The organism is Acetobacter sp., from assembly GCF_047721705.1.
GTDB lineage: Bacteria > Pseudomonadota > Alphaproteobacteria > Acetobacterales > Acetobacteraceae > Acetobacter.
Window position 1 is genome coordinate 1 of record NZ_JBDNXK010000010.1, and the last position, 54,972, is coordinate 54,972.

General features: G+C 58.2%; 52 protein-coding genes and 1 tRNA gene. 22 read left to right on the top strand and 31 right to left on the bottom strand.

Going from position 1 to position 54,972, the window contains the following annotated elements:
- Positions 1-124: 124 nt before the first annotated feature.
- Both ABF824_RS02905 and ABF824_RS02910 read left to right on the top strand, forming a co-directional pair.
- On the top strand, positions 125-793 hold the full coding sequence (locus tag ABF824_RS02905) for a hypothetical protein (RefSeq protein WP_415486333.1): 669 nt from the start codon (positions 125-127) through the stop codon (positions 791-793).
- Between the two features lie 5 nt (positions 794-798).
- Positions 799-1,440, top strand: a complete 642-nt coding sequence (locus tag ABF824_RS02910) for a hypothetical protein (protein WP_415486334.1) — start codon at positions 799-801, stop codon at positions 1,438-1,440.
- A 165-nt stretch (positions 1,441-1,605) separates the two neighbouring features.
- Here ABF824_RS02910 and ABF824_RS02915 read toward each other — a convergent pair whose 3' ends face one another.
- The 3 genes from ABF824_RS02915 to ABF824_RS02925 form a co-directional block, all read right to left on the bottom strand.
- Entirely contained in the window at positions 1,606-3,066 is a 1,461-nt protein-coding gene (locus ABF824_RS02915; protein WP_415486335.1) for a mannitol dehydrogenase family protein, read from the bottom strand.
- Between the two features lie 120 nt (positions 3,067-3,186).
- The gene (locus ABF824_RS02920; protein WP_415486336.1) at positions 3,187-3,435 is read right to left on the bottom strand and encodes a GNAT family N-acetyltransferase; all 249 of its coding nucleotides are present in this window, start codon (positions 3,433-3,435) and stop codon (positions 3,187-3,189) included.
- 51 nt (positions 3,436-3,486) lie between these two features.
- Positions 3,487-4,995, bottom strand: coding sequence for a sodium:solute symporter (locus ABF824_RS02925; RefSeq protein WP_415486337.1), 1,509 nt, complete (start codon positions 4,993-4,995; stop codon positions 3,487-3,489).
- Positions 4,996-5,117: 122 nt separating this feature from the next.
- Here ABF824_RS02925 and ABF824_RS02930 point away from each other — a divergent pair, with 122 nt between their 5' ends.
- The 4 genes from ABF824_RS02930 to ABF824_RS02945 all read left to right on the top strand — a co-directional run bounded on the left by ABF824_RS02930 (position 5,118) and on the right by ABF824_RS02945 (position 8,417).
- A complete protein-coding gene (locus tag ABF824_RS02930; protein ID WP_415486338.1) occupies positions 5,118-5,402 on the top strand; it encodes a hypothetical protein in 285 nt (94 codons plus the stop codon).
- Between the two features lie 83 nt (positions 5,403-5,485).
- Positions 5,486-6,532, top strand: a complete 1,047-nt coding sequence (locus ABF824_RS02935; protein WP_415486339.1) for a glycosyltransferase — start codon at positions 5,486-5,488, stop codon at positions 6,530-6,532.
- Positions 6,532-7,725 carry an O-antigen ligase family protein gene (locus ABF824_RS02940; RefSeq protein ID WP_415486385.1) on the top strand — a complete coding sequence of 398 codons (1,194 nt, stop codon included), beginning with the start codon at positions 6,532-6,534 and terminating at the stop codon, positions 7,723-7,725. Before ABF824_RS02935 ends, ABF824_RS02940 begins: the two co-directional genes overlap by 1 nt.
- Before the next feature lie 125 nt (positions 7,726-7,850).
- Positions 7,851-8,417, top strand: coding sequence for a NifU family protein (locus tag ABF824_RS02945; RefSeq protein WP_415486341.1), 567 nt, complete (start codon positions 7,851-7,853; stop codon positions 8,415-8,417).
- Positions 8,418-8,480: 63 nt separating this feature from the next.
- On the opposite strand, the gene ABF824_RS02950 is transcribed toward ABF824_RS02945, so the two are convergent.
- From ABF824_RS02950 to ABF824_RS02975, 6 genes are all read right to left on the bottom strand, one after another.
- Positions 8,481-9,317, bottom strand: coding sequence for an aldo/keto reductase (locus ABF824_RS02950; protein WP_415486342.1), 837 nt, complete (start codon positions 9,315-9,317; stop codon positions 8,481-8,483).
- A 102-nt stretch (positions 9,318-9,419) separates the two neighbouring features.
- Positions 9,420-10,121 carry a nucleotidyltransferase family protein gene (locus ABF824_RS02955; protein ID WP_415486386.1) on the bottom strand — a complete coding sequence of 234 codons (702 nt, stop codon included), beginning with the start codon at positions 10,119-10,121 and terminating at the stop codon, positions 9,420-9,422.
- Between the two features lie 59 nt (positions 10,122-10,180).
- Positions 10,181-10,975 carry a sterol desaturase family protein gene (locus ABF824_RS02960; protein WP_415486343.1) on the bottom strand — a complete coding sequence of 265 codons (795 nt, stop codon included), beginning with the start codon at positions 10,973-10,975 and terminating at the stop codon, positions 10,181-10,183.
- Complete coding sequence (locus ABF824_RS02965) at positions 10,972-12,132, bottom strand: LptF/LptG family permease (protein WP_415486345.1); 1,161 nt, start codon at positions 12,130-12,132, stop codon at positions 10,972-10,974. The genes ABF824_RS02960 and ABF824_RS02965 overlap by 4 nt, the downstream gene beginning before the upstream one ends.
- Entirely contained in the window at positions 12,129-13,391 is a 1,263-nt protein-coding gene (locus ABF824_RS02970) for an LptF/LptG family permease (RefSeq protein WP_415486346.1), read from the bottom strand. Before ABF824_RS02970 ends, ABF824_RS02965 begins: the two co-directional genes overlap by 4 nt.
- On the bottom strand, positions 13,388-14,305 hold the full coding sequence (locus tag ABF824_RS02975) for a metallophosphoesterase family protein (protein WP_415486347.1): 918 nt from the start codon (positions 14,303-14,305) through the stop codon (positions 13,388-13,390). The genes ABF824_RS02970 and ABF824_RS02975 overlap by 4 nt, the downstream gene beginning before the upstream one ends.
- A 253-nt stretch (positions 14,306-14,558) precedes the next feature.
- On the opposite strand from ABF824_RS02975, the gene ABF824_RS02980 reads away from it, so the two are divergent.
- From ABF824_RS02980 to ABF824_RS02995, 4 genes are all read left to right on the top strand, one after another.
- The gene (locus ABF824_RS02980; protein ID WP_415486348.1) at positions 14,559-15,533 is read left to right on the top strand and encodes a diacylglycerol/lipid kinase family protein; all 975 of its coding nucleotides are present in this window, start codon (positions 14,559-14,561) and stop codon (positions 15,531-15,533) included.
- A complete protein-coding gene (locus ABF824_RS02985) occupies positions 15,527-16,534 on the top strand; it encodes a hypothetical protein (protein WP_415486349.1) in 1,008 nt (335 codons plus the stop codon). The genes ABF824_RS02980 and ABF824_RS02985 overlap by 7 nt, the downstream gene beginning before the upstream one ends.
- Positions 16,535-16,653: 119 nt before the next feature.
- A complete protein-coding gene (locus tag ABF824_RS02990; RefSeq protein WP_415486350.1) occupies positions 16,654-17,916 on the top strand; it encodes an NAD(P)/FAD-dependent oxidoreductase in 1,263 nt (420 codons plus the stop codon).
- Between the two features lie 135 nt (positions 17,917-18,051).
- A complete protein-coding gene (locus ABF824_RS02995; RefSeq protein ID WP_415486351.1) occupies positions 18,052-19,737 on the top strand; it encodes a Hint domain-containing protein in 1,686 nt (561 codons plus the stop codon).
- A 46-nt stretch (positions 19,738-19,783) separates the two neighbouring features.
- On the opposite strand, the gene ABF824_RS03000 is transcribed toward ABF824_RS02995, so the two are convergent.
- Complete coding sequence (locus ABF824_RS03000; RefSeq protein ID WP_415486352.1) at positions 19,784-20,983, bottom strand: MFS transporter; 1,200 nt, start codon at positions 20,981-20,983, stop codon at positions 19,784-19,786.
- A 94-nt stretch (positions 20,984-21,077) separates the two neighbouring features.
- On the opposite strand from ABF824_RS03000, the gene ABF824_RS03005 reads away from it, so the two are divergent.
- The 5 genes from ABF824_RS03005 (at position 21,078) to ung (ending at position 26,838) form a co-directional block, all read left to right on the top strand.
- Complete coding sequence (locus ABF824_RS03005; RefSeq protein WP_415486353.1) at positions 21,078-22,094, top strand: LysR substrate-binding domain-containing protein; 1,017 nt, start codon at positions 21,078-21,080, stop codon at positions 22,092-22,094.
- Positions 22,095-22,269: 175 nt separating this feature from the next.
- Entirely contained in the window at positions 22,270-22,893 is a 624-nt protein-coding gene (locus ABF824_RS03010) for a sorbitol dehydrogenase family protein (RefSeq protein ID WP_415486354.1), read from the top strand.
- A gap of 24 nt (positions 22,894-22,917) precedes the next feature.
- A complete protein-coding gene (locus ABF824_RS03015) occupies positions 22,918-24,555 on the top strand; it encodes a GMC family oxidoreductase (protein WP_415486356.1) in 1,638 nt (545 codons plus the stop codon).
- Positions 24,548-25,957: a c-type cytochrome gene (locus tag ABF824_RS03020; protein ID WP_415486357.1), complete on the top strand. Its 1,410-nt coding sequence runs from the start codon at positions 24,548-24,550 to the stop codon at positions 25,955-25,957. The genes ABF824_RS03015 and ABF824_RS03020 overlap by 8 nt, the downstream gene beginning before the upstream one ends.
- 179 nt (positions 25,958-26,136) lie before the next feature.
- Positions 26,137-26,838: a uracil-DNA glycosylase gene (gene ung / locus ABF824_RS03025; protein WP_415486358.1), complete on the top strand. Its 702-nt coding sequence runs from the start codon at positions 26,137-26,139 to the stop codon at positions 26,836-26,838.
- 23 nt (positions 26,839-26,861) lie between these two features.
- Here the strand turns inward: ung and rimI are convergent, their stop codons facing one another.
- The 6 genes from rimI to ABF824_RS03055 form a co-directional block, all read right to left on the bottom strand.
- Positions 26,862-27,341 carry a ribosomal protein S18-alanine N-acetyltransferase gene (rimI, locus tag ABF824_RS03030; protein WP_415486359.1) on the bottom strand — a complete coding sequence of 160 codons (480 nt, stop codon included), beginning with the start codon at positions 27,339-27,341 and terminating at the stop codon, positions 26,862-26,864.
- A complete protein-coding gene (gene tsaB, locus ABF824_RS03035) occupies positions 27,338-28,048 on the bottom strand; it encodes a tRNA (adenosine(37)-N6)-threonylcarbamoyltransferase complex dimerization subunit type 1 TsaB (RefSeq protein ID WP_415486360.1) in 711 nt (236 codons plus the stop codon). Before tsaB ends, rimI begins: the two co-directional genes overlap by 4 nt.
- Positions 28,045-28,626: a malonic semialdehyde reductase gene (locus ABF824_RS03040; RefSeq protein ID WP_415486387.1), complete on the bottom strand. Its 582-nt coding sequence runs from the start codon at positions 28,624-28,626 to the stop codon at positions 28,045-28,047. Before ABF824_RS03040 ends, tsaB begins: the two co-directional genes overlap by 4 nt.
- 85 nt (positions 28,627-28,711) lie before the next feature.
- Positions 28,712-29,440 carry an ABC transporter ATP-binding protein gene (locus tag ABF824_RS03045; RefSeq protein ID WP_415486388.1) on the bottom strand — a complete coding sequence of 243 codons (729 nt, stop codon included), beginning with the start codon at positions 29,438-29,440 and terminating at the stop codon, positions 28,712-28,714.
- Between the two features lie 2 nt (positions 29,441-29,442).
- Complete coding sequence (locus ABF824_RS03050) at positions 29,443-30,453, bottom strand: FecCD family ABC transporter permease (protein ID WP_415486361.1); 1,011 nt, start codon at positions 30,451-30,453, stop codon at positions 29,443-29,445.
- Positions 30,450-31,484: an ABC transporter substrate-binding protein gene (locus tag ABF824_RS03055; protein ID WP_415486362.1), complete on the bottom strand. Its 1,035-nt coding sequence runs from the start codon at positions 31,482-31,484 to the stop codon at positions 30,450-30,452. The genes ABF824_RS03050 and ABF824_RS03055 overlap by 4 nt, the downstream gene beginning before the upstream one ends.
- Positions 31,485-31,675: 191 nt before the next feature.
- Between ABF824_RS03055 and ABF824_RS03060 the strand changes: the two genes are divergently transcribed.
- Complete coding sequence (locus tag ABF824_RS03060) at positions 31,676-32,302, top strand: RrF2 family transcriptional regulator (RefSeq protein WP_415486363.1); 627 nt, start codon at positions 31,676-31,678, stop codon at positions 32,300-32,302.
- 12 nt (positions 32,303-32,314) lie between these two features.
- Here the strand turns inward: ABF824_RS03060 and thrS are convergent, their stop codons facing one another.
- The 3 genes from thrS to ABF824_RS03075 form a co-directional block, all read right to left on the bottom strand.
- Positions 32,315-34,243: a threonine--tRNA ligase gene (gene thrS / locus ABF824_RS03065; protein WP_415486364.1), complete on the bottom strand. Its 1,929-nt coding sequence runs from the start codon at positions 34,241-34,243 to the stop codon at positions 32,315-32,317.
- A gap of 77 nt (positions 34,244-34,320) precedes the next feature.
- Entirely contained in the window at positions 34,321-35,223 is a 903-nt protein-coding gene (locus ABF824_RS03070) for a glycosyltransferase family 9 protein (protein WP_415486366.1), read from the bottom strand.
- Positions 35,224-35,228: 5 nt separating this feature from the next.
- Entirely contained in the window at positions 35,229-36,101 is an 873-nt protein-coding gene (locus tag ABF824_RS03075) for a tetratricopeptide repeat protein (protein WP_415486368.1), read from the bottom strand.
- A gap of 98 nt (positions 36,102-36,199) precedes the next feature.
- Between ABF824_RS03075 and ABF824_RS03080 the strand changes: the two genes are divergently transcribed.
- The gene (locus ABF824_RS03080; RefSeq protein ID WP_415486369.1) at positions 36,200-37,393 is read left to right on the top strand and encodes a glycosyltransferase family 4 protein; all 1,194 of its coding nucleotides are present in this window, start codon (positions 36,200-36,202) and stop codon (positions 37,391-37,393) included.
- A gap of 65 nt (positions 37,394-37,458) precedes the next feature.
- On the top strand, positions 37,459-39,645 hold the full coding sequence (locus tag ABF824_RS03085) for a prolyl oligopeptidase family serine peptidase (RefSeq protein WP_415486370.1): 2,187 nt from the start codon (positions 37,459-37,461) through the stop codon (positions 39,643-39,645).
- A 4-nt stretch (positions 39,646-39,649) separates the two neighbouring features.
- Here ABF824_RS03085 and ABF824_RS03090 read toward each other — a convergent pair whose 3' ends face one another.
- The 7 genes from ABF824_RS03090 to ABF824_RS03120 all read right to left on the bottom strand — a co-directional run bounded on the left by ABF824_RS03090 (position 39,650) and on the right by ABF824_RS03120 (position 46,365).
- Positions 39,650-40,687 (bottom strand): transporter, encoded by a 1,038-nt coding sequence (locus tag ABF824_RS03090; protein WP_415486371.1) that lies wholly within the window; start codon positions 40,685-40,687, stop codon positions 39,650-39,652.
- 209 nt (positions 40,688-40,896) lie between these two features.
- On the bottom strand, positions 40,897-42,252 hold the full coding sequence (locus tag ABF824_RS03095; RefSeq protein WP_415486372.1) for an ATP-binding protein: 1,356 nt from the start codon (positions 42,250-42,252) through the stop codon (positions 40,897-40,899).
- 14 nt (positions 42,253-42,266) lie between these two features.
- On the bottom strand, positions 42,267-43,049 hold the full coding sequence (locus ABF824_RS03100; RefSeq protein WP_415486373.1) for a response regulator: 783 nt from the start codon (positions 43,047-43,049) through the stop codon (positions 42,267-42,269).
- A gap of 78 nt (positions 43,050-43,127) precedes the next feature.
- On the bottom strand, positions 43,128-44,222 hold the full coding sequence (gene mnmA / locus ABF824_RS03105; RefSeq protein WP_415486374.1) for a tRNA 2-thiouridine(34) synthase MnmA: 1,095 nt from the start codon (positions 44,220-44,222) through the stop codon (positions 43,128-43,130).
- A gap of 72 nt (positions 44,223-44,294) precedes the next feature.
- On the bottom strand, positions 44,295-44,609 hold the full coding sequence (locus tag ABF824_RS03110) for a ferredoxin family 2Fe-2S iron-sulfur cluster binding protein (RefSeq protein WP_415486375.1): 315 nt from the start codon (positions 44,607-44,609) through the stop codon (positions 44,295-44,297).
- A 20-nt stretch (positions 44,610-44,629) separates the two neighbouring features.
- Positions 44,630-45,796, bottom strand: coding sequence for a cysteine desulfurase family protein (locus ABF824_RS03115; RefSeq protein ID WP_415486376.1), 1,167 nt, complete (start codon positions 45,794-45,796; stop codon positions 44,630-44,632).
- 368 nt (positions 45,797-46,164) lie between these two features.
- Positions 46,165-46,365, bottom strand: a complete 201-nt coding sequence (locus ABF824_RS03120; RefSeq protein WP_415486377.1) for a hypothetical protein — start codon at positions 46,363-46,365, stop codon at positions 46,165-46,167.
- Positions 46,366-46,573: 208 nt separating this feature from the next.
- Here ABF824_RS03120 and ABF824_RS03125 point away from each other — a divergent pair, with 208 nt between their 5' ends.
- Positions 46,574-47,917, top strand: coding sequence for an MFS transporter (locus ABF824_RS03125; protein ID WP_415486378.1), 1,344 nt, complete (start codon positions 46,574-46,576; stop codon positions 47,915-47,917).
- Positions 47,918-48,067: 150 nt separating this feature from the next.
- On the opposite strand, the gene ABF824_RS03130 is transcribed toward ABF824_RS03125, so the two are convergent.
- From ABF824_RS03130 to hemE, 4 genes are all read right to left on the bottom strand, one after another.
- Complete coding sequence (locus ABF824_RS03130) at positions 48,068-48,535, bottom strand: Spy/CpxP family protein refolding chaperone (protein ID WP_415486379.1); 468 nt, start codon at positions 48,533-48,535, stop codon at positions 48,068-48,070.
- 134 nt (positions 48,536-48,669) lie between these two features.
- A complete protein-coding gene (gene hemJ, locus ABF824_RS03135) occupies positions 48,670-49,119 on the bottom strand; it encodes a protoporphyrinogen oxidase HemJ (RefSeq protein ID WP_415486380.1) in 450 nt (149 codons plus the stop codon).
- Complete coding sequence (locus tag ABF824_RS03140; protein WP_415486381.1) at positions 49,116-49,817, bottom strand: HAD family hydrolase; 702 nt, start codon at positions 49,815-49,817, stop codon at positions 49,116-49,118. Before ABF824_RS03140 ends, hemJ begins: the two co-directional genes overlap by 4 nt.
- A gap of 2 nt (positions 49,818-49,819) precedes the next feature.
- Complete coding sequence (gene hemE / locus ABF824_RS03145; protein ID WP_415486382.1) at positions 49,820-50,890, bottom strand: uroporphyrinogen decarboxylase; 1,071 nt, start codon at positions 50,888-50,890, stop codon at positions 49,820-49,822.
- Between the two features lie 421 nt (positions 50,891-51,311).
- Between hemE and ABF824_RS03150 the strand changes: the two genes are divergently transcribed.
- From ABF824_RS03150 to thiC, 3 genes are all read left to right on the top strand, one after another.
- Positions 51,312-51,950, top strand: a complete 639-nt coding sequence (locus ABF824_RS03150) for a Maf family protein (protein WP_415486383.1) — start codon at positions 51,312-51,314, stop codon at positions 51,948-51,950.
- Between the two features lie 97 nt (positions 51,951-52,047).
- Positions 52,048-52,123, top strand: a tRNA-Ala gene (locus ABF824_RS03155).
- 427 nt (positions 52,124-52,550) lie between these two features.
- On the top strand, positions 52,551-54,389 hold the full coding sequence (thiC, locus tag ABF824_RS03160; RefSeq protein WP_415486390.1) for a phosphomethylpyrimidine synthase ThiC: 1,839 nt from the start codon (positions 52,551-52,553) through the stop codon (positions 54,387-54,389).
- A gap of 67 nt (positions 54,390-54,456) precedes the next feature.
- Here thiC and ABF824_RS03165 read toward each other — a convergent pair whose 3' ends face one another.
- Positions 54,457-54,762, bottom strand: coding sequence for a hypothetical protein (locus tag ABF824_RS03165; protein ID WP_415486384.1), 306 nt, complete (start codon positions 54,760-54,762; stop codon positions 54,457-54,459).
- Between the last annotated feature and the right edge of the window lie 210 nt (positions 54,763-54,972).

Consider the following 54,972-nt stretch of genomic DNA (forward strand, 5'->3'; position numbering starts at 1 on the left):
ATGATAAGATCCTGCTAAAATCAATTTCTTATTTAAATTACTATCTCCCGATGCATACCTGAAATGTTCTTTCTTGCTCTATGAAACATTGTTTCAAAGCCTTTTCTGACAGATATTGTTTCCCATGTTGCACGCATTTAATCAAAAAGGTGTCCGACGTGTGCTGTGTAGTCGGCACAATGAACATACAAACAATAAAAATGAAGATGCCATTACATCCATGGTTTTTTCGCCGCTTTTCTTTATGCAGACAGAAGACGCGTGGTTAATTGTACAAGCTCTGCTTGAACCAGATGCACTATGTGATTACGGGACACGACAACCTACCGCACATGAAATCCGGTTATGGCCAGACGGACTGAAAGCTCAAGCGAGAAATGGCGATTATACTTCCCGCTGCGAACCTGATCTTGTGATGCAATTTCAGTTTGATGATATTCGTCCACTTATTATCACATGGGAGATGAAATGGACGTGGGTCATAGCCACGAATGAGTTATTGAATGAAATCGTTCGCGAACAGGAAGCTATAAAAAAAGCTTACCCTGCATGTGAAAGGTTGATAGTGGCCCTGACACAGATAGCTTATCCAATCCGGCGTAAAGGGATTGCAAATATACGATGGACTGATGTGCATCGCATAGCCAACCGCCTGAAATTAGAATCTATTGCAGCTCCTCTCCGGGAGTGGGGAAAGCAGGTAAGCCTATTCCTCGAAAAAGCTGAACAGATATCATTCTGCGGATTTCATGCTCTCTCGGTTGAAACAGTTAAAAGCCATCTCATGGAGTAATTGCAATGAAAGAATGTGATATTTTTAAATCATTTTTAAATTCTGACACTATTTGGAGAGAAGTGGAGCGCCTATCTGAAGCAGCGCCACAGATGTTTCATAAAGCTGGCTTATCTCTTGATTTGCAAGAAGAAGATTACGACGAAGCGTCTGATCAGGATATTATTGTTAGCAGTTCGGCCTATGCATATAAATTATTTCTTCCAAAAAGCAGAAGGCACAGAGGGTTGATGCTAGCATTTGAAATGTACCGGCCTGTCGGTCATTCGCCTTGGGAACACGCCCGGACAGCTCTGATAACGTGCGCCTACACGCCTGCATACAAAGATCTATGGAGTTTGCATATGGTGCTTGCGAACGAAAGTGGATATCCCTCTGACAATTACACTAGAGAAAACAGTTATTTATATCCGAATGTTCCAGAACTGGTGGTCTGGGGAAAAGAAGATAACACCGCTAGACGTTCAAAGGTTCTTTTGAACGAAACGGATTGGTTTTTTAGTGTTCCTCTCTTAATGATAGACAGCCGACAAGCATTTTCTAAAAAAATTGCCCAATCCTGCGCCGATTTACTGAAAGGGGTAGATCCAGCTATTGCTTTAGGTCACTCCAATGCTGTGCGTTTTAATGAATGGCGTAAAAAATAGAAAAATAGACTGGCCACGTGGAACAACAGACGTCACTGAAACCCAGAAAATCGATAGTCGGTAATTTGATGAGGAAATCTGACAACTCCTTAATAACACAACCCATCAAAAAGGGATCAAAGGGGCCGCACCCCTGTGTGGGGTAGGGGGGCAAAGCCCCCGACATCACCGTGCAGGCAACGCCGCCTTCACCCCCTTTTCCCGAATGATCTTGCGATTTTCGACCACTTTCTGATCGAGCGCCGCAGTATCCAGATCGCGCCAGGCATCGAAGGCGGGTAGACCCAGCGCCGTGGTGAAGTCGTCAGACTTTGCAAGCACCCACTGGGCATCTTTGAACGTCGGTTCGTTGGGCGTGTAGTGATCGCCCTTCTCATTCACGCCGCGCAGCATTTCGAGATAGGACGCCATTCCAAAGGCAATACGGGCAATATCGCTTTTTCCTTCAAGAGCTTTCCGAACCGTATCTGTCCAGAACACCTGAATCTTTGACGAACCATCGCCCGCGATACGCAATGTCTGGTCACCCACGGCCGCGTTGGAAAAACGGCTCAGGACACTATCCCGATATTTTTCAAGACTGACACCCGGTGGCGCCTTGATTGTGGGAATGACATCCTTGTTGAGGAAAGTCTCGACGTTTGCACGAAGATCGGCATCTTTTACCGCTTCATGCACATATTCGTAGCCCAGCAGCACAGCCGGGAAGCACAGCATAATGTGGGAAGCATTGAGCATCCGCACTTTCACCTGCTCATATCCCGTCACATCGTCCACGAACTGGACACCGACTTTCTCAAGTGCAGGACGTCCGTTAGCGAATCTGTCTTCCAGAACCCACTGATGAAAATCCTCGGCGACAACAGGAAGATCGTCGGGAAGACCGATTTCCTTGTCGAGCCTGTCACGGATTTCTTGAGAGACGGATGGTGTAATACGGTCCACCATGCTGTTTGGAAAAGCTGCGTTTTCCTTGATCCACGCTGCTAGTTCCGGATCGCGTGCTTTCGCATAACCGAGAAAAGCCTTGTGCGCGACATTGCCATTGTGGCGCAGATTATCACAGGACATCACGGTGAACGCCGGGACGCCAGCCTCGCGACGGCGACGAAGACCTTCAACAACATATCCGAAAACAGTTGATGGGTTTTCAGGATTTTTCAGATCGTTCTGAACATTCTGATTGTCGAGATCGAACTCATCCGTCGTTTCGTTGATATTATAGCCACCCTCCGTAATAGTCATCGAGACGATACGGATGGCCGGGTCCACCAGATGCTTCAGAACCGCCTCGGGGTCTTCCGGCGCCATGATATAATCACGCAATGCGCCGATCACGCGAACGGAACGCCCACCATCAGGCGCCACTTCCGTCAGCGAATAAAGACAATCCTGTTTCTGAAACTCTTCAGCTTTCTTTTTTGATCTTTCGCTGCCCGTCAGACCGACGCCAACAATACCCCATTCAGGGTCATCCTTGAGAATCTGATCGACATAGAAAGCTTCATGCGCACGAAAGAAATTTCCAACACCGAAATGAAGGATGCCGTTTTTTATCGTATTGATATCGTAGTTCGGACCCTGCACGCCCTTCGGAAGACTTTTCAAGATCTCTTTTGTAATCACAAATTCTCTCCACTCATAATGTCGCTCACATTTTTCCCTTTCATTTATAACGCAAAATTGAAAACATTTCAAAATGTGAAATTCTTTTCAATTTCACGCCTACAAAAAACATCATTTTTATTAAGTGTTTTTTTCAATCCATCTCGTCGCAAAAGAACAAAGCGAGACAACCTTCAGCCCCTCTGAAGACGCGACATCGCATGCATGCCGGACAAGGGCGGACCCAACGCCGCGTCCGCCCAGTGCTGAGGGAACTTCCGTGTGCTGAATGAACAGCGTCCCGCCTGCACGCCTATAATCCAGAAAAGCGCGGCACCCATCGATTTCGGTCTCGAAGCAGTGCTGAGCCTGATTATCGTGAATATCCATAGAAAATCCCCCAGTGCGATACAGGCGAGAACATATGGAAAAGCTGGAAGTTCAGGAGGCTTCCCTTTTTGCACGCAATTTTTTGCGCCACGCCTCCAGCGCACTGAGCGGCAGCCCTACGCTGAACGTAACGGCCACACCCATCGGCACAAGCCACGGAAAGGCAATCGTCTTCCCGCCCGGATGCACGAATGTAATGAGCAACGCCATCACAAGGACGGTGGTGAAAAAAGCGATCATGGCCACAGGTTCGGAAACCTTGCGGCAAAGCAGCCCCAGCAGGAAGGCTCCCAGCAGCGCGCCGTAGGAATATCCGGTGATCTGGAACCCGAACAGCAGAACGGATCGCGAGGACGAGGAAAACGCGCATGCCACAGCAATCAGTGCAGCCGCCCATAGCGCCGTCACGCCCGATGCCACGGCACGACAGGAGGGCCGCGTCACGCCGAATAGATCGGTAAAGGTGGATGCCGTCATGGCGTTGAGCGCGGAAGACAACGACCCCATTGTGGCGCTGATAATCCCGGCCACGAGAAGCCCTGACAGACCGGGCGGCAGATCGCTGACGATGAAACGGGGAAACAGCTCATCTGGGGAGCTCAGGCCAAGAGTTGCCAGTGGAGCACCGCTGGCCCGTGCCCAGAGAAACACCCCCACCAGAGAAAGCAGGGCAAACAGCAGCGTCACAACCACGGCACTTCCCACCATCGCCCGTTGCGCATCGCGCAATGTGCGGGCGGCAAGCGCGCGCTGCACCATCAACTGGTCCGTGCCATGCGACGCCATCGCCAGCACGGCGCCGCCTATCAACGCGGTCAGGGGCGCGTAAGGACTCGTCAGCGCGGGCACATGCAGCGCGAATGGCAGAAGATGACCGGAAGCGGGCAGGGCGGCAAGCTGTTCGGGAGTAAGGTGGCGCCACAGCAGAGCGGCGCACAGCGCGGCCCCGGCCGTATAGAGCAGAAACTGCGCTGCATCGGACCAGACCACGGCGCGCAGGCCGCCGATAGCCGTGTAAAAGGCGGTCAGCACTGTCAGTCCCAGCAGAACGGAGAACGGCGACAGCCCCACTCCATGCGCGACCAGCAGGGCGCAGATGGGAATGGTGGAGGCAAACAGCCGCACCGCCTCCGCCAGCAGACGGGTTAAAAGAAAGGTGACGGAAGCCAACCGCTGCATGCGTCGGCCAAACCTCAGCGCCAGATATTGATAGGCGCTGGCAAGGTCGCCCCGCATGTAAAGCGGCAGAAGATAGCGGGCGACGACAAGCCGGCCGAGTAGATAGCCTCCGCCCAGACCGACAAACACCATCCCCTGCCCGTAAGCGATACCGGGAACGCTGATGACCGTGAGCGTCGAGGTCTCCGTGGCGACGATGGACAGGCAGATGGCCCATGCGGGCAGACTGCGATGGGCGTCCAGCACATCCTCTGGCGTGCGGCTCGCGTGACGCCTGCCGGGCAGAGCGCCCGAAAGCTTCAGTGAGCCGAGTGTGAGCGCTACCAGCCAGAACAGGATGACAAGCGGATCGAGCAGACGGAGCAGGAGCGGCACAGGCATCTCGGATCTGGAAGGAGCAGACGGTTTCAGTCTGCCGCATTACCCCGTTCCGGGACATGTCATCCACAGAAACATGATCGTAACGATTGCGTCCGACCGAGTGATGCTTTAGCGGCGAAAGAATGATGAGACCATCCCAGCTCCGCGAAATGCCGCCGAATTTCCCCCAGCGCCCCAAAGGCAGGAAATGGAAGCTCTATGTTCTGCTGACACTGGCGCTCGTCTACGGTGTGGGCTGGTGGTGGGCCGCCGGCATCGGCCGCCCCTTTCTGGAGAGAGTGCGCATTCCGGTGAAAGTGGTGCCCTGGGCGATGCGGGTCCACGCACCGCCTCTGCCCGCGCCGCAACTCGAGACGCCACCTCCCGTTGTCATCCCGCTCCCGTCGATTGGCGGCCATAAGCCATGACCCCCCCTCTGGAGCCTCCCGTCCGCCTGTCGTAATGTCGCCGGGCTCCTGACGAAAACGACAGACAAGGCCGCGTCCAGACAATGCATACGTCCCCCCTGACCATCGTTCATGTTGGCGCCTTCATGACCGGGCTGCGCGTGGGACCAAAGCATGCCGTGCAGATCAAGATATCGAACGGCCTGATCCGTCGCGGCCATCTCGTGCTGAATTTTTCCGATCGGGATGTGGCGCGGGCCTGTTCTCCGTTTGGCAGCCGCAAGTTCGGAAGGCGGGGCGTCAACAAGGCGTTGTTGGCTTTTTGCAAACAGCAGCGGCCCGACATCCTGTTACTTGGCCATGCCGACATGATCGACAGTGCAACCCTGATGGAAGTGCGTCATGCCGTGCCCGGCGTGCGCATCGCCCAGTGGAATGTCGATCCCCTGTTCGAGGAGGATAATGTCCGCCGGATTCAGGGCAAACTCTCCGTGGTCGACAACACGTTCATCTCCACGGCTGGCAAACCGCTGGACGCCATGCGCGCAGGTAGCCATGCGATGAGCTTTCTTCCCAACCCGGTCGATCTCTCCGTGGAGACGGGACGGGCGGATCTGGCGCGCGATCTGGCCTATGATCTGTTCTATGCCTGCGGACATCCTTCCCGTCCCCTCCGCGAGATCTGTGGGCAGGAATGGAACATGGACGAATTTATCGGTCTGATCGGGAAACGCCTGCCGAACCTGCGCATGGCGCTGGGCGGGATCGGCGGCAGGCCGCACCTGCATGGCGCGCGCTATCAGGATATTCTGGAATCCAGCGCCGTTGGGCTGAATATTTCCCGCCGTGCCGATTACCCGCTCTACACGTCCGACCGTATTGCGCATCTGGCGGGCAATGGCTGCGTTGTCGCGATCGAACGCGCCACCGGTTACACGGACTATTTTTCCGAAGACGAGATGCTGTTCTTCTCTTCACTTGATGAGCTGACCGATAAGCTGGGTCGGTTTGCCGCCGAGCCTGACCTCCGGATGAGAGTGGCGGAGGCCGGTCGCGCCCGTTACGTCGCGCGCTTCAATGAGCAGGCCGTGGCGCAGTTCATGGTGGATGTCATCATGGGCGCGTGTGCACCGGAAGACCTTCCGTGGTGATGTCCGCCCTCCCCACACCACGTGGCCTCATGCAGTTGTGGCGTAACGACCGGCGCTCCCTTCTTCATGAGCTTCTGCTCCTCCTGATCGGGCTGGGGTTCCTGTTCCCGAACGAGCCGACATGGTCGGACCTGTTCTACGTCGGCATCATGCCGCTGTTCTGCTGGTCTGCATGGAAAGGCGATTTCCGCTCCGCCGTCGCCAACTGGCCCGGGCCGCTGGTGGCCGGAGAAGCCCTGATCGGGGTGTTTCTGATCAGCATCCTGCTAAACACGCATTCCCTTTCAACACTGGGCCTCAGCACTTTCTGGGTCTGGAACATTCTCTGCACCGGCCTTTTCGTCTTTCTGCTGACGGATGCGTTCGCCATGACCCGCGCCTTCCGGCAACGCCTGATGCAGGTGATGATCGGCTGCGGCGTGGTGAATGTGTTCATCGCCCTCGTGAAACTCTGTTTCGTTCCGCTGGAATGGCAGGGAGATGTGCTGCGGATGCAGGGCTGGGGGCTGACCCGTCACCCCATCCTTGGGGCCATTATCATGGGCAGCGTAGTGCTGATGGCGGCGCATCGCGCGCTTTCAACGGCGCAACGGCGTTACTGGGTGGCCGCACTGGTAACGCTTGGATTCATTGTTCTCACCGGCAGCCGTGGCCCGCTTCTCAGCGTGCTGGCAGGGCTGGTCGTGTTGATCGGGATGAGACGCCCTCAACTGATGCTGATCCTGACGGGGGCCGCTCTGGTTCTTGGCGCCGCGATCTGGTTTCTGCATGGCGGCATCATTTCCCAGGTCGTCAGAGAGCAGTTCGAGCGCGGCGACTCGCATCGTTTCCGGATATGGGCACTGTCGTGGCAGCATATCGAACAGGCGTTCTGGTTTGGTCACGGCCCCATGTGGAAGCTGGCCCTGCCGGGCGAAACCTTTCCCCACAACCTGCTGCTTTCAACATGGCTGTATGCTGGCCTCATCGGCGTGCTGGCTCTGCTGACCTATCTGTGCACGGTGTTCAAAAGCCTTTTCACAACTCCTGACTACGATCAGGAACGACCGCTCTGCCTCGCGGTGCTCGTCCATACTCTCCTCAGCGCCATGACCGATTTCGGTCAGGTGATCAAAGGCCCCGCACCCATGTGGTATATCTTCTGGCTGGCGACCCTGTTCGCCGCGCATATCTCCGCGCGGCGGCAGGCCTGATATTCCTTAAAGGGCTTGTGTTTCGGCGTCGGCTGGCTCATCTCCACATTTAATACAGGACCGCATGTGTCCTCTTTCCCAGTTCGGTCTCCACCGGCTGACACGACGAGCGAAGGAGAAAGCTCTTGTTCATCGAAACCGAAGGCACCCCAAACCCCAACACGCTGAAGTTTCTGCCGGGCCGCGACGTAACGGGCGAACCGGGCACAACAATCGATTTCATCGACGCGGATGCCGTGCATGGTCGCTCCCCGCTGGCGGAAGCGCTCTTCGAACTGTCCGGCGTTGCCCGCGTGTTCATGGGATCCGATTTCGTCTCCGTCACCAAGGCCGATGACGCCGACTGGGCTGACCTGAAGCCCCGCGTGCTTTCCGCTCTCGTCGATCACTTTGTCTCCGGTCGCCCGACTGTCGAACAGGGCGCTGCCGTTCTGGAAGACCCCGTGCAGCCGGGAGACGAAGAGATCGTGACCCAGATAAAGGAACTACTGGAGACCCGGGTGCGCCCTGCCGTGGCCAGCGATGGCGGCGACATCGTGTTCCGTGGCTATCGCGACGGCATCGTGCGTCTCAGCATGCAGGGTGCCTGCTCGGGTTGCCCTTCCTCAGGCGCGACGCTGAAGCATGGCGTGGAAAACATGCTGCGCCATTACGTGCCTGAGATTGTTTCCGTGGAACAGGTCGTGGACTGAGCCAAAGCTTTATGACGGTTCTTTTCGGCTCCCTGAATGGGCGCTGAAAAGAACCGTCCTTCTTCAGGCGCCTTCGTGAGTCGCCGGATCCTGCCCCTTGATGCGGCCATCCGGACGCGCCAGCGTGGCGATTGATTTCATGTCCTCATCCGTGAGGGAGAAATCAAAAATGTCCTTGTTTTCCATCTGCCGTTTGTGATGGGTGGCTTTGGGAATGGGAATTGCATCCAGCTGATGGTGCCAGCGCAGAACGATCTGCGCGACGGATTTTCCGTGTTTTTCAGCAATCTTTTCAAGAAGCGGATTTGTCAGCAGATCGCTGGCGCGCCCCAGCGGGCTCCATGACTGCGTGACAATACCATGCTGCTTATTGAAAGCCCGTTGTTCCGCCTGCGGAAAATAGGGATGCAGCTCGATCTGATTGATGCTGGGCAGAACGCCAGTCTCTTCCTTGAGCTTCATGAGGTGTTCAGGAAGAAAATTGCATACGGCGATTGAGCGGACATATCCCCGCTTTTTCGCTTCGATCAGCGCTTTCCATGCCTCGACATAGAGACCCTGCTTCGGGTTTGGCCAGTGGATGTAATAGAGATCGAAATAATCAAGCCGGGCGCGATAGAGAGATTCCTCGATCATGACGATGGCTTCGTCAAAATGATGATGACGGCCGGGAAGTTTTGAAGCAATGCGCAAATGTTCGCGCTTGTGACCACTCTGCCGGATAGCCTCCCCAAGGGCGCCTTCGTTCTCGTAATTAACGGCGCTGTCCAGCGCGTGATAGCCCGCTTCGATCGCACTTTTCATGCTCACAACGCCAGCTTTTCCATTCAGCTTGTATGTTCCGAATGTAATGGCAGGAAATGTCAGGCCATCGCCAAGCGTAATACTGGGAATAATCATGTGCGGGATATTCCTTTATATCAAGGGAACGAAAAGAACCTTGTCCTGACATTCAACCGCGACTGGAACGAATGGTTCCGTATCCTTCCGAACAGGGAAAGATTACGCGTTTTCGTCCATAATATGACTGACAAGTTCGAGATCGGCAGGTTTATCGACATCCACCGCTGCCAGGCCACTTGGCAAGGATACGAACTTCGCCTGTGCACCCGTCAGTTTTCGGATTCTGTTCAACAGAGCTGTCGTATCCAGCTGCTTGGTGAGAAAACGCAATAAAATTGAAGGACCGAGCAGCCATCCCATCCGCAACGGCTTCTTGCGCTCCTTCTCGATGCGCTGCCAAAGCTGCGCGACCCTGATGGAAACCGGCGTGCGGAACAGGAAAAGATTACATCCCGAGAAGACGAGATCGGAAAGTCTTATGAATGTACGGGCAGTATCAGGAACATCCCGCCGCACGGCCTGTTCCGTCGCCACGCCCACGGCGACATCCGCAGTGCCTGCATCATCAAGGAAGGCATCGATCCATGCCGGTTTCAGCAACGGATTATCCGCCGTTGTCACCAGCAAGGGCGTGCCATAGGCCCGCATCGCCGCCAGCACACTGGCGCTCGGTCCCTGCGCCGCTGGCATCGTCTCAACACCGTCTGGAAGAATGCCTGATAAAACTGAAGGATTTTCAATACAGACTACAATCCGCCCAACAGACGGAGTAGCGCGCAGAGCCTCCAGCACATGCAGGATCATGGCCTTCCCCGCGATGGGGATCAGAGCCTTGTGGGAAAGACCGGCTGCGACAGCCATCGGGTCCGCCGCCCCTTCACGGGAACCGGCGAGAACAAGCGCTGTCAGCGGAGAGTCGTTCACGCGGCGCTCTTTTTCTCGCGGGACGCAGTGGAGCGCGCACCATCGGGCCGATCACGAGGCGGCGCGCCGGTCAGTTTCATCACCCACGGATACCGCTTCGCCTGCTCTACGGTGTAGCCAAGATTGAACACGCTCGCGCTGCGGGGACGCGCGCGGGCCTCCTCGTAAAAGGAGCCGAACACCCGGTCCACCACATAGCTGGTGATGCCGTAATTGCCGTCCTCATCATGGAAGTGATGCAGGACGTGCCATGCCTTCATCCGCTGAATCCACGCCGCCTTCGGTTTGTAATTCAGGTGCTGGATGCAGTGAAAGAATTCGTAAATACAAGTGATCGTCACGCCAGCGCCGAAAGCCGTCGCAGCAGCGCCCCAGCCACCGATCAGCCAGCCGACCGGAATGGTGACGGCACCAATGGTCGGCAGCGTCGTCGCCGGTGCACCGAACAAAACATCCAGCAGATGCGGGTCCTGATGGTGATCGAAATGGATGCGCTTCCAGAGCGACGCGGTCCAGCGGGACTTGTAGAGCCACTGTCCATGCAGGATCCAGCGGTGCAGCGAGTACCACACGACCGGATAAACCAGCATGACGGCGAGGATGGCGGTGGCCGTGGCGCCCCAGCCGGCGAAGAAATACGCGCTGAGAATGATGCTGACGCCGATGAGCAGGAAATACAGCAGGATCGTCGGATAGGTGAGATAGGCGACCCAGAGCTGTCGCAGATTCATCTTGCCGAGATCGAAGCTCCGCCCGGACCGGATGGTCGGATTCCGCAGGGTGCCACTCATTTGTCTTCGTTCCTTAACAGCGCGGTGCCAGCGGCCAGTGCGAAGATGATGAGGCCGGGGACAGTTGCTACCGGAGCGGGGAGGATGCCTGCGTTACCCATCGCGCGGAACATGCCCTGCACAACGATGAACAGCAGTCCGGCGCCAAGGCACCAGACGGGCAACCAGCTTTTGAGTCCGGTTCTGGGAGGTATATAAATCACCGGCATCGCTAATAAAAGCATGACGATGAAGGAAAGCGGCCGGAGAAACCGCTCGAACAGGCTGGCGCGCAGATAACCCGGCGCCTGATTGCTGACGGTCTTCCCGTTCAGGGTCTTCAGAATCAGACCTGAAGTCAGAGGGGCCGAATCCAGCGAAAGACGTAGCATTTCCGTGGGGGCGAACGGATTGGACCACGGCGCTTCCGGCACGTCCTTTTCCACGGCGGTGGTGTCGAGTTCGGCAAAGGAAACCGCCACGCAGTGAATGCGCGACAGCAGCCAGCCATGCGCACTGTGCCACGCACGCTCGGCATGCAGTGTGCGCAGGATACGGCCATCGTTGCTCAGATCGTACAGCGCAACATCGAATGCTTCGTTCCCACCATCGGCAACATAACCCACATGGGCCAGCTCTTCCGCCGTGGCGGGCGCATCGGTGCCGGGTATCTTGCAGACCGATGCTTCCGACGCAGGCAGATGAAACCAGAAGGATCTGCCGTCGGCAGGCACCAGAGCGGTTCGGTTCCACCATGCCGCAAGCGCCAGTTCCGACCGCGGCGTAACCTGATCCTCCAGCACCACGCCGAACAGGCCGATCAGCAACGTGACAGGCAACAGCTTCCGGACAAACCCCCACGGTGACAGACCGGCCGCCCGCAGAATGGCGATTTCGCTGGAAATCGTCATCTGGGTGAAAAGAACCAGACCACCGATCAGAACACTGAGCGGGAGAGCCGTCTGCATCATGGCCGGCAGATGCAGCACCATGTAGGTCAGCACGCCCTTGACGCCGAGATGGCGCTTGAGGATGGGCGTCATCTGCTCCATCAGCGCCAGAATCTCCATCAGCGCGATGATGATGCCGCAGCACATCGCCGTGCGTGTGAACAGCGAGCGCGACAGATAACCAACGAGAACGCGCCTTGGTCCACGCGAAAGGGCGGCCTCCGTCATGCCACGGCTTCCGGACGTTCACGCCGGGAAACCCGACGGATGGGCAGTATCTGCGAACGGAACATCAGAAGAATTGTGCATCCGCCGCAGAAGACGATGGTCGGCAGCCAGACCACCAGAAAGGGAGAAGCCTTGCCATTCGCGACAAGACTTTCCCCGAGCTGGAGCAGATGGTCATACGTAACGAGCACCAGCACGGCGACGGCCAGCCCGGCGACGCCCCGCTTGCGTTTGCCGATGATAGCGAGGGAGACGGCCAGAACGGGAATGAACGGGATCGACAGGCTGCGGGCCAGCCGGAAGTGAAACTCGGCCCGCATGCTGGGAAGAGAAATATCGGCAGGGCTGCTCACTGACGCATCCATCTGTTCCAGCGTTTCCTCGGCGGCATCCTGCGCCGACTGCTTCCTGACCGCTCTGATCTTGCGGGCCAGTTCGGGGGACGTAAGCTCCCGTTCGTCGTTCCCACGATCTCGGAAGGTGGTCTTGCGCGTCTTGGTGATGAGACGTGTGGCGTGATCGAAGGTCGTGACAGTCGGCTGCACGCCCGGTTGTGTCGTGAGGATGGAACCGTTGAACAGCTCGATCTGCACCTCCGCGTGGACGGGGTCCGTTCTCAGCCGACCGTTTCGCGCCGTGATGTCCCGCTCTTTTCCCTCGCTCAGATCGCGGATGAACACACCCGTCAGACGGGAGCCGTCCTGATCGACATGACGGGCGGTCAGCATCAGGTTCTGGGACGGTGTGGCAAACATGCCGGACTGTAGAACGGGAGCCCAGCCCGCATGGCTGGCGAAATATAGCCCCTCGCGAAACTGATAGCGCGCGTGCGGCTGGATGAAGCCGTAAAGCAGGATCGACATGATGCCGATGAACGCCCCCACTACGGCGAACGGGCGACAGATACGAACGAGCGCCACACCGCTGCTCATGAGGGCGTCGATCTCATCGCCTTCACTCATCCGGCGGATGACGGTGAACACCGACACGCAGAGCGCCGCCGGAAGAGCCAACCCCAGATAGTGCGGCAACAGATCAGCGAGCAGGCTGAGCAATGTGCCGACCGGACTGGCTTCCGAAGCCAGTATGTTCAGCAGGACGAGCAGCCGCTCCAGCAGAAGGGCGAGCAGCACGACGGATATGGCGATCAGAAAAGGCGGAACGGTCTGTGTGAGCAGATAGACGTCGAGCGTGGAAGGACGCAGCCAGGCAGGCAGCCACGCCATCGGCGGCGTGTAATGGTCATTCCTCTCGGTCACGACGCATAGGCTCCGATGGCTTCACTCCCCTGCATCGGACGCACGAACTCATGGGTTCGCAATGTCCGCATGCAGTAGTCGCGTGAGAGACGACGCTCCTCAACCGAGAGCGTCCAGCCAGTTCGCGCGACATTCCTGTCAATGGTGATCCGGTTCCAGCCGGCCGCACGATTCATATGGCGACATGGCCGGTGAGACGCGGACGAAACGCCGATCACCGGGATCGAGGAATCCGCAAGCCTCGTGACCGTGCCGTCGTGCGAATGCCCGTGAAGGATCATCTCGGCTCCAGCGGCGCGGACAACCTCTCCGAAGCGATCAATGTCCCACAACCCCTTGCGCCAGCTCACCATTCCGAGCCTTGGCGGATGATGAATCATGACCACACGGCACAATCCGCGCTGTCCGGCGTCTCGCAGCATCGTGCCCAGCTGGACCAGCTGACGTTCGCCCACCCAGCCGGCGGCAAAAAAGGGCAGCGTGGGAACAGCGGAACTCACGCCGATCAGCGCCACGTCGCCCACAGTCAGCATCACGGGCGCATCAGCCGCCGCCATGCCGCCCTCGCTTTTCCACACGCCGGGTCCGCTCTCCCAGCGTGTCCTCACCAGCGCGTCATGATTGCCGGGAATGACAGCGCGCGGCGCCGAGAAACGGCCCAGCCACTTCCGGGCCGCCCGACATTCCCTGTTCGTTCCCAAGTTGGTGAGATCACCAGTGACGGCCACCGCGTCGGGATGACAGGCCTCGATATCCCGAACGACCATCTCAAGCGGCGCACGCTGATGAATGTAACGGCGGTTGGCATGCCACGACAGAAGACTCAGGGCGCGTTTACCCAGCAACTCCCGGAAGGACGGCAGTGCTTCGAGAGGCAGATGCGGGTCGGACAAATGCGCCAGAGTGACTGACAAAAGGCTGTTTTCCTTGCCTGACTTCGAGCGCGGCATATTCCGGACCGACCGCTCAAGCATTGCATCGATCTCTCAAACGGCGCACCCGATCAAGAGGGCTTTCCTTCACTTATTGAGGCAGCACTGTTACGAAAAGCCCCAAAAATTGCGCATCGGACAATGTGACAATCGCGGGTCAGACGTCTATATCACGGCCCTTGATCCTAGCAGGGGCCGTCCACAGCGGCCGCATCAAGAAAGCGGACCCTACCCATTGTCTGGACGCATTGCTCTCATTCACAACCCGCGCAGCCGCCGCAACACCAAGGATGGGGGTCAACTGATCCCGGAAGCGCGTGCAACACTCGGCCCTCTTTTCATCTGTCCGCCTAACCGGGCCGAACTGTTTCAGGCAATCGAAGAACTCGCGAGACAGGATATTCGCGTCATCGGCGTGGATGGCGGAGATGGCACGGTCAGCGATGTGCTGAGCGCCGTTCTGGCAACCTATCCGAAAGACCGCCTGCCCGCTCTTTCTATCTTCCCGTCGGGTAACACGAATCTGATCGCCAACGATATCGGCTGTCATCTTCGTGGACTGCCCGCCCTGTCCGCCCTGCAACACCGGCTGGCGACCGGCACATTGCTTGACGATGTCTGCTACCGCCACCCGGTAGTCGTCTCGTGGTCCGATCCGGAACGCCAGCCCGTCGCGGGCATGTTCTGTGGACTGGCAGCCTTCACGCGGGCCATCGAACTCGCCCATAACCCGGCCATCCTCCGCCGCTATTCCCACGACACCGCTATTTTTGCGACCATCATGTGGGGGCTGAAGCGGTTCCTTCAGCGCAACACGCGGCAGACGTGGCTTCAGGGTAGCCCGATGATAGTGACGAAGGATGACGGACCACCGGATTCCCGCGCGCGCTTCCTGTTCCTGTGTACAGGCCTGCATCGCCTCTCACGCGGTGTCTGGCCCTTCTGGCTGGATGACGCGCCACGCGGTGGCCTCATCTATCTCGATATTCTGAGCAATCCGCCCGGACTGGCCCGTAATATCCTGTCCGTGCTGCGAGGCCGCATCTCGGATCGCCTCCGGGAATCAAAAGCCTATCACAGTGGCATGTCGGCGAAGATCACGATCCAGACTGAGGATCGACTGGTGATGGACGGAGAACCGCTGGACACCGGACCGGACAACACGATCCATCTAACGGAGGGGCCACGGATGGCCTTCGTGCGATGCTGAATCAGGAAGCCGCCAGACGGGCCGCGGCTATTGTCGCGCGCACGATCACTGGCGAGCTGACCACGCCGGTTCCACCCGCCCTGACGGCCTTCGTCGAGAAAATGGTCGGCACCGCCCGTCCTCTGGGCGTGCTGTTCTATGGCTCGGTCGTGCGTGCGCTGACCGCCGATGATGACGCAGCCGCAGCAGCGCTGACCGAAGGCGTGCTGGATTTTTACGTCATCGTCGAGCGCCAGTCCGACTGGCCACGCGGCTGGATCTCACGTTTAGCAAACCGCCTGCTGCCGCCGAATGTCGAGTATCACGAGCATACCATCAACGGCATGACGCTCCGGGCCAAGGTGGCGATCCTGAGCCTTGACCAGTTCCGCCGTCTGACACGTCCGCAAACCCGCGACACTACCATATGGGCGCGCTTCTCCCAGCCGGTACGCCTCGTATGGGTCCGCGACGAGCCTGCGGCCGACGCGCTCCTGCGCTGCATCATCCGGGCTGTCGGCACTGCGGCCCACTGGGCGGCGGAACTCGGCCCCCCCCAGGGAACACCGGAACAGTACTGGACCGCACTTTACCGCGAGACCTATGCAGCAGAACTGCGGGTTGAAAAAAGCAACCGCTCCAGAACCCTGATCGCTGGCAAGGATGCCCGCTTCTCCCAACTTCTCATGGCCTCGTGGACGGCGGAAGGAATGGATGCATCCCTTATGCCCGATGGCGAACTCGTTCCCCACATTCCGCAAGCCCGGCACAATGCAGCCCTGCGCCACTGGTCTCTGGCGCAACGGCTCGGGCGTCCGCTCAACGTCGCGCGTCTCCTCAAGAGCGCCTTCACCTTTACGGGCGGGGCACAGTATCTGGCATGGAAAATCAAGCGCCATAGCGGGATCGACGTGCCGCTCACCCCCTTTGCCGAGCGTCATCCGATCCTGTGCGCCCCCGCCGTCCTGTGGCGGCTGGCACGCAATGGCGTTTTCTCCCGTTCGTCCCCACCATCATCCTGACCATCTGGTCAATATAGGCATCTGGGAAACCGCGACGCTTTCCTGTAGGAAAATCAAGGAAAGCAAAACAGCGGGGCTATTGCGGTCGCAACGCCCCGCGCGGACGGGAGTGTTTATGGATGGCGCGGTCAGCACTGGTTCTCGGCGGCGGCATGGTCGGCGTCAGCACGGCATGGCATCTGCAGCAACGTGGTTTCGATGTGGTGCTTGTCGAACGCAGGGAGCCGGGCAGGGAAACATCCTATGGTAATGCAGGCCTGATCCAGCGCGAAGCCGTCGAGCCATACGCCTTCCCCCATGACCTGCAGAAACTGATGCAGGTCGCCCTCCGGCAGGGCAATGACGTCACATACCGTTTGGCCGATCTGCTCGCGCTGGCGCCCCGACTGGCCGAATACTGGTGGAATTCCAGCCCGCGTCGCTATGCCCGGATCAGCCGTGGGTTCGAAGCCCTCATCCGTTACAGCCTCTCCGAACATGACCGCATGATCGACGCCTCCGGCGCGGGTGATCTGGTCAGACATGGTGGCTGGACACAGATTTTCCGCACGGAAAAAGGTTTTGCGGATGGCGCCGCGAAAGCCCGCCATTTCGCGCGGGAATTTGGCGTCGAAAGCCGCATTCTCGACAGCGCCACCCTCGCCCGCTCGGAACCGGCCCTGCGCCGCGCCATGACGGGTGGTGTTTACTGGCCGACCCCCTACAGCGTGACGGACCCCGGCGCCCTCGTGCAACGCTACGCCGATCTGTTCACCTCAGGCGGCGGCAGGATCGTGCATGGCGATGCCCGCACCTTGTCCAACCTCACGGGGGGCTGGACGGTGCAGACCAAGGATGGCCCTGTTTCCGCCGAACGGGCGGTCGTGGCCCTCGGCCCATGGTCCTCCGACATCACGCAGTCGCTCGGCTATCGTTTCCCGCTGTTTGTGAAACGGGGATATCACCGTCACTTCAAATGGGACGGCAAGCTCAATACGCCGATGATCGACACGGATGCGGGTGTCGCCCTGCTTCCCATGGCGCGCGGCCTGCGCGTGACCACAGGTGCCGAGTTCGCCCTGCGCGATGCGCCTCCTTCATGGAAACAGATTCTGGGCAGCGAACGCCTTGCGCGGGAAATGCTGGATATCGGAGAAGCCGTCGAAGCCACCCCGTGGATGGGAAGCCGTCCCTGCGTGGCCGATATGCTGCCGATCATCGGCGAGGCGCCCGCCCATACCGGCCTCTGGTTCCACTTCGGTCATGCCCATCAGGGCTTCACTCTAGGCCCGGCAACAGCCCGGCTCTGCGCTGAAATGATGGCGGGTGAGACGCCTTATATCGACCCGCTGCCCTATCGCCCGACGCGCTTTCGCTACGGACGCCGCGCTTTCCCCGTCTGAGGGGAAGCGTCAGGCATCTCGGGCCAAGATTCGCCTCGGAGCAGCGACTGCAACGATTTGTAAATAAATCCCACACTGTTTTTGCATAATTGATGTCAATCTACGTTCATAGATTGTTAACCTTTCAGAGGCGTCATGAGTTCAACAACAACGTGGATTGGGGCTGTCTCCAGCGACTGGACTGATCCGGCCAACTGGTCAAACGGGGTGCCTACTTACGACACGACACCCGTCATCAATGCTGGCACCTCCGATGTCGTCATCGACCTGAAAGGGTCGCAAGCCAGCAACGCCCTGACAATCGAGGGAAGCGGTTCCGTCACGTTCACGGACGGAACGCTGGCTCTGAACGGCACGGCCGCGCTTTCCGACGGCAGTCATCTGACCCTGAATGGCGCGACGCTGACAGCGGGTTATGTCAACGGGGGCACCGTCACGCTGGCCGATGGCGCGTCCATGAGAGTGGGGTCGACCACATCGACAATCGATTTTGGCCCGACCTCGCCCACCGTGACCAATACGCTGACAATCACGTATAACGGCACCGTCATTCCCGCGATCACCAATCTCTCACCGGGAGACGTGGTCGCCTTTCCGAACGCATCGTGGAACACAGGCATCCAGTGGGTCCAGAACACGGACGGCACCTACAGCATTTACGATGCCTATTCGACGACAAACAGCAACGACAGGCTGGTCGCAAAGGTGACGCTGGCAGAGGGCGTATCTCCCTCCGACTTTAAATGGGACAACGCGACTTCGTCCATTGTCTGCTTCCTTGCAGGCTCGGCCATTCTCACGCCAGCAGGTGAAAGGCCAGTGGAAGATCTTCAGATCGGAGATATGGTTCTCACACTTGATCCCCGGACAGGCAGCCCAATTGCGGTCGAGGTCACATGGGCCGGTCATCAGCATGTTACCGTCAATCCCATGCTCCCCGATGATGAGGCAGGATATCCGGTCCGCATTCTGGCAAATGCCATCGCCGATGGCGTTCCTTCCAAGGATCTTCTGATCACGCCGGAACATTGCCTGTTTCTGGACGGGCAGTTCGTCCCCGTGCGCATGCTCGTGAATGGGCGAACAATCGCCTATGACCGCTCCATCGCGCACTACGCCTGCTACCATGTCGAAACACGCGCCCATTCCGTGATCTGGGCGAACGGCCTGACGACGGAAAGCTATCTGGATACCGGAAACCGTCGTTTCTTCCGGCAGGAAGGCCCGGTTGTCAGACTGATGACGCATACGCCCGTCCATTCATGGGAAACGGACGCGGCCGCGCCTCTTTGTGTCGCCCGGAATGTGGTTGAACCGCTTTTCCAGCAACTGGAAGAGCGGGCAGAAAAACAGGGCTTCACGCCGCATCAGCGTTCTCTGACCACTGATCCGCAGTTGCGCCTGCAAACCGATACGGGCGAGATACTTGCCCCGACCGACATCATTGATGGATGGGCACGCTTCATCGTGTCGGCGCGCACGAAAACACTTCGGCTGCTGTCTCGTACGAACCGTCCGTCTGACGTGATCGGTCCTTTTGTCGATGACCGCCGCAGTCTCGGCGTGCTTGTCGGTGACATTGTCATGCAGACAGGCAGCATTCGCCGCCATGTGACCGCGCATCTGAACACGCCGACTCTCTCCGGATGGCACGCTGTTGAAAGCAGTCAACAACGCTGGACGTCCGGATATGCTGCGTTGCCAGTGGAACTGAGTGGAGAAGAAAAGGGCGTGACGACCCTTTTCATCAATATTCTCGGTGCCGGACCTTATCCCATGATTGAACAGGATGAGACCCAGCTACCGGCACGCGCGGTCTGATCCACACAGGCCCTGTCCACTAATATAGGGCAGGGCCTCTTTTCGTTTATGCCGTTTTCAGCCAGCGATAACGGGCGTTCAAAGCCAGCACCAGCAGGCCCGCTCCCGAGCACAGGGCCGCCATCAGAAACACCACCTGCATCGCAAAACAGCGGGCAAGCAGCCCTCCGGCAATAGAACCAACCCCCAATGCCGCATCGAAGAACATGTCATAAAGTCCAATGGCCGATCCTATGAACGCGGGCGCCACGGACCGGGCGAGAGGAATGGCAAACAGCGGATAGGTCAGGGAAAAGCCCGCGCCGCTGACGAACGCTCCCACCATCGCCACTTCAGGGACCGGGGCCAGCCATAGCATGAGAAAACCGAGCGTTTCCGCCAGTAGCATCACCGTGCCGGAAAGCTGGAGGGAGTGACGGTCGATGTGATTACCGCCGAAAAACCGCGCCATCACATGCCCCGCACAGAACGCGGCAAGCGCATAGCCCCCGTGCCCCCACTGTTTCTGTTCGAACGTCAGCACGAGAAACGACGAAATGGCGGCAAACCCGACCGAAGACAATGTGAGCAGCACGCCAGCCGGCAGAGCCGTGCGAAACAGCCTGCCCCATGGCGCTGGCGCATGAGCCGCCCCATGCCGCTGCGCCCGTGCGGGCCAGCCAGAGAGAAACATCCCCACCACAGGAAGAACAATGGCGACGACAGCAACGGCGCCGAAGCCGTTATTCTGATCAATGAATGTTCCCATCATGGTGCCAAGCGCCAGTCCCACGAACATGGCGAGGCCCAGCCATGACATACCCGCTCCCACCTTGTCGGAGGGGACTGCTCCAAGAATTCTTGCCGCGCCCCCGGTCACCATCAGACCTTCGCTCAGTCCCATGAGCAGACGACCGAACAGAATGAGGGAAAGTGCTGCCTTCAGCGGCCAGAAAGGCAGCAGGGCGAGCAGGTAACAGAGCGCCGAGAGAGATGCCGCACCCAGCCCAAGCGTCAAGGCCCGACCGCCCCCGATCCGGTCGCTCAGACGTCCGGCATAGAGGCGCGACAGAAGCGTCGCCACGGATTGTGCCCCCATGATCCAGCCAATGGTCGCAGGAGAGAGGGACCAGAATGCCTGCAACGCGAGGGGCAGGGCAGAAAGCGCCAGCCCCATGCCGCCCATGCCGGCGCCTATGGCAAGCACGGGCTGAAGAATGACCTCTCTGAGGCTGAAAGACTGCTGAGTGAGAGACGACTGCGACATGAATTAAGGATAGAATGTCAGTTTCGTAATGCGAAACGACTATAAATCCGGACTGCGCGGATTTTCTGTCCGCTATCGCGCGTGGAGCAGCGCCATGTCCTCTCTGTCCGGCCTGGAGCCGTTTGTTTTCGCCGCCCGGTTCCGGAGCTATGTCAGAGCCGCGCGCCATCTGGGCATATCCGCCTCCGCCGTGGCGAAAAGTGTCTCACGGCTCGAAGCCCGAATGGGCGTTCAGCTCCTTAATCGCACAACCCGCACCATCGGCCTGACCGAAGCAGGCGCCCTGTTCTATGAACGATGCCGTCAGGCGCTGGATGATATTCGCGACGCTGAAGCCATTCTGCATCAGACCCGCACCACGCCCTGCGGCCGCCTGCGGGTCAATGTGCCGCATATTGTTGGCCAGCATCTGCTGATGCCGCTCATCGCCCGTTTCGTGTCCCGTTATCCTGAAATCGAACTCGACATTGCGCTGGATGATCGGATCGTCGATCTGATCGAGGAGGATATCGACATCGTCATCCGGAGCGGCAATCTGCCAGACTCTCGTCTGATCGCCCGACGGATCGGTGACCTTCCCTTCATCACCTGCGCCAGTCCGGCCTATCTGGAAACCCATGGTCATCCAGTGGTGCCCGCCGATATCCAGAACCACCGCTGCCTGCGCTACCGCTACCCCAACTCGGGCCTTCTGGCCCCGTGGGTTTATGCCGCGCCACATGAACAGCCCCGTCTGCCGGAGACAATGATCTTCAACAACAGCGATGCAGCGGCCCGCGCCACCATCGACGGTCTGGGTCTGGCGCATCTGCCTGTCTGCGTGGCGCGAGACGCCATCGCCACCGGAAGACTGCAACCGGTGCTGGCTGATTACTGTCTGCCCATTGGCTCCCTCTGGATCGTCTGGGCGACCTCCCGTCGCCTTTCTCCCAAAGTGCGAGCTTTTGCCGATTTTCTCATGGAAGAATTTTCCAACATGCCTGAAGAATTCACATCTTTTCGTGAGGGATATGGCAAGCGGCTGGATGAGCCAGCCACGCAAGGGACCAAGAGGCCACAGACAACCCTGCCTTGCAGCACCAGCAACCCTCCTCTGCACACGAAAATGTGAGCATCATTACGCATCCGCCGTCGTATGCGAAAAAGCGTGGTTACATGCCATCACAACAGAGCAACATCCCGAAAACCGCCGGTTGAAGTTGCCCCACGGGTCTTTAGGGTCTGCCCTATTTCCGTACGGTTCGTCCGTCATTCAGGGCTGAACCCTGAGAGGAGCACACTGAATCATGACCATGGACCGGACCGGTCAGTTTTTTTTCGGCAGATGCGCATCCCCCAACGCCATCCGACTTCGTTCCGTCCTGCGTCTTTCGCGCCGGGACACGCTGATGGGGGTCGCCGCCGGGCTGGCGCTCACCGGCTCCGCATGGGCTGACACGCCTGCAACAAAAGGCTCGGGGAGCCTGTCCCCGTCGGTCGACCAGTTCATGGCGCTTTCCGCGAAACTGACAGAACGCTCTTCCCTTGATCCCCTGATCGGTGCGGCGCTTCTGGACCAGTTGGTGCAAACCGACGCGAACCGGCCGCCGCAGATGACCGCACTGCATGAGCTGATGGTGCGTGAGCAGCCAAAAACCGCGGAGGATTTTGCGCGGGCAGCCGAAAAGGCCGATCCGGCCTTCAAGGATCTGATCCACGATATTCTTGCTGGCTGGTATCGCGGCGTGGCGAATGGTCGTGTCGTCGTTTACCGCTCGGCGCTGATGTTCGACATCACCAAGGATGCGGTCTACCCCAAGACCTATGCCGCGGGCGGTCCTTTCTACTGGACCACGCAGCCACCCGATGTTCCTCGCCCCACGGGTCATCCGGCGCTTTCGCCGTCCAAGCTCGTCATCGAACCGACCTGAACAGTTTCCGGGATTTTTCCTCTTATGTCGTCTGAACAGACTCTCTCCGCCGATGTCGTCATCGTCGGGTCCGGTGTCGCTGGCAGTTCGATTGCCAATGAACTGGCCCGCGCCGGTATCTCCGTCATCGTGCTCGAAGCCGGTCCCCGCGTGGATCGCCAGCACTTTGTCGAGAACTTCCGCAATCTGGAAAACAAGCCCTCCTATCAGGGGCCGTTTCCCGCCGTGCCGTGGGCGCGGCATCCCCCCGACCAGCAGACCCCCAACGAATATCTGCATACATCCGGCCCGAATGCCGAGGCCTATCAGCAGGTCTATCTGCGCATGATGGGCGGCACCACATGGCACTGGGCGGGCTGCGCATGGCGCTATCTGCCGTCCGACTTCGAGCTGAAAACCCGTTTCGGACAGGGCCGTGACTGGGCGCTGAAATACGATGATCTTGAGCCGTTCTACTATCAGGCCGAAGTGATGATGGGCGTCTGCGGTCCGGACCCGGCGAAGGAAGACCTCGGCTCTCCCCGCAAGCAGCCCTATCCAATGGATGCGCTGCCCATTTCCTATGCCGCGCAGCAGTTCCGCAAGCTGATCGCCGAAAAGACGCCCTGGCGCGTCGTGCATGAACCACAGGCCCGGAACACCCGTCCCTATGACGGTCGTCCGACCTGCGAAGGGCATAACAACTGCATGCCCATCTGCCCCATCGGGGCGATGTATAACGGTAGCTATTCCGTTTATCATGCCGAAGCTGCGGGAGCGAAGTTCGTCCCGAACGCGGTGGTCTACCGCATCGAACGCGATGCCGCGAACAAGCGTGTCACGGCCGTGCATTATTACGACCCCGACAAGGGTTCGCACCGTGTCACCGGCAAGTATTTCGTCATTGCCGCGCACTGTATCGAGACCGCGAAGCTGCTTCTGGTCTCCGCCGACGAGCAGTCACCAACCGGTGTCGCTAACAGCTCGGATCATGTGGGACGCAACATGATGGACCACACCGGCGTGCAGGTGACGTTCATCAGCGGTGACAAGGCGCTGTGGCCCGGTCGCGGTCCGCTCGAAACCAATGTGATCGACAATTTCCGCGACGGCGCATGGCGCAACGAGCGCGGCGCCTATCTCGTGCATATGGTGGACGACAATCAGGTCGATTTCGCCACGCAGATGGCCATCGCCAAAGGCTATGTCGGGCGCGAACTGGAAGAGCAGATCCGCTACCTCTCCGCCCACACGGTCCGCCTGTTCAGCCATAACGAGGCGCTGCCCGATCCGGACAACCGGCTGACCCTGAGCAAGACGAAAAAGGACGTGCTCGGCATCCCGCATCCGGACGTCTATTACAAACTGCCGGAATATACGGTGCGAAGCTGCGAGCACACCCGCAAGGTGTTCCGCGAACTGATCGGCCTGATGCACGGCACCGACGAGCAGTGGACGCCGGGCTACTTCCCGCAGGACCATCCCTCGGGCAGCACCATCATGGGTGTCGATCCGAAGGATTCCGTTGTGGACGGTCACTGCCGTACGCATGACCACGACAATCTGTTCATTGCCAGCTCTTCCGTTTTCTCAACGGTGGGAACCGGCAACATCACCCTGACGGTCGCGGCCCTCGCGCTGCGCGTTGCCGACACGCTGAAAAAAGAACTGTCCCATGCCTGATTTCGGAAAGCTTCTCCCGGCCATCCTGCTGGCGGGCACAGTGGGAAGCGGCGTGACACTCTCGCAGTTCGTCCTGCCGCCGACCGCGCTGGCCCAGACCGTGGCTCCCGCCACCTCCGCGCCTGCGACGGCACTTCCGCCCCCTCCGAAAGCTACCGGAGATAAGCCAGCTTCGGCCAGCGAATCCGAAGAAGCCGTGTTGAACCGTGGCAGCTATATTGCCCGGGCGGCGGACTGCGTTGCCTGTCATACGGCTGTGGGCGGCAAACCATTTGCAGGCGGCCTGAAGATCGCCACGCCGATGGGCAATGTGGTGTCGACCAACATCACGCCCGATCCTGAACATGGCATTGGCAAATACTCGGAAGCGGAGTTTGAACAGGCCGTGCGTCATGGCGTGCGTCGTGACGGCTCCAACCTGTTTCCTGTCATGCCTTACGTCTCCTACGCAGGGATGACGGATCAGGACGTGCATGCGCTCTATGTCTGGTTCATGCACAAGGTGGAAGCTGTGCCTTTCGCACCCCCCGAAAGCGAGACAACGCTGCCCTCCAGCATGCGCACCGCCATGACGGCATGGAACTTCGTGACAACGATGGAAAAGCCGGAAACAGGCGATTCCTCGGCGTATGATCCGATCCGTCGTGGTCGTTACCTCACCAATGCTCTTGCGCATTGCGGGACCTGTCATACACCGCGCAACTTCATGCTGAGCGAGAAACAGGACCACTATCTGGCTGGCGCCAGTCTGGACGGCTGGTATGCGCCCAACATCACGTCCAGCAAGACCAGTGGAATTGGCGCATGGAGCGAGGACGACATCGTCACCTATCTCCATACCGGACGTCTTGCCGGTCACGCACAGGCCGCAGGCCCCATGGGTGAAGCCGTCGAGCACAGCCTGAATTACCTGTCAGAGAAGGATCTTCGTGCGATTGCCGCCTATCTGAGACAGGTCGCTCCCATGGAGGACGATCTCGACAACAAGCCGCGTGATGGTTTTGGAAAAGCGGTGAACGTGCCGGACATCCGTCACAAGGCACCGACACGGATCGACGATCTTTCCGAACTCGACGGGCAGGGTATCTACGATGCCAACTGCGCCGCCTGTCACGGTCGGAATGGTGCTGGCACGGTGAATCGTTATGCGCCGTCGCTGTTCAACAACAGCACGGTGGGAAGCGCGCGTCCTGACAACCTGATCATGACAATCCTACATGGTGTCACAAGAAAAACGAAAGACGATCACGCTTTCATGCCGGACTTTGGCGCAACATCCGATGTTCAGCGTCTCAGCGACACGGAAATCGCCAATCTGGTGAATTACCTGATGGAGACATTCGGTAGCGGCGACCGTCACGTGGCGCCCAACCAGATAGCAGACTTCCGAAAAGACCAGTGACAGGAAACATCTTACCTGTTTCATGATGACCGGAACCCGCTCTTTCCCAGAGCGGGTTTCTGTTTTTCAGGAGGACAATCCTCCTCCTGCGCACAATAAATGATCCGGAGAATATTGCCTTCCACGCCTCAAGGGATCAAAGACGGAAGGGCGCTTACCCCACCAAGGAGAAGGTTTTCATGACGCAGACTGGTGTAAAGCTGGACGAAAGCTGGCGCGTGGCGTTGCAGAAAGAATTCGACTCTCCTTACATGCACGACCTGAAAGCCTTTCTTCTGCGGGAAAAGCAGCAGGGAAAAATGATCTTTCCACGCGGTCCGGAATGGTTCCGCGCGCTCAATCTTACCCCCCTTGGCTCAGTGCGCGTCGTCATCCTTGGACAGGATCCCTATCATGGCCCCGGACAGGCGCACGGTCTGTGTTTCAGCGTGCGTAAAGGCGTACGGATTCCACCTTCACTGGTCAATATCTACAAGGAACTGCAAAGCGATCTCGGCATTCCGCCTGCCCATCACGGCAATCTGACACACTGGGCCAAACAGGGCGTCCTGCTGCTCAACAGCGTGCTGACCGTGGTGCAGGGCAACGCGGCCTCCCATCAGAAACGCGGTTGGGAACGGTTCACGGATGCCGTCATTGCCTGCGTGAATGAGCAGAAAACTCCTGTCGTGTTCATGCTCTGGGGCAGCTATGCCCAGAAGAAGGCTGCATTCGTCGATACATCCCGGCATCTGGTTCTAAAGGCGCCTCACCCCTCGCCGCTGTCCGCTCACAACGGTTTCTTTGGTGGTCATTACTTTTCAAAAGCCAACCAGTTTCTTGAAGAACATGGGTTGAAGCCGATCGACTGGCGCCTTCCGGAAGAACCAGACGAAGAATGATGGAAATATCCTGATCTGTTCGATCATTTCCCAGAAGATGAGGATATCTCTCTTACCATGACTTCGGCATCCGAGCCGTCTTCGTAGTAGCGTTTTCGCGTTCCGGCGCAGGTAAAGCCGCAGGCAGTGTAAAGTGCCCGCGCGGGACAGTTATTGACGGAAACTTCCAGAAAGAGGCGTTCTGTTTCTCTCTCTGCAAGAAGAGTCATCAACTTCTCCATCAGGGCGCGCGCCACCCCACGCCGCTGACAGGATGGAGAGACAGCCAGCGTGAGAATTTCGGCTTCATCGGCCACGGAACGGGCCAGCACAAAGCCAACGGGCGTCCCGTCTATCGAACCGAGCAATGCGGTCACACCGGGTGTGGCAAAAAGCTCGGAAAAAGCCTTCTCCTGCCAGCGGGCTGACGGTGCGAACGCTGCACCCTGCAGTGCCGCCAGAACAGCCGAAAAAGCTGATCCGACTTCTTCAATGACAGGATAAAGGCTTTTTCCTTCGGTCATTCAGGACGGGACCGCAGACCACCGGCTGGAAGTTTCGCTTCCGGCGGATCGACATACAGCGGAACCGCCGCACGTGGAGCGAGGTTTCCCAGATGACGACGCAAACCTGTCAAAGCGATATCCTGCACAGGAGCTTCACCTGTTACAGGTGCGATGCACATTCTTTCCCGCCCCTGCATAGCCTGTTCGGCAGCATCTCCCGCCACCACCCACGTCCCTAAAGGCGACTGCCATTCTTCGCTTTTCACGGCGACAACAGCACTGAGTTCTTCACCTGACGAGGCAGAGCTTTCCACAAACCACCGTCCCCGTCTGGCGACATTTACACTCAGCCAGCCCGATAGCCCCTGTTCCTTCACCACTGGCTCCAATAGTGGCGCCAGAGCTTCGCCCCGCGTTACCCCGACGACGGGACACTCCGCGCCAAACGCCAGTCCGGCAGCGAGCGAGCAGGCCGTCCGTAAGCCGGTAAAAGAGCCCGGTCCCACAACCACCACGACAAGTTCCGGCGCCAGCCATTCCACCTCGGACAGACATTCTTCCAGCAACCCGGCCATGGAGCCGATACCGTCATGTCCCGGCATCTCACGCGAAGCCAGAACGTCGCCGGTCCGTCCATCATGCATGACCGCCGCGACCCGCGCCTGAACTTCCGCGGGCGCAGCATCGAGCACCATGATGCGAAGAGGACGATCCAAACCGGTCACAGGATGCGACACGCTTCATCGAAGAGGAGACGCGTCGCACGGGGCGTCTCCACGGGCTCTGCGTAACCAAGGCATACCAGAAAGTTCGCTCGCCAAGCCTCACCCGCGAGAAACGTATCTTCAACAAGAGAAGCGTCGAAGCCCGACATCGGCAACGCGTCCAGTCCCAGAGCACGGGCCGCCATGATGAGATATGCCCCCTCCAGCGTACCGTTGCGGAACGCCGTTTCTTCCGCCAACCCGACATCTGCAGCAAACCAGGAGCGCATATCGGGCGTATCGTTCAGGCGGGCGAAATATTCGAAGAACAAAGGGTCATGCCCGACAATGGCCACCACGGGCGCTGTCATGGCCTTCTCGACATTTCCGGCGGAGAGCGCCCCGCGCAACCGTTCTTTTGCGTCCTGCGTGGTCAGAAACATGAAACGGGCAGGCGAGCAGTTGCCAGATGTCGGACCAAGCTTCACCAGCTCGTACAGCGTCTTCAGCGTCTGATCGTCAACCGGACGATCCGTCCATTTCTCCGGCGTCCGCGCCTTGCGAAACAGACAGTCCAGCGCATTTCCATCCAGCGACATAACAGCTTCCCTCACCGCATTGCGGTTCTCACCACTTATCGCTGGTGAATACCCGTCTGGCACCCAGCTTTCCAGTGTCGACAGATCAGCGCGCAGAAGACAGTCCATAAAGCGCGTCGATCCGCTCATCCGTCAGCATGGCAGCAACTGGCCCAGCCCCAACAAGGCGGCCTTTCTGCAACAGCAGTGCATCATCGAAAATATCCCGTGCCCGCAACGGATCATGGGTGGTGCAGAGAATGGTATAGCCCTGCGTGGCGAGAAGCCGGAGTTGCGCCCAGAGCCGTTGCTGCTGACCAAAGTCGAGTGCCGAAGCCGGTTCATCCATCACCAGCATCCTCCCACCTTGCGCCAAGGCCCGGGCAATGAGCACGGCCTGCTGCTCACCGCCAGAAAGCTGAGTATAGGCCCGTTCGGCCAGATGCAGAATGTTGAGGCGCTCAAGGGCTCCGGACACTGCCTGTTCATCGGATTGCGAGGACAGCAGGCCGAAGCGGGAATAAGGCAGGCGGCCCATCGTCACCATATCCCGCACCGAATAGGCGAAGGCCACCGCATGGGTCTGGGGGACATAAGCGACCCTGCGCGCCACTTCCCGCCGGGACAGCGCGGAAAGAGCCTCACCATTCAGCAGGACCTGCCCCTCGAACCGTTCCAGTCCAAGAAGAACCCGCAGTAACGTCGTCTTTCCCGCGCCGTTCGGACCCAGAAGGGCCGTCATACTGCCGGAGGACAGCCTGAAGGACACATCGTCCAGCACCACACGCCCTTCCCGATGGCAGGTGATGTGTTCGGCTGAGAGAACAGCTGCCATTGTCACCGCCAGCTTCCTCTCAGGCTGGCGCGCACACGCGGCAACAGGAGGAGGAACAGAACGACCCCCGTCAGTTCGGTCAGAATGCCGATAGGGATTTCGGAAGCGGACAGGCTGCGCGCCAGATCGTCCGACACAAGCAGGAAGATCGCCCCGATCAAAGCGCTCATCGGCAGGACGAACCTGTTGCTCGGCCCGACGATCAGTCGCGCGATATGCGGCACCACAAGGCCAACCCAGCCGATGATTCCCGTCATGGCGACCGTCAGAGCGGACAACATGGTCGCCAATATCACCACCACAGTGCGCACCAGCAGCACTGGCACGCCAAGACTGGAGGCTTCGTCATCGCCCATTGTCAGGGCGTCCAGCAATCGTCCAAGGAGACAGAGCAGCACGATGCCGAGTAGAATAGGCGGTGAAACGAACGACAGCGTATCGGGTGTAACCCGCGACAGCGTGCCCAGAAGCCAGAAAACGATATCAGGCAACTGGCTGTCAGGATCAGCAAGAAACTTGAGAATGGATAGAAGGGACGTGAACAGGGCATTGCTGACAAGACCACCAAAAATCAGCATCAGCACCGAACGGTCGCCGGAGATGCGGGCCACGCTCACACCCGTCACCACCGCCACAATGGCTCCGACAAAAGCACAGACACCCGTTCCCCATTCGGAAAATTGTATGACGATGGCAAGAGAAGCTCCGAAACCGGCACCACTCAGCGCACCGAGAATGTCCGGCGCAACAAGCGGGTTTCGGAAAACTGCCTGATAGGCGGAGCCGGAAACGGAAAGGGCGGCTCCCGCCAGCATTGCTGCCCCCAGCCGGGGCAGACGCAATTGCAGGAGAACCGTTCGCGCCATGTCATCTGAAGAGGATGAAGCAGAAAATGACAGAAGAAATCTCAGACAGTCATGAAGCGAAACAGGATACCGCCCGAAGCACAAGGACATCAGGGCGGCACCGAGCAGCACGACAGATGCCCCAGCCAGACAAAGGACAGCCTTCATACAGGCGGCAGGGCCGCGAGAATGCGTCGGGCTTCCTCGTCCGTCAGGTCATATGAGAAAAACCGACGATAGAACATCTTTGTTTCAGACAGCATATCGACATCCTGAAACAGCTCCGGGTGCAGAATCTTTGCCGCCCATCGTAGTTGGAGAGCCAGCTCCGTTCCATAGCGATCCCACGGGAACACGCCAGCGGGATTACGAAAAACCTTTCCTGATTTTACAGCTTTCAGAGACTGCCATACAGGCCCCAATGCCGCATCATCAGGCTTGCCCGCAGCGCCGCCAAGAATGATGACATCCGGATTCCAGCCGGCGATCTGTTCAAGGGAAATAGCCTGTTTCGATCCCTTGATCGCAACTGCGACATTGCGCCCCCCGGCAAGATGAAGCCACTCGTCAATGATCGTGCCACCACCATCGATTTTCAGGGGTGACAATGAAAGGATATGCAGCACACGCGGACGGGCATTCTCCGAAAGGCTCGAAAGCCGTGAGGACAGGAAGCTTTCCGTCTGTTGCAGATAGTCCCGATAATCTGACGCGATATCGTGGGCATGTTTGGTGCCCAGCACCTCTGCTGTCAGATCGAGACACGCCAGAAGGCCTTGCGTATCATGGAAATTGACGCCAACGGCTGGAATGTTGGCGCGTCGATAGACATCCAGTCCGGAAAGCTGCGGTGTGGCGAAAACCAGATCGATGTGGCTGGCAAGCAACGCTTCCGGTGTTGGCGTCGTGCCCTGAAGCTGCTCCGCATCATGCAGTATCGGGGCGATCCGGTACATCCACGGCGCCATGCTTTCACGATCCACCGTCATGGCGATCGACGGCGCGCCGCCCAGCATGACGACCAGTTCGTTATGGGCGAACCAGAGATCGGCGATACGCGCTGGCGGAACAGGCACCTCGGTTTTGACGCCCATCATGTCCGTGATGGTTTTAGTCCCGGCCGCATGGGCCGATGTCATGCCTGCCCCGGCGGTCAGGCAGGCAAGAACCAATGCTCTTTTCAAAAACTGTTTCTTCATCTGTCCGGTTTTCCCGCCATATTCACGCTGCACGCTGAATGGTTTTCCGAAAATATAGAGTAGCAGGATAACGCGACAGGTTCGATATCTCTTGCGTGCCTATCCGATCACCTTGTCAGACGCGGTGCAGCTCCGCGCTGCATGCAGAGAAACCGCTGTTTTCAGATGACGTTCGGATGAAACCGATAACCATGAAACGAAAACGTTGTGATTTCGTTATTGTCGGACCGAATAAAAAAGGAGACGGGCGATGGAAACTTGGACGTTGGCACTGCGCTGGTCCGCCATGGGAAACTGCTGATCTCATGCGGCTGACCCTCCACACGGATTACGCTTTACGGACGCTTATCTTTCTGGCCTGCACGAGAGAACGTCTTGCTTCCATCCACGAAATCGCAACGACATACGCCATCTCCGAGAACCATCTGGTCAAGATCGTTCACAAACTCGGACAGGGCGGTTTCATAGAGACCTGCCGGGGAAGAAAAGGGGGGATCCGCTTGGCCCATGCCCCCGAAACCATTCAGATCGGGGACGTCATCCGCTTCACGGAAGGTGACGAGGGCATCATCGCCTGTATGAAAAAAGATGCGGGAAACGATCCAAAAGCAGTCTGTCGCCTGATGCCGGACTGTCAGCTACGCATGGTTTTCATGAAGGCGACGAAAGCGTTTTTTCAGGTTTTTGACGGTATATCCTTGGCGGATATCGTCATGGACAGGGAACAGACGGCCCGCGTCCTAGGCGTTCACAAAGAGAAAGACGGAACACGACCCGGGCAGAGCAGTCCGCACTCTGCCCCGATCAATGTTCAGTAAAGGCGCAACGCTTCAGCCCCGACGAATGTCCGGAGCCTTCGCCTCTTCGGACAGCCGCGTGACCGCTTCGTCCAGCGTCAGCATTTCCTGATCCGCGCCGCCGAGACGACGCATTGCCACAGTCCCGGCCTCTGCTTCCTTGCGGCCCACCACCAGAATGACCGGCACGCGGGCAAGGCTGTGCTCGCGGATCTTGGCGTTGATCTTGTCCGCACGGGTGTCGGCCTCGACTGTGAGACCGGCCTTGCGCAGGCGAGTGACCACCTCTTCGGCGTAAGGTGCAGCGTCACTGACAATACTGGTCACGACAACCTGCATCGGCGCCAGCCACAGCGGGAACTTGCCCGCGTGCTGCTCGATCAGAATACCGATAAAGCGCTCGAATGAGCCAAGGATGGCACGGTGCAGCATGACGGGACGGTGACGGGCACTGTCCTCGCCAATGTAACTGGCATCCAGACGTTCCGGCAGCACGAGATCGACCTGAAGCGTGCCGCACTGCCAGTCACGACCGATGGCGTCACGTAGCACGAACTCCAGCTTCGGACCGTAGAACGCGCCTTCGCCGTGGTTGTATTCATACTCCACACCGGCGATCTCGCAGGCCTGCTTGAGCGCGGTTTCGGCCTTGTCCCAGACTTCATCCGACCCAGAACGCTGCTCGGGACGGTCCGAGAACTTGATCCGGAAATGCTCGAAGCCGAGATCCTTGTAGACCTCCGTCAGCATCGCCACGAAACGCACGGTCTCGTCCGCAATCTGATCTTCCGTGCAGAAGATGTGGGCGTCGTCCTGCGTGAAGCCGCGCACACGCATGATGCCGTGCAGCGAACCGGACGGCTCATAACGGTGACATGCGCCAAACTCGGCCATGCGCAGCGGCAGTTCACGATACGACCGCAGGCCGTGACGGAAGATCTGCACATGGCACGGGCAGTTCATCGGCTTGAGGGCGAGGGTCTTGTCCTCGTCCTCAACAGTGGCGATGAACATGTGGTGGCGATATTTGTCCCAGTGACCGGATGCTTCCCACAGGGCGCGATCGACGAGCTGCGGCGTCCGCACCTCCTCGTATCCGGCACGGGTCTGGGCGCGGCGCATGTAGTCCTGCAACGCCGTGTAGAGACGCCAGCCTTTGGCGTGCCAGAACACCTGACCGACAGCTTCTTCCTGAATGTGGAAGAGATCCATCTCCTTGCCGATGCGGCGATGGTCGCGGCGTTCCGCTTCCTCAAGCTGGTGCAGATGGGCTTCCAGCTCTTTCTTGTCACGCCATGCGGTGCCGTAAATACGGGTCAGCATCGGGTTGCGATGATCGCCGCGCCAGTAGGCGCCCGCCACCTTCATCAGCTTGAAGGCGTTGCCGACGTCGCCGGTGGTGCGCAGATGCGGGCCACGACAGAGGTCGAGCCACTCGCCCTGACGGTAGATCGAGATTTCCTCGTCGCCCGGCAGGTCGCGGATCAGTTCGGCCTTGAAGCGCTCACCCCGATCCTCGAAGAACTTGATCGCCTCATCGCGCGGCCATGTCTCCCGGGTGAAGGGCGCGTTGGCCTTGATGATCTCATGCATCCGCTGCTCGATGGCGGAGAAATCTTCCGGCTTGAACGGCTCGTTGCGGTAGAAATCGTAATAGAAGCCGTTTTCGATCGACGGGCCGATGGTGACCTGCGTGCCGGGAAACAGCGACTGTACCGCCTCCGCCAGCACATGGGCGGCGTCATGGCGGATCATCTCCAGCGCTTCCGTGTCCTTGCGGGTGACGAAGCGGATGGAAGCGTCCTGTTCGACAGCGCGATCCATGTCGCGGAGCTGTCCGTCCACTTCGATGGCGAGCGCCGCCTTGGCGAGGCCGGGACCGATGGACGCGGCGATCTCCGTGCCCGTCACCGGACCGTCAAACTGGCGAACGGAACCGTCTGGCAGGGTGATGGCAGGCATGGATATGTGCTCCAGGCATTGAATGAGGCGGACGACCGGGATGGGCGTCCTGTTGTGACAGGCCGACTTTAATGACGTCAGCCGAGGGCAGAAACAACCCTGTCCACGGAAAGAGTTGCAATATCGTTGACCCGCAGCACACTCACCTGCCCCGGTTGCCGCCCCAGCGGGGCCGTCAGGGCAGGATCGCTTTCCGAAGAAAACAGCACGATGCACCGGCATCCAACGGCAGCGGCCAGATGCATGGGCCCCGTATCATTGCCCACAGCCAGCGTGGCGCGGGCACAAAGACCACCGAGATCCAGCAAAGACGTTTTGCCCGTGAGATCTAGCGCCTCAGGACAGTGAACACAGATGGTCGCGGCCAGTGGCGCATCAGTTGCCACCCCAATGATAACGGGGCGCATACCCTGCCGCACGAGTATATTCGCCAGCGCACCATACCGCTCCGCGGGCCACCTCTTGGCCGGCCGATGCGGTGCCGCACCACAGGCCACCAGGGCATAAGGGCCTTTCACCACAGGACCACCATCTGTCAGCCAGCCAAGATCCGGCTCCGGCGCTTCCATGATACCGGCCATACGCAACTGATCCCGCTGGCGGCTGCGGGTGTGCATCTCGTCCCGCCACGGATTGGCATGAAGAAGCGATGCCCCTCGCCCGATCCCCGACCACGCCGCCTGTCCGGCAAACCGCCGATACCGGCTTGAACGACCGGACGTCTGAAGATCATAGACCCGGTCATAGCCGACAAGCTGCTGGCGCAGGCGCTTCATGCCCGCGAGATCGGTGAATTTTGGCCGGGTATCGATCTCGATATGATCGAACCACGGGCTGGCCGCCGCAAGATCATGGAAGGGCGCTGTCGTCAGCAGCGTGATGGAGGCATCCGGATGATGGGCGCGAATGGCGGAGAAGGCAGGGAAACTCTGCACAAAATCTCCCAGCGCGCCGAGACGAATGACGAGGATGCGGGTCATGCCTGTCAGTGGGAACTGGCGGTGGAGAGTGGTAGTTGCTGCACCGTGGTTGTGCTGGGGGGCAGGGCGTCCGGATCGGAAGCGAGGACATCGAGATCCTGGCGCGCCAGATCGGCCTCATGTGAGTCCGGCGCAAGGGCGATCACCTGCTCCCAGTCGGCTCGCGCGCCTTCGACGTTATTCAGACGATGGCGGATGATACCGCGTTCCAGATGCGCCGCAGCGTCATCCGGGCTTTTCTCCAGCGTGATGTCGATGTCGCGGCTCGCGGCATTGAAATCCCCTGTCTGCATTTCGGCTCTGGCTTTCAGGCGATGCGTCTCGGCCGCCATCACAGGATTGGCCGCAAGTTTCGAAAGATCCTGCAATGCCTCCGCTGGACGATTCAGCTGTAATAGGGAACGGTCACGGAGAAGGTGCAGATCCACGGACGCCGGCGCCAGTTCCAGCCCGTAAGCAGATGACGCCAGAGCGCGGTCGAACGCCCCGGCGGCTGACCAAGCCCGTGCGGCATCAGCTGCGGTTGCGGCCCGTTCCTCCGGTGAATCATCATCGGTTTCCGGGTGGCGGCTCGCGGCCTTGTGCGCCAGTTCATCGAGCTGTGCCGCTCCACCAACCGCGTTACCCCCAAAAGCCTCGGCAACGGCGCGGCAATGGCGGACAGCCCGCTCACTCCCGACGACATCATGGCTGGAGACATAATCATCCACATCCGTGGGATCGTCATCCAGAACAGCCAGACAGTCAGGCAGCACAAAAGGCGGCAGCTTGGCGACTGTCGCAGCGTGCGCCTGATGGTCACCCGTCAACCACGAAACCGCGAGAAAAAAGCCGATGGCGGACAGGAAAAGGAACTGTGGGAAAACCCGGACAATCATACGCTTATTGACCGTCGCGACAGCACGGAGGTCAACCCCGGATATAAAAAGATACAAGAAGGTGCGGGACAGGACGGTCCGTGCTATCGGCAAAAGTTATGAAAACGTTTACGTCCCGGCCGGTCATCCTGCAGGTCCTGCCCACTCTGGATGCTGGTGGCGTCGAGCGTGGAACGATCGAGATGGTGCAGGCAATCGCGGAAGCAGGCGGTCTGCCGCTGGTCGCCAGCGCGGAAGGACGTCTGGTTCCCAAGGTTACCTATTATGGCGGCAGGCACATTCCGCTCGACCTTGGACGCAAATCACCCCTCGCCATCCTGCGCAACGCCATACGGCTGAAATCGATCATCGCCTCTGAAGGGGTCAGTCTCGTGCATGCCCGGTCCCGCGCGCCTGCATGGGCCGCGAAACTGGCCTGCCGCAGAAAAAAGACACCCTTCGTCACGACGTGGCATGGGGTGCACAATGAGAACTTTCCCGGAAAGAAAGCTTACAACGCCGTTCTGTCCGAAGGTGATCGCGTGATCGCCATCAGCAATTTCATCGCCGACCGGCTGAAACGCGACTACGGGGTGAACGACGAGCGGTTGCGCACCATTCCACGCGGGGCCGACACTCTTCAGTTCGATCCGGAAGCCGTGCGCGGTGAACGCGTGCGCGCCGTGCTGGAAAGCTGGAACATCGACGATGACGGTGCGGCGATCATTCTCATGCCAGCCCGCCTGACGGAATGGAAAGGGCAGGGGCTTCTGCTGGATGCTCTGGCGATCATGCAGCGCGAACAATGGACGACACGGCCGTGGGTATGTGTCCTCGTCGGCTCCGCACCGAAAAAATCCGGCTTTCCCAACACCCTTGAAGCACAGGCCCGCGAACTTGGTATCGCCTCGCATATCCGTTTCGGAGGTCATTGCAGCGACATGCCTGCCGCGCTGGCGCTCTCGGAAATGATCGTCGTCCCGTCGCTACGGCCTGAACCGTTCGGTCGCGTAGTGGTCGAGGCACAGGCCATGGCCCGTCCGGTGATCGTTGCGGCGCACGGCGCGGCGATGGAAACCGTCCGTCATGGCGAGACCGGCCTGCTGTTCCCGCCGGGCGATGCGCGGGCGCTCGCAGAAATGATTGCCGCTACACTCGAAGCGTCTGTCGAACAGCGGATGGCCTTGGGGCTCGCCGCACGCGAAAACGTGCTGGCGCACTACACGACGCGCTCCATGCAGCAGGCAACGCTTGGTGTGTATGATGAACTGCTGGGCACGACGCTCGTAGTCAACAGGGCCGCCACGCCTTAACCAGAAACGAAAGCAGACGTGCTACTGAGGTCTGATTGTCACATCGCATTCGGACATGCTTTTTCATGACTGCCAGACCTTTTCGATCCGGACATTTCACACCACTGAAACGCCCCCGCTTTCTGCTCACCAGCGCTGTTACCGGTGCGTTGATGCTGGCGACAGGGCACAATGCGGCAAAAGCCGACGAACCTCTTCCGCCGGGGGTGCCGTCCTTTCTCAGCGACATTCATGGTGCTGAGGCCATGGACTGGGTGGACGCGCAAAACCGCAGAACAGTCACGGCTCTGGAAACCGATCCGCGTTATACCGTTTTTCACGAACAGGCGCTTGAAGTGCTGCAAAGCAAGAACCGTCTGGATATACCGGAATTTCTCGGCGGCCAGATCTGGAACTTCTGGCAGGATGCCCACCATCCGCGCGGAATATGGCGCAGAACGACGCTTGCTTCCTATCGCACCGAAATGCCGGGCTGGCTGACCGCACTCGATGTCGACGCCCTTGCCAAAAAGGAACATGTCAACTGGGTCTTTCAGGGAGCTAACTGTCTCAAACCGAAAGACAGATACTGCCTTGTCGCGCTTTCTGATGGCGGAGAAGACGCACAGACACTGCGGGAATTCGACACGCAGGCACGACTGTTCGTTCTCGACGGCTTTGTCCTGCCACGCGCCAAGCAATCCGTCGCATGGGTGAACCGCGACACCCTTCTGGCAGGACGTGACTGGGACGGCACGGGTGCCACGCTGACAAGTTCGGGATATCCCTTTGTCATACGGCGCATTATCAGGAATGAGCCGTTCGATCAGGCCCTGGAAATCTATCGGGGAGAAAAAAGCGACGTTTCCGTCGATCCCGCGACGATAACTGATGGGGACGGCAACAGCCTTTTCCTCATCCGGCGTTCTCCAACATTCTTTACAAGCCAGTTCGCTATTCTCTCCGGCATGGACACAGCTTTTCAGGGTCGCAATGCCGGCACGCTTCAATGGCTGCCTCTGCCGGAAAAAATTGAACTGAAGGGCATGATTCACGGTCTCCTTGTCTTCGCGCTGGGTGAAGACTGGACCAGAACCGGTATGGATAAAATAAAGCAGGGCAGCCTGATCGCAGTCGACCCCAAGGACAGAAGCGGAAACGTCACTGTTCTTTTTGCGCCTGACAACAGGCAGGTGCTTGATGATGCCGCTGTGACGCATAACAGCATCATTGTCACATATCTGGAGAATGTGCGTGGACACGCCATGGTGCTGCATAGACACAGCAACACGTGGCAACATGTCGTTCTGCCGCTACCCGACATGTCCTCCGTCCGGATTATCGATACGGATCAGCAATCCGACGCCGCCTTTCTGAAAGTTGAGGGGTTTCTTGAGCCACCTCAGATATGGCTTGTTGGAACCAGTCAGGCAGGACTGGAAAAGATACGGCAGGAAAAAGACCTTTTCGACACAAGCAATCTGGCGGTCGAACAGTTAGAAGCCCGGTCGAAGGACGGGACCGCCATTCCCTATTTCCTCGTTCGCCAGAAAGGCATGACACCCAATGGGCATCATCCAACGCTGCTAACAGGATATGGTGGTTTCCAGATTCCCATGACACCCGCTTATGACGCCGTTCTCGGTCGTCTCTGGCTTTCACAGGGTGGCAGCTATGCGGTCGCCAATATTCGGGGTGGCGGAGAGTTTGGACCACAGTGGCATGAGGCCGCCAGAAAAACACATCGTCAGAAAGCATATGATGATTTTGCATCCGTCGGTCAGGACATTCTCAAAAGAGGCATCGCATCCAGAGACAGTCTGGGTATTCGTGGACGATCGAATGGAGGCCTGTTGATGGGCGTTGCTTTCACGCAGCACCCGGAACTGTGGAAAGCCGTGGTGATCGGCGTTCCTCTTCTCGATATGATAAATTTTGAAAATCTTTCGGCGGGATCATCATGGATCGATGAATATGGTTCCATGAAAAACCCGGAGGAAGCCCGGTTCCTCCGGACCATCTCACCATTACAGAACCTGAAGGCTTCCGTAACTTACCCGGAACCTTTTATCTTCACATCCACATCAGATGATCGCGTCGGACCGGTGCATGCGCGTCGTTTCGCCGCGCGGCTGGAAGCGCTGAAAAAACCTTTTCTATATTATGAAGATGTCGAAGGCGGTCATTCCGGTAACGTCAACGCGGAGGAAGTAGCCCATGAGCGTTCTCTGGAAGCCGTTTATCTGACGCAGAAACTCATGCCAAAACAGTAAGCCCTCAGAGCAGGCGGGCCACTTTCAGTCCAACCCATGTGCCGAACATGATGAAAAAGCACAGGCCGCCTGCCACCATGGTCCCCCACGGATGTTCGGCCAGAAACATGCCGCCCGTGTTCATGCCGAAGAAACCTGTAATGAACGTTGCCGGCAGCATGAGTGTCGTGCCCACGGAAACGAGATAAAGCCGTCTGTTCGTTTCTTCCGCCTGACTGGACGTCAGTTCATCCTGCAACGAGCGCGCGCGATCCTGCAAAGCCAGAAGGTCATCGAGCGCGCTATGAACCTGACGCTCGGAACGGTCCCGCAGATCATCTTCCGCCCACTCGGGAAGTTCGAGTTCCTCATCGTTGAAAATACGATTGATAGGAGCAATCACCCGCCGCAGTTCCGTCGAACGCCTGCGCACCTGTCCCAGCATACCGCTCATACGACCAAGATCGGTGTCATGGTCGCGCAGGAGCAGCACATCTTCGGCGCGATCAAGCTGATCATCGAGACGCGACATGGTGCGGCGCGCCGTATCGGCAAATTCCAGCAGGGCCATATCAACGAGACCCGCCGGATTGTCCGGCACCTTTCCCCTGTGAATTTCCCGATAAACGGCGCCCAATGCGGGAACAGGATGACGTCGGGTGGTGATCAGCAGATTGGGCCGCATAGCAAACCGCCATATGCAGACATCCCGATCTTCTTCCGAAGGCGCATCATCAAACGCGGGAAAAGCCCCGTAGACGAGATCATCCTCAGCTTCCAGACGCGCGCCGCCTTCCGTGCTTGTCAGATTCTGCTTGGCGTCATCGGTCAGGGAGGGAATGGCCTCGACCTGCGTGCGGGAGCGTGTGTGGACAATGTCGAAATGAAGCCAGGCCCAGCCATCTGCAGGAAAAGAGGGTTCCCTGAGGCAACTGGCAACGTCCTCCGGCGACAGCTTGGTCGGGCGGCTCTCAGCACCACAGAAAACGGCCCAGACAAGACCATCCGCCAGAGCTGTGGTGGGTTCGGGCAAAAGCAGGGCAGGAGGCTGGATGTCAGGCATGTTTTCTCCCTCCTCTCGCTCTCACCACAAAGCACCTGCTTGCAAAGTTAGTGATCTTGCACAAGACCTCTGGCCTGACAATGCACCCTCACCACAGAGGACGCATGGTTTTCCCCTATCTGCCTGAAAACTGGAGAAGCTGCTCTTTTAATTTGAAAACAGGATATGATCCAAACTGACGATAAAAGTTTTATGAAACTGATAAAATCTCAAACGGAACGAACGGGGAGGATCACCTCCGCTCTCAGACCACCAGACGGTCTATTGGACAGGGAAAAGACTCCACCAGCACGTTCGATTTCGCGCTTCACAATGGCAAGACCAAGCCCCATGCCGCCTGTCCGTCGTGAACGGGAGCTTTCCACGCGATAAAACGGGGTGGTGACGCGCTCGATCTCCGTATCGGGAATACCCGGACCATTATCGTCGACACGGACAATAACGTTCTTTCCTTCCTGCCGCATGGAAATGGCTGCGGAGCCTGCATAGTTCAGAGAATTTTCCACCAGATTTGTGAAAACACGTTTCATGGCCAAAGGTGGAAGAACGAGCGGCAGACGATCAGGCCCGTCATATGTGACGTTGTCACCCCGATCCGCGGCATCATCGGTGATGGTGGCGAGAATGGCCGCAAGATCGATCGAGCGGGCCGCTTCCCGCTTCTTTTCCCCGGACAGATAGGCCAGCACGCCGTCAACCATGGCCTCCATTTCGTCGATATCGCCTTCGATCGCTTCCTGCGCTTCCCGGTCTTCCAGAAACCCGGCGCGCAGTCGCAGGCGGGCCAGAGGCGTGCGCAGATCATGCGAAACGGCAGCGAGAGCTTCGGTGCGATCCTCGATCAGTTGAGATATCCGCTTCTGCATCGCATTGATGGCGTGTGCCAGATGACGGACTTCCCGTGGTCCCTTCTCTTCCAGTGGCTCCCACTCGCCCGCGCCAATCGTATCCGCAACGGTTGCCAGACCGCGCAAAGGCAGACTCAGCGCATGCACCAGCATGGCCGCGACCATCAGAACGGCCAGTGTCACAATCGCGGCCGTGGCGACACCGCGCGTGATGATATGACCGCGCAGAATATCCGGTGCGGTGAAAAGAAGCTGGCTTCCATCATGAAGCACGAGCGTCCCGCTGATGTCGTTCCATTGCCCTGGTCCCCCACGCGCAAGACGCAGATCGAAATGCACCAGTATCGGATTGGCTTTCACCAGCCGCCTGTGCAGCGTGAGCATTCCATTGGCTTCAGGCCGTAGATCGCGTCCAGACGGAAGCGGAAACCAGACAATCCGCAGATCGTCCGTGGACAGCATGGTCGAAAGCATGGCGCGGCTACTGGCGGGCGCACCGTCGATCACACGCACATCCGTGGCCAGCCGTTCGCCGATCAGGTCAAAGCGGTCACTGTCCTCAATGATCGCTTCGGCGCGTTCATACAGCGTCCAGCTTGCGACAAAAACGACGCCGATCGCCGCCAGAAGAACGAACAGCACCCGCCCCATAAGCCCTCTGGGCCAGAGCAGGATGCGGCGTTCACGCGGCAAGGAAACAGGCATCTCGATGGGCATGGAAACGCCCGTTTTCAGACCCGTTCAACCGGTGCTGTGAAAATATAGCCCTGTCCCCGGACGGTACGGATCAGACTGTCAGCCTCCGTCCCCAGCTTGCGACGCAGACGGCTGACCAGCACGTCGATGGAGCGATCCGACACATCGCCAAGACGGGTGCGTGACAGTTCAAGCAGACGGTCACGCCCGATCACACGCTGCGGGTTATCGAGGAAACTGACCAGCAGGTCGTGCTCGGCTCCGGAAATTTCCACTGCCGCGCCCGTCGGATCATAAAGTTCACGACGCCGCAGATCCAGCGACCAGCCTGCGAAGTTGATGATTTCCTTGCGCTGCCGTCCCGTCGCCGCAACGGGAGACGCCTGTCCCCTGCGCAATACGGCGCGAACGCGGGCCAGCAGTTCCTTCTGCCCAAACGGCTTGGCGACATAATCATCCGCGCCAAGTTCAAGCCCCAGCACACGATCCAGTTCCTCACCACGGGCGGAGACCATGATGATGGGCACATGGGTGAACGCCTCATCCTCCACGCCGCCCTTCACGCCACCCTGTCGGAGCGCCCGGCACAGATCGAGACCGTTCATGCCCGGCATCATCACATCCAGAATGATGAGATCGGCAATTTCCGTCTCCAGCGCTTCCCACATCGAGCGCGCGTCCGGAACGGCACGGATACGATAGCCATCCGCCTGAAGCGTGCGTGTGAGGAGGGTGCGCATCCCCGCGTCATCCTCGACGACAAGGATGCGCGTTGGAAGATCGTGCAAATCGGCTTCGTGCGACGTTTGTTCGTTCATTCTTTTCGCATGGTCCGGTTGGGAAACGGGCTCAAACTGTAATGTTTTTTTTGTCCTGCGTCGAGAATGACACGCAACTCAGCTCAAAGTTCCCTCACGACTGCGACAGATCAGGCCGCCCCCAAGAACGCGAGAGCCATCATAAAGCACGCAGGCCTGCCCCGGCGCGGGCAATGCTGGCTCATCCAGCACTACTTCCGCTCCCGTTCCAACCGCACGCACGGACGCCGCACGCGGCTTCTCCCGCGCACGGAGCTGGACCATGCAGCGCACCGTCTCACCGCTTGCTTCGTCTGGCGGCGTAATCAGCCAGTTCATGTCCCGTAAATGACAGGTCGTCACCATTGAACCGGTGCGGGGCGCAACGACAATACGACGCCTTTTCGGCTCGACGGCCACCACCATCTGCCGCTCACCATCGATCTGCGCAGCCGCGCCCAGCCGTTTGGTCTGTCCGACCGTGTAACGTGTGACACCGTCATGCTGCCCAAGCACCTTACCGTCCCGATCAACGATCTCGCCTTCGCCGCGCATGTCGGGTCGGAGCGTTTCAACGAGGTCAGAGTAGGAGCCCTTGGGAATGAAGCAGATGTCCTGACTGTCCGGCTTGTCGGCCACCAGCAGGCCAAAGCGCTCGGCTTCGACACGCACAGCCTGCTTGTCCGGCATCTCGCCCAGTGGGAAGCGCAGATAGTCAAGCTGCTCTCTGGTGGTGGCGAACAGGAACCAGCTCTGGTCCCGGTCGGCATCGACGGGACGATGCATCTCGGCGCCCTCTGGCCCCTCCACGCGGCGAACGTAATGACCGGTCGCCATGGCGTCGGCGCCAATATCCTTGGCCAGCCCCAGCAGATCGGTGAACTTCACCCCCTGATTGCAGGCCACGCATGGAACCGGCGTCTCGCCGCTGGCATAGGAGTTGGCGAACCGTTCGATCACGCTGTCGCGGAACCGTTCTTCCGCATCGATGACATAATGGGGAATGCCCAGACGCTCGGCGACCTCGCGCGCGTCCTGAATGTCGCGACCCGCGCAGCAGGCGCCCTTTTTGGCCGCGCCACGGCTGTCGTAAAGCTGGAGAGTGGCGCCGATCACCTCATGGCCCTGCTCCACAAGGCGCGCGGCGACCACCGAACTGTCCACGCCTCCGGACATGGCAACGAGAATACGCATAACGGTCAGGCCCCTTCCAACGGGAAAACGTCCGGCCCGCGCCGTCGCTTTCCCGACGGGACCGAACCGGTCTCAGCTTTTGCGTGGCAGGCGGACTTTCAGCCCGTCCAACGCATCGCTCATGATGATCTGGCAACCAAGACGCGATGTTGCCTCAAGCCCGAAGGCCAGGTCCAGCATATCTTCTTCGTCTTCCGTCGGGGTGGACAGTTTCGGCGCCCAGGACGGATCGACGATTACATGGCAGGTCGCGCAGGCGAGGGAGCCTTCGCATGCTCCTTCGAGATCCACGCCATGCTTGTGCGCAATCTCCAACACGGACAGGCCAACGGGTGCATCGACTGTACGCTCGGTACCATCGGGCTCGACGAAAATCATGTGGGGCATTCGGAATTCTCGCTCAGTCTCTACTCTCGGGCGACAGACGCCCTCACCTGTTGTACCGCCCCGGCCAGCAGCGCCGCCGCACGTGCGATATCGGCGGGCGTGGTAAAGCGTCCGGGCGACAGACGCAAGCTTTCTGCGGCCTCGGACGGTTCCAGCCCCATGGCCGTCAGCACATAGGAAGGCTCAAGATCTGCCGAGGAACAGGCCGAGCCAACGGACAGAGCCATCTCCGGGAGAGCCTCCATCACTTTCGGCGCAGGCGCGCCATGCAGGCGGAGGCTGAGAATACCCGGCAGGCGTGGGGCCGCCTCGCCGTTGATCGAACAGGCAATCTGCCGCTCTCCCAGCCCTGTTACGAGGTCTGCCGCGAGCTTGCGCAGTCGGGCATCGTCAGAATGTCCTTCCACGCGGGCGATACGGGCCGCTTCCCCAAACCCGGCCACCAGCATGGCGGGGAGGGTGCCGGAGCGCAGGCCGCGCTCCTGCCCACCGCCAGAGAACAAAGGTTCCAGCCGCACCCTCGGGCGTCGCCGCACGAAAAGCGCCCCTACGCCTTTGGGGCCATACATCTTGTGGGCCGAAATGGATGCCAGATCGAGATCAAGCGCCCGGACATCAATGCCCATTTTCCCTGCCGCCTGCGCGAGATCGGAATGAAAAAGCGCGCCGGCCTCCTTCACGATCCGTCCAAGGGTCGGCAAATCCTGCAACACACCGGTTTCGTTGTTAGCCGCCATGATGCTGACCAGTGCGGTGGGAACAGACAGCGCTTCCCGCAACCGGTCCGGATCAACGCGCCCATTGCTGTCCACCCCGAGGATGACAGGCTCGAACCCTTCCAGCGCCAGAGACCGCACACTTTCCAGAACGCATTTATGTTCAGTCGCCACCGTGACAATGCGCTGACGCTTGTCGCCCTGTTTTTTCAGGAAACGCGCCGCCCCCTTGATCGCAAGATTGTTCGCTTCGGTCGCGCCGGACGTGAAGATGATCTCCATCGAGCCAGCACCGATCAGAGCTGCTACCTCATGCCGCGCCGCTTCAACCAGAGCGGCAGTGCGTTTGCCTGGCGCATGCGTGTCACTGTGCGGATTGGCGTATTCTTCTGCAAACAAAGGCGCCATGACCGCCATGACACGCGCATCACACGGAGTGCTGGCCGCGTTGTCGAGGTAGATTTCCTGCATGGCTCTTTCAGTGTTTCTGCTTGAGGGCAATCCCGGTGAGTGAGAAATGGTTCGGAAGGCGCCAAAGCGCAAGCCTCACCTGGTCTGAAGCAGCATGCGACAGATCGCCCCTGTGATCACTTTTACAGATCAGAGTGCTCTGTCTTTCCAGACCTTTCCTTGCGCCACTGATGATCGCGTCTGATCGAAAGATGAGATGTTTCGTCGTCTCTTCGATAGGCGATCACAACACAATTTTACAAAACTGTTATAACCTTAATATAAAACAACTTTTACAAAATCATTATAGTGGACATTTTCATCCGGAACAAAAATCTTTGAAAAAATCTTGTGATGCTGATAAAGGGCTGATGAGAAATTGAAGTGGATTAAACAATTGCAAGGAGAAAAATGATTTTTCTTAATGGATCGGATTCGATCTGATCCATGGATGGAATTTCTCCTGTCAGCATCAATGCTGACCCTTTTTCTGCTTTGAGAAAAGCAGGTTCCACCACCGTTATCATATGGTGCATTCCAGTGTGAATTTCCGCTGGTTGTTTAATTCCATCCTTTGGCCAAAAGGACATTTTCGATATCCGCCCGATTTTTCTGACTCATTCTTTCTGTCAGGAATCCTGTATCGGCACTGTGCGGATTGTCGTTTTCACCCATCAAGATTCCGGTTCCATGCCTGCGAAGGACATATCCGGAGAACATGCGCGCAACGTTTCTCTGAATTATCCTTCAGAGTTCTTTCCCTGTTGTTGCTGCCTGCGTAAAGAGGAACCTTTCCCCTTGAAACAGACAGATACTCTGTCCCCTTCCCCGACATCCTTTGCCGACCGGCTCGGCATTCCCGCTCCATTGTTCTGGGGTTTTGTCGGTCTTCTTTTCTTCATGATCGGCGACGGTGTCGAAGCCGGTTACCTCGCCCCCTATCTCGAAGGTCAGGGCGTTTCATCGCGCGACACTGCCCTGCTGTTCACCCTCTACGGTGTAACGGTCTCGATCTCCTCCTGGCTGTCCGGTCCTCTTTCCGATTTATGGGGCCCGAAAAAGGTCATGTGGATCGGGCTTGGTCTCTGGGCCGTGTTTGAAGTCATGTTTCTGCTCATGGGTGTGGCCACAAACAGCTATCCCATGATGCTCACAGCCTATGCTCTGCGTGGTTTCGGTTATCCGCTGTTCACATATGGATTTCTCGTATGGATTGCCGCGGCGACGCCTCCGCGTCAGCTTGGGTCCGCAGCTGGCTGGTTCTGGTTCGCCTTCTCGGGTGGCCTGCCCACCCTCGGCTCGCTGTTCGCCAGCTTCGCCATTCCTGTCATCGGTGAAATGGCCACGTTCTGGTCTTCTCTGGGACTGGTGGTTTTCGGCGGCCTGCTTGCGCTTCTTCTGACCCGTGAGCCAATCGGCAGCCGTCCGCTTGCAACCAAGGACGCAGCACCATCCGAAATATTCTTCAGTTCGCTGAGCATCCTGTGGCGCGAACCGAAGACCTTCATCGCAATGCTCGTTCGCACGATCAACACGTCATCCGAGTATGCGTTTCTGGTCATCATGCCGAGCTTCTTCACGAAAGTGATCGGCTTTACCCTCTCGCAGTGGCTCCAGCTTCTCTCCATCGTGTTCCTCTCGAACATTCTGGTGAACCTGCTTTCCGGTATCTCGGCTGACCGCATCGGTCATCGTAAGGTCGTTGCTTTCGGCGGTGGCATCGGTGCAGCCATCATGGTTCCGGCGTTCTACTATGTGCCGCAGATGTATCCCGGCAACTTCATGGTCGCCGCTATCGTTGGTGCGCTTTACGGTGCGACGCTGGCTGCCTTTGTGCCGCTCTCGGGGCTTGTTCCGCAGATCTGCCCGAAAGAAAAAGCCGCTGCTCTGTCGGCTCTGGGTCTGGGAGCTGGCGCCAGCACCTGGGTCGGTCCGGCTATCGTGACGTGGTTTGAATCATGGCGCGGTATCGAAGGTATCGTGTGGATTTTCTCGGGTCTGTATGTCCTGTCCGCTCTGATGACGTTCACGCTGACGATCTCTCCTGAAGCACGTCGCCATCTGGAAAAGGTGACCAAGCGCGAACAGGCTGCTGCACGCGGCGATATAGCGGGGGAACTGGGATTGGCTGAGCGCGCCTGATTCCTCAGATCATCTGTTTCCTACGAAAAGAGGGGAAAGTCTTGACGGACTTTCCCCTCTTTTTTGTGTCCGGATGTTTTGTAAAAAATCATCCCGCACAAAAACCCCGCTTCCAGCAGTGATCTGGAAGCGGGGCCAAAAGTCTAACGATCAGTTATCATTTTTATCGTGTTCGATGTCATGGATCTGCGCCATGAGGGCGTCAATCTTGTCATGCCGGGTCTTAACCGCCGCAAGCTGCTCTGCCGTCAGAACATTGCGCACCTTGACCGCTGTTTCCAGACGGGCCGCGTTCTGCTTGGCGTCCAGATCATCTTCCTGCTTCTGCAGATCACTCAGCTTGGTCTGATCGACTTTACCAGGGGCGAGGAGAAGGTCCTCGATCTGCTTGTGAAGATCACGATCCTGCTTACGGATGTCTTTTGAGGAAGAGCGGTCTTCCTTGAAAATAGCCTTGACGGCGTCCTTCTGCTTGGCGGTCAGATCTGCCCCTTCAAGAAAAGGAAAGGGAGCACCGCAATGTGGCGGGGCTGGGGGCATGGGGCCATGAGCCTGCGCCTGAGCGACTGAGAAAAGACCGGCCGCCATGGCTGCCATTAAAAATGCACTACGCTTCATGGAACTCCGTCCTGTTCTTATGCAGTAGAGATTCTTCTCATCTGCTGTCAGGAGGTAGAACACATGAAAATCATGACGAAAAAATCACAGGTTTGCTACGAAATGTAAGGATCGCAGCATATTATCATTACAAATCAAAAAGGTTTTACAATGACCATGATCACTATAACGATCATGAGCACGGTCGGAACTTCGTTCGCCATGCGATAAAACTTCTCTGAATGAAGATTTTCATCACGTGCAAAAGCCGAACGCCAACGTGCGCAGAAACCGTGAAAGACGAACATGCCCGCAAGGCAGGCCATCTTCACGTGCCACCATCCGGCCATCCAGTTTATGATGCCGGGCGTCAGAACCAGCAGGCTGCCGAACAGGAGAGAGGCAATCATTGCCGGCGTGGTGATCGCACGCAACAAACGCCGCTCCATAATCTTGAAACGCTCGCTTTCAGCCGACCCGGCCTGCACCTGACAGTGATAGACATACAGTCGGGGCAGGTAGAAAAGCCCCGCCATCCACGCAATGATGGACATCACGTGAAATGCCTTGATCCAAGGATACCACGGCAGCAGCGCGTCCATCATGACGCCTGCTTGCTCTGGGACTGCAAGGTGCGACGCAGTAGAGCGGAGAACTCTGCAAGAGTGCTGACACGGATCAGGCCCGGCCAGTCCGGGGCAGGTTCAGCCTTATCCCGCAGCAGAACACAGGTCATCCCTGCTTCAAGAGCGGCTTTCGCACCCGTATCACTGTCTTCCAGCACGACGCACTCATCAGGCGGAATACCTTCCTCGACAGCGGCATGAAGATACACGGCTGGCGATGGCTTGGGCTTCTGCATATCCGTGGCGGAATGAATGCGTTCACGGGGAATGAAATCGAACAGACCGCTTCCGTCGAATTTCGCATCCATTTCCAGCATCGAGGAATTGGACCCTACGCGCATCGGAATGCGCAGCGCCTGCACATCCCGCAGCATCTGAGGCGTGCCGTCGATTGTATCCACGGAAACACGAAACGACTCGACAAAGCGGTCGCGCGTGGTGGTGCACCAGTTTTCAGGCAATGACTGACCTGACTGAGCCTCAATTTCTTTTTTCAGCGACATCAGGGCCTTGCCGCCAAAACGCCCGACGGCTTCCTCATCACTGATGGATAATCCCGCTTCCCGGGCGGACTGCGCGATGATGCGACAGCTTGTTCCCTCACTGTCGATGAGCACGCCGTCACAGTCGAAAATGATGAGACCAAGCCGCCCGTCAGGTTTCAAAGCGGAAACCATCGTCAGACCGTTCTCAAAGCGGCGATGAGTTCTCCGACATGTTCCGTCGGTGTTTCGGGCAGGACTCCATGACCGAGATTGAAGACATGCGGGCGTCCCCGTCCTGCTTCCCGGATGGCCAGTGCTTCACGAATCATGGCTTTACCGCCCGCCAGCACAGCCACCGGGTCCAGATTGCCCTGCAACACCAGATCGTCTCTCACCTGAGACGCGATCGTTGTGAGGTCTGCACCCGTATCCAGCGCCATCGCATCCACACCGGTTTCGCGCGCATATTCCGGCGCCATCACGCCAGCCAGACGAGGAAAGCCTATCACGGGAACATCGGGATAGCGGCTTTTGAGGCTCTGAACGATCTGCCGGGTAGGATTAATGACATGCCGCCGGAATTCATGAGGCGGCAACAAACCCGACCAGGAATCGAACAGCATCACGGCCTGTGCTCCGGCCTCGATCTGATCGGCCAGCATGGAAGCCGTTGTTTCCATCAGCAGATTGATCAGACGGTCGAACAGGACTGGTTCGCGGAAAGCCATCAGCCGTGTCTGGGCAAATTCCTTGGAGCTTCCGCCATCGACCATGTAGCAGCTGACGGTGAAAGGCGCGCCAGCGAACCCGATCAGCGTGACCGTGTCCGGTGCCGCGGCGCCTACCTGTTCGCCAAGAGCCTTGCGCACGCGTCGCAACGTTTCCGCGACCGGGGCTGTCCGCTCTGCAATGCGCTTCGGGTCCAGACGGGCCAGATCCGCTTCACTGCGGATCGGTTCCAGAACGGGTCCCCGTTTCTCGATGAACTGCAGGGACTGCCCCATCGCCCATGGCAGGACGAGAATATCGGAAAACAGGATTGCGCCATCCATGGCGAAACGCCGGATCGGCTGAAGCGTGATCTCCGTTGCAAGTTCGGGCGTCATGCAGCGCGTCAGAAAGTCCGCTTTTTCCCTGAGAGCCCTGAATTCCGGCAGGAAACGTCCGGCCTGTCGCATGAGCCAGATTGGAGGCGGCCACATCGCCTCGCCCTTCAGGGTGCGTAAAAGCCGTCGATTTTCGTCAGTGCCTTGTGTGCTGCTCACTATCCGTCCGCCACTCGCTTTCAATCAGTGCCCCATCTCTAACGAAGAAAAGAAAATAAAGAAATGATGAGGTTTCTATTGGGGGTGTGTATGACGGGGTACCCGGCTTTCCAAAAATGTACCCCAGTTTTCCCCGACTGTGTACAGAATCTATCCTCTCGGAAAATATGGATTTTTCGGAGTTATCCAGAAATCCCCACAACCGGGCTGTGTACAACTCACCGTGTCGGGGCTTGTACCCTTTGTCCACGGTACTCGGTACTATGGGGCTTGGTGCTCCGTACTATCCCCATGTACCCCAGTACCGCACAAAGTACTCGGTACAGTACTCACCGAAGTACTCACGGGGTGTAAGTACATTGTGCCTGCGGAAAACATCTTCAGAGAAAGCTGAAAGCAAATGATCGACTCGAGTACTGGCATGTCTGAAGTACTGTCCCATTCTTTTTTTGCTAAAAAAGCCCCTCTTATTTTGGCCAGCGGGTCCACCGCCCGTCAGGCGCTTCTCAGGCAAAGTCAGGTCCCGTTCATTGTGCGGACGGCTGATATTGATGAGGGGTATTTCAAGGAAGAAGGCCGCAGAGAGAACAGCGATATCTCACAGGTTGCCCTGACGCTGGCCAAGGCCAAGGCAGAAGCCGTTGCCAAAGAACTGGGTGATCCTGCTGCATATATTATAGGCGCGGATCAGATGCTTGGCTGTGAGGGGGAATGGTTCGACAAACCCGGTTCATTGCAGTTGGCGGAGGAGCAACTTCTGCGCCTGCGTGGGCATACGCATCATCTCTATAGTGCAGTGGTTCTTTATCAGGGTGGTAAGGTCGTATGGACGCATCTGGCACGCCCAGCCCTGACGATGCGTTCCTTTTCCGATGCGTTTCTGCACGCCTATCTCGCCTGTGAAGGCGAAGCGCTTCTGGGATGCGTGGGCGCCTATAGGCTGGAAGGGCTTGGGATACAGCTTTTCAGCCATATAGAAGGCGATCATTCCGCCATTCTGGGGCTTCCCTTGTTGCCGTTGCTGGCCGCTCTAAGGGATTTTGGCGTTGTCGGCGGATAATTGCGCGACAATGCCACAAGAAGACTTGTCATCCCTACCTCAACGGGGTATACGCGCCTCCACCTGAGTGACTTCATATGACAGTCGCTCTGTGTGTGGGGCCATAGCTCAGTTGGGAGAGCGCCTGAATGGCATTCAGGAGGTCGTCGGTTCGATCCCGATTGGCTCCACCAGTTTCCCTCTACAATTTACATAAAACTGATATTTCTCGTGGTCATAGAGACATGATCTCCCATGAGAATCCGCATATCTGTCCTGAGCATTGCGGCGCTTTAAGTTGTTCTGACGAACACTTCCTTTCACAAATATGAAAGTGGCTTGTAGCGGAAAAGCAGAATGGGCTTTTCTCATTGACAGATGGCCCTTGTTGCCGACCATATGAGTTTACCAAGGGGGGTTCCGCTCAAGGAACTGAGAGGCTGCATGTCCCGCAAAGGACGGCGCAGCGACCCTGCCAGCGCTTATATCAGCGTTGGGGAACCTGATCCGGTTAGTACCGGCGGAGGGACTGGTCTGGTCGCGAGCAGCGCCGTGCGCCCCATACCCACGGTAGACCCATCCGGCTCGACCCGTTCTTCGCAAGAACGCGAGGACGTCGTCATGAACCACATTACGCCCAAAGGCCCCGACACCAAGGCCCCCGCACCGGGCCATGTCACAACAGGCCCCATCTGGGGCTCAAGAAAAGTCTATTCAAGCCCGGAAAATCATCCTGAAATCCGCGTTCCCTTCCGGGAAATCGCTCTTGATCCGTCAGCCAACGAAGCACCGTTACAGCTGTACGACACCTCCGGCCCTTATACAGACACCGACATCAGCATTGATGTGGCCAAAGGGTTGCCGAAGGTCCGGTCGGAATGGCTGGCGAAGCGCGGCTTCAGCAAGGCTACTCCCCGCACGGTAAAGCCGGAAGACAATGGCGGCGCGACCGGCGACAATCTCGTCGATCCGTGTCCTGCGCCGCATACGGTGCTCGAAGCGGGGTCTGCAAAACACGTCACGCAGTATGAGTTCGCGCGCGCCGGGATCATCACTGAGGAGATGATTTACGTCGCTCATCGTGAAAATCTTGGTCGGCTGAAAGCTGCTGAAGGCGCGGCGGCACGTCGGGCCGATGGTGAGGATTTCGGGGCCGCCATTCCCGAATTCGTCACACCGGAATTCGTGCGTGACGAGATCGCCCGTGGGCGCGCCATCATCCCGGCCAACATAAACCACCCGGAACTTGAGCCAGTCATCATTGGTCGTAATTTCCTTGTGAAGGTAAACGCCAATATCGGCAATTCCGCCGTCACATCTTCCGCCGCTGAAGAAGTGGAAAAGCTGGTCTGGTCGATCCGCTGGGGTGCGGATACGGTGATGGATCTTTCGACGGGTCGGAACATCCACAACATCCGTGACTGGATCCTGCGCAACGCCCCGACGCCAATCGGCACCGTTCCGCTCTATCAGGCGCTTGAGAAAGTCGGCGGTGATGTCAGCAAGCTTTCGTGGGAAGTCTTCCGTGATACGTTGATCGAGCAGGCCGAGCAGGGCGTGGATTACTTCACCATCCATGCAGGTGTGCGGCTTGCCCATATTCCGCTGACCGCCGAGCGTGTCACCGGCATCGTTTCACGTGGCGGCTCGATCATGGCGAGCTGGTGCCTGATGGAACACCGCGAGAGCTTCCTCTACGAGCATTTCGCGGACATCTGCGACATCATGCGCAAGTATGACGTTTCGTTCTCTCTCGGTGATGGTCTGCGTCCGGGCTCAATTTCCGATGCCAACGATGCCGCACAGTTCGCCGAATTGGAAACGCTCGGTGAACTGACGAAAATCGCCTGGGCAAAGGGCTGTCAGGTGATGATCGAAGGCCCCGGTCATGTGCCGATGCACAAGATCAAGGCCAACATGGACAAGCAGTTGAAGGAATGCCACGAGGCGCCTTTCTATACGCTTGGCCCGTTAACGACAGATATCGCACCGGGTTACGATCACATCACGTCCGCTATTGGCGCCGCGATGATCGGTTGGTTCGGCACGGCGATGCTCTGCTACGTCACGCCAAAAGAGCATCTCGGACTGCCCAACCGTGATGATGTGAAAGTTGGTGTGATTACATATCGACTTGCAGCCCATGCAGCCGATCTTGCCAAGGGACATCCATCCGCCAAGCTGCGTGACGATGCTCTGAGTCGGGCCCGCTTCTCGTTCCGTTGGGAAGACCAGTTCAAGCTGTCGCTCGATCCGGATACAGCCCGCGCTTATCATGATGAAACGCTACCAAAAGACGCGCACAAGACAGCGCATTTCTGCTCGATGTGCGGTCCGAAGTTCTGCTCGATGCGGATCTCGCAGGATATTCGCGACGATGCGCAACGCATCGCTGGGATGGAGGAAAAGAGCCGCGAGTTCCGTGAGGCTGGCGGTAAGGTTTACGTTCCAGCCGAGTGAGAAAAGACTAGGGGAATCTGGTGTCTGGTCCAACCCGGACACCAGGTATTCCGATAAAAATAACTGTTTATGGACGTGTATCGTCTACCTTCATCCCGAGATTTTCAGCAATTTCACCTCTGTCCTGTGACAGAGGTACCATGATGGCTTTCCGGCCCGGCTGATAAGCGCTGGTGTTCCATCCGCGCGCTTGTCCAATCGCACTGACAAGATGATAAAATCCAAGCCATTTTGAATCTTGTGCAGGTGGTTTCCAGAATCTCACAACGAGGGCACATGTTGCGATGATAAAGGAAATGATTGCAGTTGTTGTCGCCACATAGGACGCTGGAATGATGGTGAGAATGAAACTGATGATTTTATCTATATCCATTGATTCTAACTTTGTTTTTTATTGTTAAAAGCCTCCGTAAATCGTTTGCCATCACCATTAGCGATAAAGAGGGTGAAGGTGTTCGTTCCTGCGGAAGTGCTGCTTGATGATGCGCGGTAAGGTAATAAAACGCAGGACAAATAATTTATAAAACTAATGAAAAAATATCATGATTTCACAGAAATTGAGAGAAGATTGGCATTGCACCAG

What these genes read in the sequence shown, in the direction of transcription:
- thrS (WP_415486364.1), bottom strand. Translation starts at nt 34,243, where the DNA reads ATGCCTGCCATCACCCTGCCAGACGGTTCCGTTCGCCAGTTTGACGGT.
- ABF824_RS02935 (WP_415486339.1), top strand. Translation starts at nt 5,486, where the DNA reads ATGCATACGTCCCCCCTGACCATCGTTCATGTTGGCGCCTTCATGACC.
- ABF824_RS02905 (WP_415486333.1), top strand. Translation starts at nt 125, where the DNA reads ATGTTGCACGCATTTAATCAAAAAGGTGTCCGACGTGTGCTGTGTAGT.
- ABF824_RS03130 (WP_415486379.1), bottom strand. Translation starts at nt 48,535, where the DNA reads ATGAAGCGTAGTGCATTTTTAATGGCAGCCATGGCGGCCGGTCTTTTC.
- ABF824_RS03060 (WP_415486363.1), top strand. Translation starts at nt 31,676, where the DNA reads ATGAAACGAAAACGTTGTGATTTCGTTATTGTCGGACCGAATAAAAAA.
- ABF824_RS02925 (WP_415486337.1), bottom strand. Translation starts at nt 4,995, where the DNA reads ATGCCTGTGCCGCTCCTGCTCCGTCTGCTCGATCCGCTTGTCATCCTG.
- ABF824_RS02990 (WP_415486350.1), top strand. Translation starts at nt 16,654, where the DNA reads ATGGCGCGGTCAGCACTGGTTCTCGGCGGCGGCATGGTCGGCGTCAGC.
- ABF824_RS03015 (WP_415486356.1), top strand. Translation starts at nt 22,918, where the DNA reads ATGTCGTCTGAACAGACTCTCTCCGCCGATGTCGTCATCGTCGGGTCC.
- ABF824_RS03150 (WP_415486383.1), top strand. Translation starts at nt 51,312, where the DNA reads ATGTCTGAAGTACTGTCCCATTCTTTTTTTGCTAAAAAAGCCCCTCTT.
- mnmA (WP_415486374.1), bottom strand. Translation starts at nt 44,222, where the DNA reads ATGCGTATTCTCGTTGCCATGTCCGGAGGCGTGGACAGTTCGGTGGTC.
- ABF824_RS03165 (WP_415486384.1), bottom strand. Translation starts at nt 54,762, where the DNA reads ATGGATATAGATAAAATCATCAGTTTCATTCTCACCATCATTCCAGCG.
- ABF824_RS03000 (WP_415486352.1), bottom strand. Translation starts at nt 20,983, where the DNA reads ATGTCGCAGTCGTCTCTCACTCAGCAGTCTTTCAGCCTCAGAGAGGTC.
- ABF824_RS02955 (WP_415486386.1), bottom strand. Translation starts at nt 10,121, where the DNA reads ATGGCTGTCGCAGCCGGTCTTTCCCACAAGGCTCTGATCCCCATCGCG.
- ABF824_RS03115 (WP_415486376.1), bottom strand. Translation starts at nt 45,796, where the DNA reads ATGCAGGAAATCTACCTCGACAACGCGGCCAGCACTCCGTGTGATGCG.
- ABF824_RS03020 (WP_415486357.1), top strand. Translation starts at nt 24,548, where the DNA reads ATGCCTGATTTCGGAAAGCTTCTCCCGGCCATCCTGCTGGCGGGCACA.
- ABF824_RS03075 (WP_415486368.1), bottom strand. Translation starts at nt 36,101, where the DNA reads ATGATTGTCCGGGTTTTCCCACAGTTCCTTTTCCTGTCCGCCATCGGC.
- ung (WP_415486358.1), top strand. Translation starts at nt 26,137, where the DNA reads ATGACGCAGACTGGTGTAAAGCTGGACGAAAGCTGGCGCGTGGCGTTG.
- ABF824_RS03010 (WP_415486354.1), top strand. Translation starts at nt 22,270, where the DNA reads ATGACCATGGACCGGACCGGTCAGTTTTTTTTCGGCAGATGCGCATCC.
- ABF824_RS03085 (WP_415486370.1), top strand. Translation starts at nt 37,459, where the DNA reads ATGACTGCCAGACCTTTTCGATCCGGACATTTCACACCACTGAAACGC.
- ABF824_RS03100 (WP_415486373.1), bottom strand. Translation starts at nt 43,049, where the DNA reads ATGAACGAACAAACGTCGCACGAAGCCGATTTGCACGATCTTCCAACG.
- ABF824_RS03120 (WP_415486377.1), bottom strand. Translation starts at nt 46,365, where the DNA reads ATGTCCTTTTGGCCAAAGGATGGAATTAAACAACCAGCGGAAATTCAC.
- ABF824_RS03040 (WP_415486387.1), bottom strand. Translation starts at nt 28,626, where the DNA reads ATGTCGCTGGATGGAAATGCGCTGGACTGTCTGTTTCGCAAGGCGCGG.
- ABF824_RS03070 (WP_415486366.1), bottom strand. Translation starts at nt 35,223, where the DNA reads ATGACCCGCATCCTCGTCATTCGTCTCGGCGCGCTGGGAGATTTTGTG.
- ABF824_RS02995 (WP_415486351.1), top strand. Translation starts at nt 18,052, where the DNA reads ATGAGTTCAACAACAACGTGGATTGGGGCTGTCTCCAGCGACTGGACT.
- ABF824_RS02920 (WP_415486336.1), bottom strand. Translation starts at nt 3,435, where the DNA reads ATGGATATTCACGATAATCAGGCTCAGCACTGCTTCGAGACCGAAATC.
- ABF824_RS03005 (WP_415486353.1), top strand. Translation starts at nt 21,078, where the DNA reads ATGTCCTCTCTGTCCGGCCTGGAGCCGTTTGTTTTCGCCGCCCGGTTC.
- ABF824_RS02930 (WP_415486338.1), top strand. Translation starts at nt 5,118, where the DNA reads ATGATGAGACCATCCCAGCTCCGCGAAATGCCGCCGAATTTCCCCCAG.
- ABF824_RS03050 (WP_415486361.1), bottom strand. Translation starts at nt 30,453, where the DNA reads ATGAAGGCTGTCCTTTGTCTGGCTGGGGCATCTGTCGTGCTGCTCGGT.
- ABF824_RS03080 (WP_415486369.1), top strand. Translation starts at nt 36,200, where the DNA reads ATGAAAACGTTTACGTCCCGGCCGGTCATCCTGCAGGTCCTGCCCACT.
- ABF824_RS02965 (WP_415486345.1), bottom strand. Translation starts at nt 12,132, where the DNA reads ATGACGGAGGCCGCCCTTTCGCGTGGACCAAGGCGCGTTCTCGTTGGT.
- ABF824_RS03140 (WP_415486381.1), bottom strand. Translation starts at nt 49,817, where the DNA reads ATGGTTTCCGCTTTGAAACCTGACGGGCGGCTTGGTCTCATCATTTTC.
- ABF824_RS03090 (WP_415486371.1), bottom strand. Translation starts at nt 40,687, where the DNA reads ATGCCTGACATCCAGCCTCCTGCCCTGCTTTTGCCCGAACCCACCACA.
- thiC (WP_415486390.1), top strand. Translation starts at nt 52,551, where the DNA reads ATGAACCACATTACGCCCAAAGGCCCCGACACCAAGGCCCCCGCACCG.
- ABF824_RS02910 (WP_415486334.1), top strand. Translation starts at nt 799, where the DNA reads ATGAAAGAATGTGATATTTTTAAATCATTTTTAAATTCTGACACTATT.
- ABF824_RS03095 (WP_415486372.1), bottom strand. Translation starts at nt 42,252, where the DNA reads ATGCCCATCGAGATGCCTGTTTCCTTGCCGCGTGAACGCCGCATCCTG.
- ABF824_RS03045 (WP_415486388.1), bottom strand. Translation starts at nt 29,440, where the DNA reads ATGGCAGCTGTTCTCTCAGCCGAACACATCACCTGCCATCGGGAAGGG.
- ABF824_RS02940 (WP_415486385.1), top strand. Translation starts at nt 6,532, where the DNA reads ATGTCCGCCCTCCCCACACCACGTGGCCTCATGCAGTTGTGGCGTAAC.
- ABF824_RS02960 (WP_415486343.1), bottom strand. Translation starts at nt 10,975, where the DNA reads ATGAGTGGCACCCTGCGGAATCCGACCATCCGGTCCGGGCGGAGCTTC.
- hemJ (WP_415486380.1), bottom strand. Translation starts at nt 49,119, where the DNA reads ATGATGGACGCGCTGCTGCCGTGGTATCCTTGGATCAAGGCATTTCAC.
- ABF824_RS03055 (WP_415486362.1), bottom strand. Translation starts at nt 31,484, where the DNA reads ATGAAGAAACAGTTTTTGAAAAGAGCATTGGTTCTTGCCTGCCTGACC.
- ABF824_RS02985 (WP_415486349.1), top strand. Translation starts at nt 15,527, where the DNA reads ATGCTGAATCAGGAAGCCGCCAGACGGGCCGCGGCTATTGTCGCGCGC.
- ABF824_RS03110 (WP_415486375.1), bottom strand. Translation starts at nt 44,609, where the DNA reads ATGCCCCACATGATTTTCGTCGAGCCCGATGGTACCGAGCGTACAGTC.
- rimI (WP_415486359.1), bottom strand. Translation starts at nt 27,341, where the DNA reads ATGACCGAAGGAAAAAGCCTTTATCCTGTCATTGAAGAAGTCGGATCA.
- ABF824_RS02950 (WP_415486342.1), bottom strand. Translation starts at nt 9,317, where the DNA reads ATGATTATTCCCAGTATTACGCTTGGCGATGGCCTGACATTTCCTGCC.